This is a genomic window from Alistipes senegalensis JC50 (genome assembly GCF_025145645.1).
GTDB lineage: Bacteria > Bacteroidota > Bacteroidia > Bacteroidales > Rikenellaceae > Alistipes > Alistipes senegalensis.
In genome coordinates, this window is record NZ_CP102252.1 from 1,325,848 (window position 1) to 1,383,518 (window position 57,671).

The window sequence follows — 57,671 nt, forward strand, 5'->3', positions numbered from 1 at the left end:
TTGGTTCGTTGCCTGATAGATTTTACCATTTATTTTGATTCTCAGATTCTTCCATTGTGGCGGCAGGACAGACGGGCGCTGCACGAGACCGTCCGCCGTAATCTCCAGCCCGCCGAATCCGAACAGCACGGCCTGCAACATGCCGCCCGCACCCGTCATGAAATAGGGATTGCCGCTGGTGGCCGTTTCGGCAAACACCCCGAACGGCGGCCGCAGGTTGGGCAAGTAGGAGCGACGGAACATTTCGCAGGCTTTTTCGGCCATTCCGAGCCGGGCATACTGAATCGCAAAAACCGAGTAACTCATCGCCGGACCGTTACGCGGATCGATTCGGCGCTCGTAGTATTCCAGATCGCGCAACTGAGCTTCGCGTCCGGTCACGATGCCCAGCGGATAGCCCAGCAGGTTGGCATCGGCCTGTTTGATCATCTCGCCGTCGTAGCCGGCATGCTCGCGCGTCGTTCCGTCGGCGAAGTGCGGGATGCGAAGGCCCGCGGCTACCGCACTCCACTGCGGATCGGGACGCTCGCCGCAAAGCTCCGCCGCAGCCGAAGCGTACTCCAGTGCCCGGCAGGCCGCGCCGTTGGTAAAGGCATTGTCCGTGACGCCGACGGCGTATTCGTTGGCTCCGATCACATTGCGGATCGAGTAGCTGCCGTCGGCATTCGCCGTAACGCGATCGCACCAGAAACGTGCAGCCTCGCGCATCAGCGGGAAACCCTCGCGGCGCAGCCACTCCCGGTCCTGCGTCACACAGTAATAGTTCCAGCTGGCGATGGCGATATCGGCTGTAATATGATGTTCGAGCGGACCGGTGAGGGCAAAGGTCGGCGTAGCCTCCTCGCCCCGGTCATCCCCTTCCCAGGGGAACATCGCGCCCCGATAGCCGTGGGCGTAGGCCCGACGACGGGCCGCATCGAGTCCGTCGGTTCGGTAATCGAGCATCTGGCGCGCCAGGCAGGGCCGGAGCACCAGCAGCGCCGGATACATCCAGATCTCAGAATCCCAGAAGATATGACCGTTGTAAAAGCCCCGGGCCGAAAGGCCCATCGGCGGAATACTCCGGCGACTGCCTTCACGGATAGAGCCGTAAAGGTTGAACAAGGCGAAACGCACATCCAACTGTGCCGTGGGATCGCCTTCGATCTCGATATCGCCCTGCCACAACTCCGCCCATTTCCGTTCGTGTGCCGCAACGAGTTGCGCCGCTCCCTCCCGGGCTGCATAAATAGCCTGCCTTTCCGATTCATTCCACGGGTCGGCGAAAGCGGCTGTAGTACAGATTGTTCCCACAAGGGAGAACGACGCCCGGCCGCCCTTGCGCAGAACAATCCTCACGCTTTCCGGTGAGACCGCTTCGCACCCTTCACCGCAAAGAAAAGTCGACGAAGCCACAATATGGTCGCGGCCGCGGTTGTAACTGCCGGAAGTGCGCTGTACGGCAATACGGCTGCCGTCCTCACATCCGACCGTGCGCGACTCCCGCAGGGTGTCGGCGAACTCTCCGGGAACGGTATGACCGTTTGAAAAAAGAACCTCTGCATCGCGTTCCGCCGTCACTTCCACTTCTGTCATAAGAGCGTAAGGCATGTTCCGCAAGGCCCGTATACGATAGACGACCGTCACACCGTCCGTTGAAAAACGGGTCGTGTGCACTGCACGCCGCATATCGACCGACTGATGCTGTGGACGGACCTCCGACGGATCGAACCGATGACCATCGACAGCCATTGTCAACCCCAGCGGATTGATCCCTTCCAGAATACGACTCACATCATCTCCGAACCCCGGCTCATAACTCCCTCCCAGAATCACAGAACCGAGGGCAAAAGGCTCCCGACCCACGGCTACGCCAATTTCTCCGTTGGCCATGGCGACGGCAAAATAATCAGCCGTGGTATCTCGTGCGGTAATTACCCACCCTTCGCTGCGGGCATCGACCGACAGCGGAACGACCGACAGCAGCACGACCCAAAAAACAAGTCTCATCATGGTTCTATTCATTTACGGGAACAAACGTCACGGCCTGCCCGCCACGGGCAGTCATTGCAATTTCGAGCATATCGGCAGAAGTCACGGTCCGTTTTTCGATGCGATAGTTTTCGGGATTCTCCGCAGAATCCGGAGCGTCGGCATAGATCGTTGCAGTATAAGTCATACCGGACTTCAGGAAGCCGAGTTTCTGGGTCAATGTCCGGGGCTCATCGTTCGTGCCGGCGCCCAGGAAGAAACTGTCATCCGCACGGCGTACGACGACAATATATTCGCCGGGTTCACCCTGCAATGCTTCGGACCAGTCACAGTCGGCATCGAAATCCCGGAAGAATTGGAAAGCCGGATGTCCCTCGTAGTTTTCGATCAGATCGGACGCCATCTGAAGCGGAGAATAAATAATCACCCAGTTGGCAATCTGACGTGCCAGCGTAGTCTTGATACAACACGAATTGTTGTCGCCGTTCCACTCCTGCATTCCGGTTTCCCGGCCCCGGACGCGCGAGTAATCAAGATCGAATACCCCCGGCGTATAATCCATCGGACCGCTCAGGAGCCGTACGAAAGGCAGCGTACAGAGATACTCCGCGGAGTTCCCTTCCGACCATGCGTTCCACTCCATGCCGCGTGCCCCCTCCCGGGTCATCATATTGGGCCACGTGCGGCGAATGCCCGTATCCTTGATCGGCTCGTGGGCATCGATGACGATCCCATAACGGGCCGCCGTCTCGACGACACGCTGGTAGTGCCGCACGCCATACTGCGAGTGGTGGAGCTGGCCGTCCCTGAAGCCTCCGGCATATCCCGTTTTGACGGCATGCACACCCAATCCGGCATAGCGCTGCATAGCCGTTTCCAGAGCCGCTTCATATTCAGGAATATTACCACCCGTTTCATTGTGCATCCACAACTCGATGTTCTTCTCCCGGGCATACGCGGCAATGCGGTCGAGATCGAAATCTGCATAGGGCTTCACATAATCGAAGTGCTGCGTTTTACCCCAGTTCTCCCAGCCTTCGTTCCACCCTTCGAACAACACTCCCTGAATATTGTTCGCCGCTGCGAAGTCAATATGACGCAGAGCATTCTCCGTCGTCGCTCCATGCCGGGGTCCCATTGTCCATGTATGGGTGCCGAGATGCAGTCCCCACCATACGCCGATATATTTCTGCGGTTTGATCCACGAAGTGTCAGCAATCTTCGAAGGCTCGTTCAGGTTAAGGATCAGCGACGAGTTGATCAGGTCCACCGCTTTGTCTCCCACTTGGATCGTCCGCCACGCCGTCATGAATTTCGAGGGAATACGAGCCTTTATACCGTCAGGCAGCGGAGCCAACTCGGCTTTGAAGGCCAGCGAATCGGTCCGGTAGAGATTCATTTCGGGGAAATCGTACAGCGCCGCTTCGTGAATCGAACCGTATGTGCCGTCCACACGGAATGTGAAAGGCGTATTGGCGTTTTCAACGGCCGAAACCGGCAGTTCGCGATACAACAATTCATAGGTGTTGAAATTTCCGGGAATCGACCACGACACGCCGTCTTCGGCGAAGCGGAATTCGGTCAGTTCATCGGTGACGGTCAGCGAATCGAGGTCCGGTACCTCCCATTCATAGCGGAATGCCACACCGTCGTCAAAAGCCCGGAAACGAAGCGTCAGCAACACGCCGTCGTCGTTTTTCAATACCGCCGTCATTTCGTTGTGGCAATCGCGCAGGATTTTATTTTCGCCCCACGGCTGCGTCCATGTTTCGTTCACGGATCTTTTCACAATCTCCCGTACCGAAAAGCCGCCGGCGAGGTCTCGCTCTTGCGCCACGAGGCCCAAGGCGGAAGGAAGGATCAAAGGCCTGCCGTCGCGTTCGACGGTATAGGCCATGCAGCCGTCGGCGCCCGTCACGAACGAAAGGCGTGTGCGCCCGTCGGGAGAAATTATCTCCGGATTCCCGCCGCATGCAAACAGAAGCAAGCACACACAGGACAAAAACAAGTTCCGGAACGAGAACTTCAAAGTTTGGTTCATGCTAAATTTATTTAAATGAGGTTATTGTAATTTTCGGGCTATTTGCCGGTCATACCTTAAGGAAAGTGTTTTTTCGATACAAGAAATAGAGAAACAGCCAGCAGAGCACGATATAACCTATATCGTAGATCACCGCCCCTACTGTTTCACTGCATTTGGAAGCAAGTCCGCCGACGAAAAAATCGGACGCATAACGCAGTGGAATAATCCGCTGCGCCATATAAATCGTAATGGAATTCAATCCGATAACCCGGAAAACGAACGTCCATCGTTTGTACCCGCACACGTCAATCAGGTAATAAAACAAGGCGGTCATCCCCAGCGAATAACCGGAGACCACGCAAGTGAACGAACTGCTCCATAAATTCTTGTTGACCGGCATGATAAGATTCCAGCACAAGCCCGCCGTCGTGATCGCCAGTGCGGCGACGGCCATATAGAACGCTTTCCAAGAGCCAGAGAGCCCTCTCCGGCCATCGAGCAAAAATTCGCCGGTGAACATTCCGAATAGAGCCGATACGACTGCCGGCAGGGTGCTCAATATCCCTTCCGGATCGAATGCCCCGTAAAGGATGTGTCCGGGAAGGTACTGTCGGTCAATCCATCCGGCCAGACACCCCTCCACCGAAAGCGGATCGGCACCGACCGGAGCATCGGGGGCTACGACCAGGCCGAGCAGCAGTGAATAGCCTATTAGGATAATCCCGGCAACAGCTATCCGAGTTCTCACGCTGCAATACACGCAGAGCAGTGCGGCGAACATCCAAGCCAAGCCGATCCGTCCCAGCACGCTTGCTATGCGCAACGAGGAGAAATTGAGCTCGAACAACCCGTTATAAACCATTCCCAACAGGGCAAGAATCAGTCCGCGGCGGAAAATCCGGTCCAGAATCCGTTTTCTGCCGAATCCGCGTGCACGCTGTTTGGCCAGCGAGAAGGGGAACGCCACGCCTGCGATAAAAAGAAACAGAGGAAAGATCGTGTCTTGAATCGTTAGTCCATTCCACGCCGCATGCTGCATCTGCGACGCAAGCATATCGGTAAAAGATCCGGGCCACAGTGCGCACAACGAGGTCACGAGCCCTGAAAAGCCCATAATAAAGAACATATCGACCCCCCGCAGGGTGTCCAAAGATAAAAGTCGTCTGTTCGGGTTCATCATCGCAGTATATTTAGCACCGGTAGACCGATTTATTCGCCCGTTCCATCGAAGAAATAGGAGGCGTAGCGATAGCCGCATTTGTCGTAAAGTTTCCGGAATACCGTCATGCGCCGGGTGAAATCCCCGAAATCGCGGCGGTCGCAGGCCCATCCCACCTCCGCTAATGCGGCCAGCCGCGGCAAGGCCATATGCTGTGCATGGGCAAAAGAAGCGATATATTCCGTCCATATATTCCCTTGTACTCCCTGAATACAGGATTGTTCCGCTGAAGAAAGACGGTCATAGGGATCGAACGAATAAACCTTACGAACCGGCACGTAACCGCCGATACCGAGTGGTTCGAGGCGCTCCGGCTCCTGCGTCTGAAAATAATCGAGATAACAATGCGTGTTGGGGGTCATGATCACCTGATTCCCAGCCTTGGCAGCGGCAACGCCGCCATCGGCACCGCGCCACGACATAATCGTAGCCGTCTTTGAAATCCCTCCTTCGAGTATTTCGTCCCACCCGATCAGATTGCGCCCCCGGGCGTTGAGCCATTTTTCAATCCGATGGACAAAATAACTCTGCAATTCGTTTTCATGCTCTAACCGCTCATTACGGATACGCTGCTGACAGGCGGGACAGCTCGTCCAACTCTGTTTGGGACACTCATCCCCGCCGATATGGATATATTCCGAGGGAAACAGTTCACACACCTCTGCAAGCACGTTCTCCATGAATTCGAACGTCGAATCCTTGCCCGCGCAATAAACTTCCGGGAATACACCCCATCGCGTCCGTACTATATACCCCTCACCGGCACACCCTAGCCAGGGATAGGCCGCCAGTGCCGCCGAGGCATGTCCCGGCATCTCGATTTCAGGGATGACCGTAATGAACCGTTCGGCCGCATAGGCTACGACGTCACGAATTTGTCGCTGCGTATAGTATCCTCCCGAAGGTATGCCGTCGTAGATATTCGTATTGCGTCCAAGGACTGTTTCGGCTCGCCGTGACCCCACTTTCGTCAATTCGGGATAATGCCTGATCTCGATACGCCATCCCTGGTCGTCGGTCAGATGCCAGTGAAAACGGTTGAGTTTGTGGAGTGCCAATATGTCGATGAACGTTTTGATCTCGTCAACCGTGAAGAAATGACGGCAGCAGTCGAGCATGGCGCCACGATAAGCGAAACAAGGTTCATCCTCCACATGCACTGCCGGAAGTCGCATACCATACTGCGAGATAAGTTGACGCAAGCTCTGCAATCCGTAGAAGAGTCCCGAAGGGGAACCGCCCGTCACGGCGACACGCCCTTGGCCGATGTCGAGCGAATAGGCCTCCGCCCTGAGCGCCGGATCGATCCCGAGTACGATGCCGCTTTCGGAAATTCCGGAAACTTTCAGCCGAAGTCCATGTTCCCGGCAAATATCCCGCACAAAGAGTTCCGCGACACTCCGCAACGCTTTAGCCCCGCCGGGTACAGCGATCCGCGATCCGGCGGAGAGCACCGCTCCTTCGCCAGTTGCGTAAGCGATGTGCTGAGGCATGGGAACGATCGCGGGAGAATCCGCCGCTCGGGTTTCCGTAAATGAAACAGCAAGCGCCATGACGGCAAAAAAAACATTTTTCATATCGGTATGTTTTAGAACGGTTTCAGGGAATGTTAGGGGTGTCCCACACCCGGGTTTCCACGCATCGGACGAACAGGGTCTCCGTACCCATACGGATCCGGAAATCGCCCTTTTCGAGCCGCCAGCGACCGTCATAACCGACAAACGCCAGATCGGATGCCGGTATCGAAAGCGTCACCGTACGGGTTTCGCCCGGTTCAAGGGAGATCTTCTCGAAATTGCGCAGCCGGATCACGTCAGGCGTCAGGCTTGCCACCAAATCGCTCGACCAGAGCAATACGGCCTCCTTGCCCGCGCAGTCGCCTGTATTGGAGATATCGACCGTGAACGAAAGCGTATCTCCGGCCCGAAATTCCGTAAGGTTAGCCCGCAGATTTCCGTATTCGAATGTAGTGTAACTCAATCCGTGGCAGAAAGGCCATTGCACGTCCATCACGGCATCGTAGTTGTATTCGCCCTCCATCGTACCCCTTTTCTGACAGGGTTTGTAGTCATAGGTGGCCAACGCATCGGGCCAGCGCGGATAGGTAAAGGGAAGCCGGGCGCTGAAGTTCGCATCCCCGGCAAGCAGATTGGCCAGTGCGTCACCCCCGTAATTGCCGGGCAGCAGAATATCGACGACAGCCTGCGCCAACGGCTCTATATCGCCGATCAGACGCGGCCGGCCCTCGTTCAACACCAATACGAGGGGTTTCCCCGTAGACGCCAGTTCGCGGACCAGTTTTTTCTGGTTTTGCGACAGGTTCAGATCATTCATGTTGCCCGGAGTTTCACAATAGGAGTTCTCGCCGATGCAGACGACAATCACGTCTGCATCGGCCGCTGCCGAGACTGCTTCGCCGATTCCCCGCACACGCTCCACCTGCCAATTCTCCGAGGGGGTGCCGTATTCTACGCCTGGAATCCAGGTAACATGATCGAATTTACGCGCCAAGGCCTCGTAAATCGTATTGTAACGATCTGCAAACTCATCGCAACGCTCACCCTGCCAGGTGTAAGACCAGCCGCCGTTGAGACAGCGCATGGAATTGGCATTGGGGCCGGTGAGCAGGATGCGCGCCGACTTCGGGAGGGGTAGCAGACCTCCGTCGTTTTTGAGCAGCACCTCCGACTCTTCGGCAGCTTGCAAAGCCACGGCGGCGAATTCATCACTCGCGAAACGATCGAACTTCGAAGTGTCCGGGAACGGCTCTTCGAACAACCCGATGCGCATTTTCAACCGCAAAATCCGACGAACGGCATCATCGATGCGTCTTTCGGAAACCAGCCCTTCCTCGACCAGTTCACGGAGATAGACGCAGAAATCCCGGTCCAAAGGGACCATGGCCATATCGATCCCGGCATTTATAGCGATCCGAACCGCATCCTTGCGGCTCTCGGCGATATGATCCCGCTCATATAGATTGTAAATATCATTCCAATCCGTAACGATCACCCCGTCCCAGTTCAGTTCTTCCTTCAACCACCCCGTGAGCAACTCGCGGTTGGCATGAAAGGGTATACCGTCGTTGTTGGACGAGTTGACCATCAACGACAGCGCCCCGGCCCGGATACATTCGAGAAAGGGGGCAAAATATTTTTCGCGCAGGGCGTTGCGCGTAACGGACGAAGGCGTTCGGTCCTTGCCCGACACGGGGACGCCGTAGGCCATGAAATGCTTCAAACAAGCAGCCACCCGATACATCCCGATCCGATTGGGATCATCGCCCTGCAAACCGCGCACGGAAGCCGCCGCCAACCGGGAATTGACACAAACATCCTCTCCGTAACTCTCCCACATCCTCGACCATCGGGGATCGCGTCCCAAATCCATCACCGGCGCAAAATTCCACAGAATGGCACAGGCACGGGTTTCATAAGCCGAAATCTCCGACGAACGGCGCATCAGTTCACAGTTCAGCGCGGCACCCATGTTGATCCCCTGCGGAAAAAAGGTTGCACCGCGGGTGTAGGAAGCACCGTGCATTTGATCGACACCGTAAATGCAGGGAATCCCCAGGCAGTCGAGCGAACGACGCTGAATCCTACCGATAATCTGCGTCCATGCCTCCCGGGACTGCGCCTCATCGAACGGTACGTTGAGAATCGACCCGACTTTGTAATGTCCGATGACCGTATCGAGCAGCTCATCGCTGATGAACGGATGCCCGGAATCATTCATATCGGTCACCATGCTGACGGTCAACTGACACATTTGGCCGATTTTCTCTTCAAGCGTCAGGCGGCCGAGTATCTTTTCAATCCGGGTTTCGATCTTCGCATCGGGCCGGATAGCGGGCGGCACTGCTGCAAACAGCGCATTGCAGCCCATACAAATCAACAAACAAGCTATTATTTTCATTGCATCAGAATTTGAGTCGTCGCAGGGGCTCCTGCGGTTTCAGTACGTCATACACCTTGCGCTCGGAAGCTTTGGCGACAAAAGGCAGCCGCTGGACAATGTCGTCGGCAGAACGCCCCAGTTCGGCCATATAGCGCCCCGAATCGACGACAAACGCCGAAATATGCTCGTCGAACGAGGCTAGATCGGCAGCCGCGAAACGAAGGGTCAGCGCCTGCGACTCCCCGGGCTGCAATTCCCGGCTTTTGGCAAAAGCCCTCAATTCGCGCACGGGCTTCGGCAGTGCCCCCTGCGGGGCTGCAACATAAAGTTCAACGACCTCCCGTCCGGCGCGCGAACCTGTATTGGTTACACGGAGCGTTACCGCATAATCCGTCCCGGAACGCCTGACGGCCGCATCCGTCCACTCGAAGGTCGTATACCCCAAACCGTAGCCGAAAGGATAGGACACCGCCTCCGGAGCATGGGTCGAGAAATAGCGGTAACCCACCCAGATATCCTCCTCGTAACAGGTGAATCCCAGGTTTCGCAGGTGCCGTTCCGGGGCGTCGTCGGCCCAATCGCCGCGGCGTCCCCGATAGTCGAGCGGAAAATTCTTCGATGACGGATGATCCGAATAATCCGCCGGAAAAGTCATCGGCAGCCTTCCCGAAGGCGATACGTGGCCGCTCAAAACATCAGCCATGGCATTCCCGGCTTCCAAACCTCCCTGCCAGGCCAACAGGATAGCGTCGGGAAGTTCCTTCCACGACATGGTTTCGATCACGCCGCCGATATTGAGCACCACGACCACCTTCTTACCCGCGGCATGAAACGCCGAGCAGACCGATTCGAGCAGTTCCCGTTCGGCTTCCGTCAGGTAGAAATCCGATGTAGGACGATCGTTGTATTCACCCGAATTGCGGCCTAAGGCAACGATGGCCGCATCGCTGTCCGCCGCACGCGAAGCGATGAATTCCGGCGTCAGCGTCGTTTCGGGGACAAACCACTTTTCGCCCAAATAACGCAGGGCGTTCTGCTCCGCGAGCAGTGCCTCACCGAAAGACATGTATTTTGCATAGAGATCTGCCGTACGGGTGTTAAGCCGGAATCCGGCGTTGCGCAAACCTTCGTCCAAATCGACCGTATAGGCTTTGTTGACGTGTCCGGCGCCCGTACCTCCGGCAATGCAGTCATAGGCATTGACTCCGAACACCGAGAGATTACATCCTGCGGCAAGTGGTAAAGCAGCGCCTTCGTTGCGGAGCAAAACCATGCCTTCCGCTGCCACCTGACGCGATACGGCAGCATGTGCTTCCAAGTCGGGAGTCTCCGACACGGCTTGTTTCCGGAAACGGGGCGTCCGCAGAATATATTCGAGTACACGGGTCACACACCGGTCAACATCCGCCTCGGCGAGTCTCCCGCTGCGCACCGCTTCTACAATCTCTCTCGCCTGAGCCGGTTCTCCCGGCATCATCAGGTCGTTGCCGGCATGTACTTGTGCCACGGTGTTACGTTTTCCGATCCAGTCCGACACGACAAGACCTTCGTAGCCCCATTCGTCGCGCAGAACAGTGGTCAGCAACTCGCGGCTCTCCTGCGTATAAGGTCCGTTGATACGATTGTAGGACGACATGACCGTCCACGGACGCCCCTCCTTGACGGCGATCTCGAATCCTCGCAGATAAATCTCACGCAACGCACGTTGCGACACCCGGGCGTCATTCTGTAAGCGCATCGACTCTTGGTTGTTGGCCGCAAAGTGCTTGACCGAAGTCCCTACGCCTTGCGACTGAATGCCCCGCACCATCGCCGCGCCGCATTTGCCGCTCAGCAACGGGTCCTCGGAATAATATTCGAAATTGCGGCCGCAGAGCGGATGGCGGTGGATGTTCATACCCGGACCGAGAATCACGTCGCAGCCATATTCGAGCACCTCGTTACCCATCGCTGCGCCACAGCGTTCAATAGCCGCCTCGTCCCAGGTCGAGGCGAGCATCGTGCCGATCGGAAAAGCCGTACAGAAATAAGTCCGTGCATCTCCTGCACGTTCCGGATCGATACGAAGGCCCGCAGGACCGTCGGCCATCACCGTTGTCGGAATGCCGTAGGATTCCAAAGAGCGGGTAGTTCCGGCCGAACCGGGAACTGTTTTCAACGTGCGGCCCGTTACAGCGCCCTCGCCAGCGTAACCCTCCATTGAGGTTCCCACCAGCAGGCCGGCCTTCTCCTCAAGGCTCATAGCCGCAACGATCTTCCGGACCGGAGCCTCGCCCAACCGGGGCTTTGCAGACGGAACCGCCACGACCAGCGTCACGGGAAACAAAAACAGTGCGATCAGTAGTTTTTTCATAAAGTATCAATTAACGGTCTGTCGAGGCGTATACCTCGGGAGTATTCAGATAAGTATAGTAATTATCGACATTGCGGCGGGCATCGACATAGAGTTCCGTCATGGTCCCCTCCATCCTGCCTGCGACAAAGAGCGCCGCCCGGACGGTTGTCCCCGCTTTCACGACAAAAGGCCCGTCGTAAAGGTCTGATCCGGGAACCGGGGCCGTACCGTCCAAAGTATAGCGTACTTCGGCGGGATATTTCTCCGTGTCGAGCGTCACCCGGGCCTTTTTGCCTTCGGAAAGCATCTGAGCCGTAATCACAACGTCGTCGCTCAATGGAAAAGCATTGATTCCCCGCGCATGCAGCAACGATACATGAACATTGATACGACGACGGAAATCATTCCACTCACGTCGCTCCCGGGGAGTCCAGGCAAGTTCGGAAACTGCCAGCAAACGCGGGAAAATCATGTATTCCAAATGTTTTTCCGTTTCTATAAACTCGGTCCATGTGCAACCCTGTACCCCGATGACGTGCTCTTTGCCGCCGTCATAGATATATTCGACCGAATCCGGCGAAACGAATTCACCGCGAATTATCGATTCATTGTCGGCCGCCTTTGCAGGGGTATCGGGGACGGGATGAAAACCGTACATCTTCCGAATCGGCGAGAAACCGCCCATCGCGCGCGGCTGTGTATGAGGATCGGCTTGATACCAGTCGAAATAGAGGATCTCGCCCGGCGACATGACCACATCGTAACCGCGGTTGGCCGCCTCGATGCCTCCTCGCTGCCCCCTGTAGGAAATTACCGTAGAGGTGGATCGCAGGTTGTTCTTCAGGATTTCATCCCATCCGATCATCGTGCGTCCGTGTTCCGCCAGAAACTTTTCGGCGTGTTCGACCAGATAGCATTGCACCTGGTCCACTCCGCCCAACTCCCTGGCCAGATGCCGGCATCTGGGACAGCTCTTCCAAGCTGTCCGGTCGGCCTCGTCGCCGCCGATATGGATGTATTTCGAGGGGAACAACTCCAGAACCTCGGTCAGGACCTCGTCCATAAATTTCAACGACAGCGGATTGCCGACGCAAAACTCGCCGGAAGTATAGGCCCGGCCCGAGCAGCAGAGCTCCGGATAAGCTGCGAAAACCTCGTCGGAGTGCCCCGGGAACTCAATTTCCGGAATCACCTCGATGAAGCGTTCGGCAGCATAGGCAACGATTCTGCGAATTTCCTCTTTCGTATAGTAACCGCCATAGGCCCCCGGGGTGTCCTCGGGTACATAATGCCTGTCGCCGTAACTCCACCATTCGAGCCAGTCGGACTCCGTACGGAATGCTCCCAGCCGGGTCAGCAGCGGATAAGCGTCGATCCTGATGCGCCAGCCGCCGTTATCCGCCAGGTGGAAATGAAATTTGTTAAGCTTGTACCGTGCCATTTCATCGAGGAGCCGGAATATCGTTTCAACGGGGAAAAAGTGCCGCGAAACATCGAGATGAATACCCCGATAACCGAAACAGGGATTATCGATGATTTCCACGCAGGGAATCCCCTGTGCGGTCGCCAACAGGCACAGCGTCTGCCGGCCGTAGAACAGTCCCGCGGAATCCAGGGCCGTAAGGTCAATGCCCCGGCGAGTCACTTTCAGCCGGTAACCCTCCGGACGAATCTCCGGAGCCGAAGGATCGATTCGGCAGGCAACGTACCCATCGCCTGCACGCTCCACGAATCGGGCGCTGTCCGTTTCAAAGTAACCTCCCGTAAAGGTTGCCTCCTGCGGCATCGGCACCAGAATCATTTCGCCGACAGATCTCCGGCAGGCAGTGCCGAAGAACGAAAGAGCGACAATGGAGATTGCAAAAATGAGTTTCATAATCATATCCTATGGATTGAGCCGATTCCATCCACTCTGCCGGGACAAAATCTACCGGGTACGAAAATACTCCTGACATGGATCATGCAGGTCGAATTTTTACCGAAAAACGGTTGTAGGCCCGCTTCTGCGGACAATCAAGCGATTTTATCGCCTTTTTCGTTCAGTCTGTCGATAAATTCCTTGGGAGAGAATCCGAATTTCTTTCTGAAGCACGTACTGAAATATTTCGGGTCGTTGAATCCGGAAGCATAGGCCAGATCGGCAATACGCATCTTCTTCTGCTCTTCGAGCAAATGATAGGCAGCACGCAGTCGCACGTCAATGATGAATGCAGCCGGAGTCAACCCGGTGAGCGATTTGAGTTTTTCGGTAAGAATCGTACGCGACATATTCATTTCACGGGTAAAATCGGCCTGTGCAAATTCGCAATCGTCGATATGCGCATTGACGCACGCCATAGCCTGACGCATGAACTTTTCGTCCATCGAAGTATACTCCAGTTTCTCCACCTCAAAAACCGGCTGGTTGCGGAAATGCAGGCCCCGAATCTCCAATTTTCGGAGTTGATTGACAATCTGAGCGTAGAGCAACTGCAGGTTGAAGGGCTTGGTGACATAGCCGTCCGCCCCCGAATTGTACCCTTCAATCCGGCTTTCGTCGGCATTTTTGGCCGTAAGCAGGATAACCGGAATATGACAGTATTCGAAGGTCTGCTTGATCCGTCGGCACAATTCGATACCGTCCATGCCGGGCATCATGATATCCGAAACGACCAGATCGACCGGCTGTCGGGACAATATACGAAGCGCTTCTTCTCCGTCGGATGCCGTTTCAATTCGGAAATAGGGCGCCAAAAGATTGGAGATCAACAAGAGCAGTTCTTCGTTGTCATCGACGACCAACAGCGTATGGTCAGTGCGTGTGCGGGAGGGGGTATCGGTCATCGCCGCATCGGGCTGCACCGGAACGAATTCTCCGGCCCCTTCGTAAATTTTTTCCGCGGCATCGTCTCCGGTATCATCGTCGATCTCCTCTTCGGTATAAGCATCTCGACCTATGGGTAGCGTGATTCGGAAACAGTTGCCGTCCTGCTCGTCGCTCGACACCCGGATTGAACCTCGGTGGAGGTCGGTGAGATCCTTGACCAACGACAGACCGATACCGGTTCCAATCGTATGGTGTTTCCGGTAATTGCCGTCGTAAAACCGGCGAAAAAGTCCGTCGATAGTCTGCTGGGTCATCAGTTCGCCGCTGTTGGCGACCGAAATGCAGACCGAACAGTCGTCTCCGGTTTCGATCCGGATGATAATTTCACCCTTGTCGGGCGTGTATTTTGCCGCATTGGACAGCAGGTTGTAGACGATCTTATCGAGTTTGTCGGGATCGAACCAGCCGTCGACCTGTTCCGACGAAGCACGGAAATAGACCTTGAGCTGCTTTCGGGCCACAAGCGGGGCAAAAGCTTCCACACACCGGCGAACGAATCCGACGACATCGCCATGCGAAACACGGATTTTCAGATTCCCGCTCTCGACTTTCCGGAATTCGAGTATCTGCTGAATCAGTCGCATCAGCCGCGTCGCATTGGCCGACATGACACCGTAAAGAGTCTGATTGTCCCCTGTGCCGTTGTTCAGGTTCTGGAGCGAAGTAAGAATAATCGTCAGCGGAGTCATCAGTTCGTGAGTGACGTTGGTGAAAAACTGCAATTTGGCATGATTCAGTTCTTCGGTTTTTTGTCGCTCCAACTTCGAAATCTGCACCTCCTGACGCAGCCGGAGCCGGTAGCGCAGGAACCGCACGACCCCATAGGCGAGCACCAGCAGCAGCACGGAATAGATCGTCCAGGCCCACCACGAAAGCCACGGGGCGGGGAGTATCCGCACTGTGAGCGTCCGCTCGTTGCTGCTCCACACGCCGTTTTCCCCGGCAGCCTGCAGACGGAATGTGTAGGTTCCCGGTGAAAGATTGCTGTATGAGGCGAAACGGTGGTGCGAATCGGCCGTAACATACTCCTTATCAAATCCGTCGAGCCGGTATCTAAAAATATGATCGCGCGGATTGGCATAGGAGAGCATCGAGAATTCGATGAAGAAGTTGTTCCGGTCGTGCGTAAGCGTCACGGCATCCGTGTAATCGATATCCCGGAGAGAGATGCGCGATCGTTCCCGTGCGGGAATGGTCCGTAACGAACGATTGTGCACCTTGAAGTCTGTGAGCACGATCGGCAGTCTCGTCTGGTGGGGCTGCGTGCGATTGCCGGTGAATATCATCAGCCCATTCGATCCTCCGAAAGCAATGCGTCCGTAATCGACCTGCGCCGAAGCGTTTCGGTTGAAGAAGAACGACTGCATGTCGGCCGATATAATATAGGTATTGATATGCTCGGGATTGCCCAGGCTGTCCGGCGAAAAGGAAAAGACCGAATTATTCGTGGTAATCCACATCCGGCCGTTTTCATCCCGGGCAATATTGCCGATACCTTTGTTTTCCAGATTCGGGAAAGCCGACACGGCCTTAAAGCTCCCTTCCGAAGGAATACGGACCGCAAGTCCGTCCGCAAAAGTTCCGGCCCAGATACACCCCGTATCGTCGGCCTGCAGGCAATAGACATGATCGGAAATCATGCCGTTGTCGCGTGTATACTGCCTCCAGGTTCCGTCTGCCGTACGGATATGCAGAATGCCCTGACCGTTGGAAGCGATCCAAACATCGCCTGCTTTGTCGCAACAGATGTCGAACACATAAGTCTGATCGAATGGCGTAGCGTATCCGAGCCATTCAGCAGCGGTGTGGAAACGCCCGTCTGTCGATTCGACGTAAATACCTAACCGGGAGCCTATCCACAGATTGCCGTGCGTATCCTCACACAGAGCAATCACGCAGTCGTCCAGAAAGTTCGGCTGGTTGAAATGATTGATCTGCCGAACCTTGTGCTGCGTTTCGTTATACACCCAAATACCGGCGTTTTGCGTTCCGAAATACAGTTCCCCGGTAGTCGAGCGGCGGATGATCGTATTGACGGTCGAAGTGTAAGGAAGCGACTTCAAATCGGGATGCTCGTGGTAATCGACGATTTTACCGCTTCGAATGTTGTATTTTATAAGGCCGAAATCAAGCAGCCCGAACCAGAAGTCGCCGTTTCCGGCGTAATACATACTTCGAACAGAACTCGTGTTGTAACGGGTTCTGATCGGTTCCAGCCGATCGGACTCGAATTTGGTTCCGCTGGTCTGGACCTTGCAGACGCCGCCACCCAACAAACCGATCCACATCAGTCCGTCACGGGTTCGAAGGATCGAATTCACCTCGTTATAGGGCAGGTCTCCCACGTTGTCGCCGGGAAAGAAATTCTGGAACGAATCGGGATTGTCGATGTCGTGGAGGATGCTCAACCCGCTGCGACCACCGATCCAGATGGTATTCTGCTCGGGATTTTCCTCAATATCGTAAATAATATCGTCGAGCAGCGAGTGCGTTCTGCCCGGCACGTGTTTATAATGCACGTAACGGGTCGGTCCCGGGGCCAGAGGATTAACCAGCCGCACCACTCCGGCGCCCCACGTACCCACCCAGATATTACCCGCGACATCACGTGCCAAAACATGTGCTTTACGCAGCACGGCATCGTCGCAAGCATAGGCGCGATCCTCACGGATATCATAACGCAACAAACCCTGATCGAAAGCGGCGATCCACAGGTTCAGTTTGTCATCCTTGATGATGGAGGTGACCGCCTTGACGGGACGACCCGCCGAATTGGAGATCGGGACGGGATGAAAATTACGGTCGAGCGCATTTTTGCGGAAAAGGCCCTTGTCGCCGCCGATCCAGATGCCGTTGCCCGTATCGCACAGAATGACTGCGATGTTGCAATCCGCCAACTCTGGATATTCGTCGGCCACGATGTTTCCCGAAACCTTGTCGAGCCGAAAAAGGCCGTGCTCGGTTCCGATCCACAGGTTCTTGTCGTGGTCCTCGGCAACGACATTGACGAACGTGTTGAACAACCCGTTCGAAACATCACGCATACCGTAGGTGATGGCTCCGTATCCATCGTAGCGGGCCAATCCGTTATAAGTTGGAATCCAGATATATCCATCGGAATCCTGATAAAGTTTGCGCACTTCGTTCGACGGCAAAATGTCGGAAGGTAACGGGGTGAAACGCACCTGAGGAAAAGACTCGGCAGCAACGATCTGTATCTCGGAAAGGACAAATCCGATGCAGACTATGAAAAAACGGGATATAAGAAAGCGACGATGCATAACGGGTATTTTCGGAAACTAAAGTATACATTTTTTTCGGGAAACACAACTGCATCCCGCCGAATTGTACGATCATTTGGCCGAAAGAGAACGGCGCAATACGGCTCAAAACGTCCGGACAACTGCAATTTCGCCTTTATTTCAATAAGGTATCCGTATACGGGAAAGAATCTTTCCGGAAAATATTCAACCCCGCGGCCGATAAAAATTCATTCTTTTGTAACTGCTTTCCCAAGTCCCCTAAAGAACGAACCGACCCTGATAACGATATGACAACAAAAACAGATCTTGTACGTCGAATAGTATCTTTGGCGTTTATGTTGCCGATACTCTGTGCCTGCGGCCGAAAATGGACGGTCGAGCCGCATGACACCTACTGTCTGATTCGGCAAGACGGAGGACAGACTCTGGGCTATTTCCCCGGATCCGGCGTCCGTATCTTATATTCCGACGGATACGCTTTCAAAGACCTGAACCGAAACGGGATTCTCGACTGCTACGAAGATTGGCGGTACACCCCGGAAGAACGGGCGGAAGACCTTGCAAAGCGACTCTCCGTCGAAGAGATTGCCGGATTGATGTTATACAGTTCCCATCAGGCCGTCCCGACGGATTCGGTAGGTTACTGGTCCTCGACCTACAACGGGACCTCGCTCCGGGAAAGCGGACTTCCCCACTCGGCTGTTTCGGACAAACAGCGGAAGTTCCTCCGGGACGACAATCTCCGGGCCGTGCTCGTCGTCCGGGTTGAAAGTCCCCGCATTGCAGCCGAATGGAACAACAACATGCAGGCCTTCGTCGAAGGCCTCGGACAAGGCATTCCGGTCAATATCAGTTCCGATCCCCGGAATGAAACCCGAGCCTGGGCCGAATACAACGCAGGGTCAGGAGGAAAGATTTCGTTGTGGCCCAGTCCGCTCGGGCTGGCCGCTACGTTCGACCCCGAACTGGTCGAAAAGTTCGGACGGATCGCATCCGCCGAATACCGCGCCTTGGGTATCGCCACAGCGCTGTCGCCGCAGATCGATCTGGCGACCGAACCCCGGTGGAACCGGTTCTACGGTACCTTCGGCGAAGACCCCGATCTGGACACCGATATGGCGCGGGCCTATATCGACGGATTCCAGACCTCCGTCGGAGCTGCCGAGATTGCGGACGGCTGGGGGTATGAAAGCGTCAATGCCATGGTCAAACATTGGCCGGGCGGCGGCCCGGAAGAAGGCGGACGGGATGCCCATTTCAGCTTCGGGAAATACACTGTTTACCCCGGCGGAAATTTCGAGCAACACATCCGGCCCTTTGTGGAAGGAGCTTTCCGCCTCAACGGCAAGACACGAAAGGCCGCAGCCGTCATGCCCTATTATACGGTTTCCCACGGGGTGGACCCCTCGGGAAAAAAGGTCGGCAACGGTTTTAGCAAATATATCGTCACCGATCTGCTGCGGAACAGATACGGATACAACGGCGTCGTCTGCACGGATTGGGGCATCACGCACGACTATTCCAGCATCGAGGAGGCTGACGGCAAATGCTGGGGAGTGGAGGCATTGAGCATCCCGCAGCGGCATTACGAAGCGCTCAAAGCCGGAGTAGACCAGTTCGGCGGCAACAACGACAAAGGTCCCGTGCTGGAAGCCTACCGAATGTGGACCGCCGAATTCGGCGAAAAATCTGCCCGGGAGCGGTTCGAACGTTCCGCCATAAGGTTGCTGCTCAATATTTTTCGGACCGGTCTGTTCGAAAATCCCTATGTAGACCCGGACCGGACGGAAGCGACGGTCGGGAATCCGGAATTTATGCAAGCCGGTTACGAAGCGCAGCTCCGGTCGGTCGTCCTGCTGAAAAACCGGGCGGGAACCCTGCCCGCATCGACCCGCCGGAGCGTATATCTGCCCGAATGCGGACAATCCCGCCTACCTGTAGACACCTCTTTGGTCAAACAATATTACGAATTGGCAGAAAGCCCCGAAAATGCCGACTTCGCGATCGTTTTTATCGACGAACCCGACGGAGGCTGCGGATACGATGCGGCCGATCGGGAAAAGGGCGGCAACGGTTATGTCCCGATCAGCCTGCAATACGGCGACTACACGGCCCGCCACGCACGCCCCGAGAGTATTGCCGGCGGGGACCCGAAAGAACCGTCCATCGACCGGAGTTACCGCGGGAAAACCGTCCGGAGTTCCAACCGGGAAGAGTTGAAACGGGTACTCGGAACGAAACGGCAGATGGGAGACAAGCCCGTCGTGGCTGTCGTTTCCACGACCAGACCGTTCGTTCCGGCCGAATTCGAACCTTCGGCCGATGCCATACTGCTTGCTTTCGGGGTACAGCGTCAGGCCGTGCTGGATATTATCTCCGGCCGGCGGGAACCGTCGGCACTTCTGCCGATGCAATTGCCCGCAGACATGAAAACCGTGGAACAGCAGCATGAAGACGTTCCGAGAGATATGGTTTGTTATACGGACTCGGAAGGAAATACATATGATTTCGCTTTCGGGCTCGACTGGAAAGGTGTCATCCGGGATGCAAGAGTCGAAAAATACAAATAGTCAAGAAATCGCATGAAGAAGCTGTTTTCAATTATTGCACTTTGCCTCGTCGGTACCGCGACGAACGCCCAGGCCCCTTATGCCCAGTTTCAGGGCGGCATGATCGGCTGCATAGAGCCGCAGGGCTGGATCGAGGAATTCCTCCACCGCCAACAAACGGGACTTACGGGACATCCCGAGGCGATGTCCTATCCGTACGACTCCTGCCTTTGGGCGGGTGAGATCGGACGTAACACCGAAACCTACGGAAGCGACTGGTGGCGCTACGAGCAGACAGCCTATTACACCGACGGTCTGCTCCGCCTGGGTTACCTGCTCGGTGATCGGGAGATGATCGCCAAAGCCGAGGAGGGGATTCGCTACACGCTGGCCAACGCATCGTCCACAGGTGTTTTGGGCAACAAAGCGATTGAGTCGATGTGGCCCATGTGTGTCTACTTCCGGGTGCTGCAAGCCTATTACGAGCGCACGGGCGATCCGGCGATCCCCGCAGCCTTGGAAAGGCACTACATGAACTTTACGCAGGAGCAGGTCGAGAAATGGCGCAACATCGTCAGCATCGAGGGAATGTTGTGGACTTACGGCAAAACCGGCAATGCGAAGTTGCTGGATATTTGCGAGAGAGCCTACAATGGCGGAAAATTCGGGGACCTGACGCCCGCAGTCGCGGCCGGCGACGAACGGTTCGTCATGCATGGCGTCACCTGCATGGAAGAACTGAAACTCCCGATGCTGCTCTATGCCTATACGGGCAAACGATATTACCTGGACCTTGCACTCAACGCCGAACGCAAGCTCACCCGCGACCACATGCTCCCCGACGGCGTTCCGGCCAGTGCGGAAGCGCTCGTCGGAAACGGGAACGTCATCAACAGTCACGAAACCTGCGACATTTCCGACTACACCTGGACGCTGGAGCAATTTCTCCTGACCACGGGCGAAGTCCGGTGGGCTGACAAAATAGAAAAAGCGGTCTTCAATGCCGGACTAGGAGCCGTTACCAAGGATTTCCGATCGTTGCAGTATTTCTCGTCCGTCAATCAGGTAATCGCAACGGGGCGTTCAAATCACAACGAATTCTTCCACGGTTCGACCTGGATGGCTTTCCGGCCGACGCATGAAACGGAGTGCTGCGCCGGAAACGTTCACCGTTTCATGCCCAATTACGTCGCACATATGTGGCTACGCGGGAAAGACGGCTCTATTGCCGCTGCGCTCTACGGACCTTCGGCTGCAACGTTCGACCTGCCGAACGGCCGACAGTGCCACATCGCACAGCGGACCTCCTATCCGTTCGACGGGGAGATCGAGTTCTCCTTCGGCCTGAAAGAGAGGACGGATATCCCGTTTCTGCTGCGCATTCCCGCATGGTGCAGGGATGCCAAAATATATGTCAACGGCAAACTGTGGCGAGACGCATGTCCCGCCGGCACGTTCGTGACTCTCCGGCGCAAATTCAAGAACGGCGACCGGATTCGGTTGTGTCTCGGCATGCAACCCGTCATGAACACCGTTCCCGGACAGGGAATCTACGTGCAGCGCGGACCTCTGCTCTTCTCCTATCCTGTTCCCCAGCGGAAAACAGCCGACCGGACGGTCTATGCGAATATGAACGGCAAAGTTCCCGGCAACCCCGAATTCGAATGCTGGAGCATCGAGCCTGCCGGACCCTGGAACTATGCCCTTTGCTCCGATCCGGTCATACCCCTGAAGGTCATTCGGACAAAACCCGCAGCCGCAGGAAGCTATCCGTTCGATCCGGAACATACGCCCGTGAAAATCTCGGTTCCCGTCAAACCGATCGACTGGGAATTGGAAAAAGGACGCTACACGCCGCGCCTTCCGGCCGAAGGGATAGCCCGCGCCGTATCCGACCGTATCGAATACCTCGAACTGATTCCCTACGGATGCACGGAACTCCGGCTTACTGTTTTCCCGCAATGCAATTAAGAATTCAAACCGAACCCGAAATGAACATTTCCCCGCTCCGACTTCTCGTCAACCGGACGATCCGGACTCTTTGCCCTGCACTCCTGCTGCTACCGGTAGCCTGTAGTGAAAGCGGACTCACGATCCGCGTCATCGATCCTTTGACCAATGTTCTTCCCGGAATCGTTTGCCCTCCTGCCGGGGACGATACCGTCCGCGTGGCCCGCGGCGAGAACGCCGTTCTGCAATTCGTTATCTCCGCTGACGACTCCGTCGCGGCAATGACTCCTGTCCTTCGGAGTCTTAAAACAGAGCAGGGAGCTTCGCTCGACAAAGCCGTTCTGGGCTGGGTCCGGAACGTACAGGCTTCCCACGCTTACGTGCCGGCGGCCCCCGATGCCCTGCAATCACCGTCCGGAGAATATCCCGATCCCATTCTGACCGACACCACCGTATCTATCGCTGCAGGCGGGACAGCTTTGCTCTGGTTGGACATTCCGATTCCGGCCGATGCCGAAGCGGGGCTTTACGAAGGATCGGTACGCATTTCCGGGCTAAAGAACGGAAAACGGATCGTTGCCGACCGACAATTCACCATACAAGTTTATCCGGTCACGCTTCCCAAGCAGTCGTTATTGGTTACCAACTGGTATTTCCCCGATAAATTCTCTTTTATGAACGACAACGAATCCGTGGAGGACGATTCACCGGCCTATTGGGAATGTATGCGGCAGCTCGTCGAAACCGCCTCGGCCTATGGTCAGAACGTCTGGTTGCTCTACGAAACGGGAACGCCGGTTCCGACAGCCGACGGCAAAGGGCTGACGTTCGATTTCTCACGGATGGACAAAACGATCGAATTCCTGCTCCGACACGCCGACGTACGGCTGATCGAGGCCAACCATTTCGCCAAGCGGTCCCGCAACGGGTGGACCGATCCTTTCTGGGCCAACGTACCGGTCCCCGACGGCAAGGGCTCCTATGTTTATCAACGTCTGCCCCATGACGACCCGCGCGTGCAACGATACATCGCAGCGTATTTTCCGGCTCTGCAGGAGCATTTGCGTTCCAGAATGATCGATGACGGAAGCGGCCGCAGTTGGCTCGACATCTACACACAACACATTGCCGACGAACCGCTCAACGAAAATAAGACCTCCTGGGAAGGATTGGCCCGCCAGGTAAAACAGGCTGCCCCCGACATCCGAATCATCGAAGCTTACCGTTCTTCGTCCTACGACCCGGCGCTGATCGACATCCTCGTGCCACAACTCGACGAATTCGTATGGGAAATCTATCGAACAATGCCAGCCGGACATAGTTGCTGGTTCTACACCTGCATGTATCCCCGGGGGAATTTCGCAAACCGTTACGTAACACTGCCGCTCATCAAGACACGCCTGCTGCATTGGATAAACTACAAATACGACTCTCCGGGATACCTTCACTGGGGCTTCAACGCATGGGGAGCGAACGGCGATCCTTTCGGAGACGTTTCCGCCCCCGCCAATGACTGGCCCGGCGGCGACTCGCATATCGTCTACCCCGGTTACCGTAAGCTCTACCCGTCGATTCGGCTGGCAGCCATGCGTGACGGCATCCGTGACTACGACCTGCTGAAAATGGTTGAGGCCCGGGATTCGATCCGTGCACAGGCTTTCGTCAATGCGATCATATTCGATTTCGACCGGTACGACACGTCAGTGTCCAGATTCCGGCAGATTCGCCGGGAAATATTGGATTTTTTGGAAGACATGCATTAATCGGAATATTCAAGCAGTCAATCTCTGATTCAGTTCAGCAGATAAAATAATCCCGTTTGTCAGTTTTCGGTCGGTATTCATGACATCGGTTAAAAAGGCGTTCGACTGGGGAGAACGCCCGGCCTCGCAGAGCGAGCGCCTTTCGTATGCCGAAAAACTTTTCGGCATACAAAGGTACAGCTTGCTGTTATCTGGCGATAACAAAACTCCGCGGCGGAGAATCTCTGACCGAAGTTTCGAAAATCCTCCGCTACGGCTTCCGTGGCCGGGTCATTTCCCGATGCAATATTACAATCGTTCGGGCGCCAAAACAAGCTCTAGGTGCGGACTGGAGCGGTCGTGGCCGGACATCAAAACCGAGGTATTTCAGTCGGTGGTATCCTGCATCATGAAAGGTAGGTTTTCTTGTTCCGTTCATTATTCCGATATAAACTGCGTGAAGCAGAAAATGGTATTTTGAATGGTTTAAACCATAAAACCAGACACACACGCTTTACAAGCATAAAGCGAACGTTCAATCTTAAAAACATTGTACCATGGATTCATTAAAAGAAACCGACAACCTCGCAACAAAACCATCGAAGCGTCCCCGTATCGAAGTCGACGAAGAATTGATGCGTCAGATGATCGCCGGACAGGCCCCTTGGGATTCGAAAGTCGTCCGCCGGATTCCCGAACCGGAAGCGGAAAATACGGACGCTCCCGAGGGAAAGACATCGGAAACGGTATCCGGAGCATCGGCTCCGACTGCTGAAAGGACAGACGCCAATACCCAAACGAGTGACGTAAAGGAGCTGGCCGGATTCCGTCGCAAAAAGATTCCGCTGCCGGATTTCGAACGCACGTTCTTTGCCCCGGCGGACTGCCGTAACCGTTCGGCGATCTATATCAGTGCGGCAACCAAGCACAAAGTATCGGCAATCCTCCACTTATTGGGGAATGAGAATACAAGGCTTACAGCTTTGGTCGACAATATGCTGCGCTTTGTAATCGGAATTTACAGCGACGAGTTGAATTATCTCCACGAGAAGAAGAACAACAGACGACTATTTTAAACAGACAATGCGATAAGCGATTACTTTGGGTTTCTGATATGGACGTAGCGAAGCGACTGGCATCCGAACTGCAGAATGTCGCCTTTTCCGACGATAGCGACCAGCAAAATGCCGGGGATGGAAATACGCAAGACTCGCCCTCGGGCGATTCGCAATGGCCTTGCGTATTTCCATCTCCGGCGTTTAATTGACTATCGGCGGGAAACTTGTAATCGCCGATGTCTTTCGGATTAGCCGTCGCTCTCTTCTTTCAGAGTCGGACATTGGAACCGTTCGCCAATTTGGTCCTCTATTCGGCTTATCGCATTATCTATCATTTGGTTTGTCACCTTGGCATAAATCTGAGTCGTGGTCGTATATTTGTGTCCCAACATTTTTGACACTGTTTCCAGCGGAATGCCGTTCATCAAGGAGACCGTCGTTGCAAAGGTATGTCTCCCGCAATGGAATTTCAGATTCTTGGTAATTCCGCATTGTCTGGCGATATGTTTCAGGCAGGCATCCGAGGATTTCAATGAAGCTACCGGAAAGACCTTTCCCGGATTCTCGGGAAACAGCGGATTATACCTATTCTCCTCTATTCGGTACTTTTCAAGAATAGCTTTCGCAACCGGAAGTAGTTTTACCGTAAACGGTACTTTCGTCTTCTGACGGATACTGCTAATCCACCATGCTCCGTCCGAAGTCTGTTTCAACTCCTCATAACTCAGTTTGGCCAGATCGGCATAGGATAGGCCCGTAAAACAGCAGAACAGAAACAGATCCCGTGTCCGATCCTGACGCTGCTGCTTGACTTTGCCGATAATTAGTTTATTGATTTCTTCTTCGGTGAGATATTCAATTTCCGGCTGGTCGGCAAAGTAGTAGTAATAGGCAAACGGATTCTTCTCCATTTGCCCGTCGTTAAACGCTTTCTTGACGATATGCTTCAGTGATTTGATCTCAACGCTGATCGTCGTGTTGGCAAGGCCCTTGACATGTTTCAGATAGGCGGCAAACTTCTCCGCAAAAGACTGATCCAGTTCCACAAGGGGTATATCCTTGACTTTATAGTCCTGACAGATGAAAAGACTCAAATCGCGTCGTAGCGTTTGATAACGAAATAAGGAGTGGATGGTACGGTCCACATCTATACGGTTCTTGTACTCTTTGCAGAATTCATCGCATAACTCCAGTAACAGTTTATACCTTTTACTGAAACCCAGATAGGCGTTCTTCACCTTATCGGCGGAAACATATCCGTCACGGTCGCAGATAGACTGGTAATGCTTTCCGATCTGGATACGAATATTATCCAGATAGCGGTTGATACGGTCGGCTTCGAGGCTTTTGCCTTTGGCGCGACCGCCCTTCACCTCCCACAGATGGGGAGGAACGCTAAGTTTGGCGCTGAACTGGGCGATCGTACCGTTGACGGTAATACGGCCCATGACGGGAACAACCGGCTGAACTTTGTGTTTGTCCTTTTTAAGGTAGAACAGAACCTTGAATGTACTGCGCATACTCCGATGAAATTTGGGGGTTAAAACTAATTTCCTCAGAGTTGTCTGTCAAGATGAAGCGCGATGCAAGAAATTGCAAACGAATATTTTATGCAAAATACAGCAAAACAGACGAGGTAACGATCTGGAAACCGTAACCTCGTCTGGAATTACCTTATTATGCTTGGAATCCCTCGAAGAAGAAACCCTGTGCAAAGATTAAATCGCTGAATATTTAATATTTACACCCATTTTCTCCTCTCGGGAAACGAATGGGTAGTACTTCGGTACATTCCATTCGTCCCGTTCGAGGGATGTGCGGAAATATCCGCCTGAAATCGGAAACTAATAACTGCGGGCGAACAATACGCGGCGGTGCGACGGCTTGCCCGAGAAGACGCAGACGCCCTCCTCGTCCGGAGCATCCACCGGGATGCAGCGGATCGTGGCCTTCGTGGCATCCTTGATCGCCACCTCAGTCTCCACCGTGCCGTCCCAATGGGCGAGGATAAAGCCGCCCTTCTCGTCGAGCACCCGCTTGAACTCCTCCCACGTATCGACCTTCGTGATCATCGACTCGCGGAAAGCCAGAGCCTTCTTGTAGATATTCTCCTGAATCTCGGTCATCAGCCCCTCGATGCGCTCCACGAGCCCCTCCTGCGGAACGGTCTCCTTTTCGAGCGTATCGCGGCGCACCAGTTCGATCGTGCCGTTCTCCAGATCGCGGGGGCCCATCGCCAGACGCACGGGCACGCCCTTCAATTCGTATTCGGCGAACTTGAAGCCCGAACGCACGTTGTCGCGGTCGTCGATCTTCACCGAAATACCCTTCTCCCGGAGCTGCGCGGCGATAGCCTCGAAGCGGGCCCGGATCTCCGTCAGCTGCTCTTCGCCCTTGTAGATCGGGACCATCACCACCTGGATCGGCGCGAGTTTCGGAGGCAGCACCAGACCGTTGTTGTCCGAGTGGGCCATGATGAGCGCGCCCATCAGACGGGTCGAAACGCCCCACGAGGTCGCCCACACGTATTCGAGCTTGCCCTCCTTGTTGACGTACTGCACGTCGAACGCCTTGGCGAAATTCTGCCCCAGGAAGTGCGACGTACCGCTTTGCAGCGCTTTGCCGTCCTGCATCAGCGCTTCGATGGTCATCGTATCCTCCGCACCGGCAAAGCGTTCGTTAGGCGACTTATGACCCACCACCACCGGCAAAGCCATCCACTCCTGGGCGAACCGTTCGTAGACATGAATCATTTTTACCACTTCGGCTATCGCTTCCTCGCGCGTGGCATGCGCCGTGTGGCCCTCCTGCCACAGGAATTCGGCCGTGCGCAGGAACAGGCGCGTGCGCATCTCCCAGCGCACCACGTTGGCCCACTGGTTGCAGAGGATCGGCAGGTCGCGGTAGGACTGAATCCAGTTCTTATAAGTGTTCCAGATGATCGTCTCCGAAGTCGGACGCACGATCAGCTCCTCTTCGAGCTTGGCATCGGGATCGACCACGACGCCCTTGCCGTGGGGATCGTTTTTCAGGCGGTAGTGCGTCACCACGGCGCACTCCTTGGCGAATCCCTCGACATGATCGGCCTCCTTCGAGAAGAACGACTTGGGGATGAAGAGCGGGAAATAGGCGTTCTGATGCCCCGTCTCCTTGAACATCCGGTCCAGCGCGGCCTGCATCTTCTCCCAGATGGCGTAGCCGTAGGGTTTGATGACCATACATCCGCGGACGGCCGAGTTTTCGGCCAGCCCGGCCTTCACGACCAGATCGTTGTACCATTGCGAATAATTCTCGTCGGACTTCGTAAGGTCTTTCAGTTCCTTTGCCATATCTTTCTAATTTTTACTTTTATTCCGGACTGCAAATATACAAAAAAATAAAGGTCCGCAGCAAAGACGGACCTTTATATTGAATATATATGCTTTCAGAAACGGAATCCCAGCGTCAGCGCCACGTTGTGACGCTTCACCTCGGTCGAATAGACCGCGCTGTCGGCCGATCCCTCCTCGTCCCAGACGTAGAACAGGTAATAGTCCGGCGTCTTGGACGAAACATACTGATAAGCGATGTCGAGCAGCACGCCCCGGCCCAGCACGAGCCCTACGCCGGCCCCGTAATAGGTGGTCTTCGTGAACAGCGGCGAAGAGGGCGACACGTCGTCCTTGTACATCGAACCGCTGTACCCGAAGCCGGCCCGCAGCGCCAGCACCGGCAGGGGCTTGAACTCGGCGCCCACACGCACGATGTTGGACCCCTTGCAGTTGTCGCGGAACGAATCGTTGTACCACGACTGCGAGTCGAGTCCCGACGGGTTGTCCTTGATGCGAATGCCGTTGTACCAGTCGCGCTCGTAATCCACCGAGATCACGCCCCGCTGCCCGAAAGTGTACGAAGCGCCGAACATCAGCCGCGTCGGAGAGACGAACGACCAGTTGTTGGGACCGTCGTCGAGCAGTACCGGCGAAGTCATGTTCGGATCGCCGGCCGTCGAGATGTATCCGTCTTCGTCGGGCTTCACGTTCGGATCGGTATCGTTGTTGGCATAGGCCAGTCCGGCCGCGGCGCTCTGGAATTTCCGGTCGAGCGAATAATAGGTCGGGGTGTGGATCGCCGCGCCCAGACGCAGATTGGTCGTCGGACGGTAGACGATACCCGCCTTGAAATTGACGCCCGTACCCTCCACGATCACGCTCTGGTTGAGCTTCCACCAGAGGAGCTGATAATCCAGTCCGGAATTGCCGTATCCGTCGGGCCCCGTGCCGGGATAGTAGTACTCCTCGCCGTAATCTATGTATTTGCGCTGGTAGACGCTCTGGATGCCCAGCGACGCGCCGATATAGATCTTGTTGTTGATGTTGGCGCCGAGCGACAGCGTGTACTCCCCGATCGAACCGCGGCTCCGGAACTCGGTGAAATGGCCCATCTCGGCATCGTTCCCGACCCAGGTCGGTTTCCAGCTTTTGGGATCACCCGGGTCCACCTGATCGACCAAAAATCCGCGGTAAGCCAGCGCGGCATTCCAGAACTCGGGGGCGATATTGTCCCAGTTCCAGTTGCCCGAACCGCCCGCGTTGTAAAAATCGTTCTTCGAAACATTGCTCCAATAGAGCTGGCGCGAATAGACATCGCCGACGGTCGCCCGCTGTCCGCCCCTCTGGAACGAATAGTCGTAATTCAGATCGGCAAGACGGTTGTATCCGAAGCCGATATTGAGGCTTACCAGCGAACCGGAGCCCTCATAGGCGTTGATCGCCACGCCGATGTTGGCCATCGAGAAACGGTCGCGCGAATTGCGTCCGTACTCCGGGGCATTGGTCTTGCTCCGGGCGAAAGACATCATCGGCGTGATCGAAATGTCGCTGTGCCGGTACATGCCCAGGCCCGCCGGATTGATCGACATCGACGAAAGGTCGGCTCCCAGCGACGTGAAAGCCCCGGCCATAGCCATAGCCCGCGCAGTCCCGAAATTGAACTGGGTCTGCGACAATTCGACCATATCCCCCGGCATCAGCACATCCTTATCCATCAGCAGGCCGCCCCAGCCTCTGCCGGAGCTCTGGGCCGAAGCCGCGGCCGCCGCTGCGACGGCCGCAAGCAATAGAATCACTCTCTTCATCGTGTTTTCACATTTATCGGCGTCCGAACGTTACCGTCCGCCGGAGTTACGATAGCTGCCGCCCGAAGAGGTCGTTCCCGAACCGCCGCGCGAGCCGCCTCCGGAACTTCCCGACGACGAACCGCCCCGGCTGTAAGGCGACGAACTGCCGCTGTTATAGCTGCCGCCGCGGTTGTAGGTGCTGCCGCCGGAATTGCGGTAGGTATCGTCGTAACGGCTTCCGCGCGACGGGCTGCCCGAATCGTAGCGGCTCCTCGACGAACCGCCGCTGTTGTTGGAGCGCACGCCGAAATTGTTCCGGCGGTTGCTGCCGCTGCCCCGCAGCGATCCCGACGACGGGCTTCCGAAACGCGATCCCACGCCGTAGCGGGTTCCCGAAGGCGAAGTGTAGGGATTGGGCCGCCGTACGATATTCGAATGATAGGGGCGTCCGTGTCCTCCCCATCCCGGACCGGGATGATAGTGGTGTCCGCCGTGCCATCCGGGCCCCCAGCCCCATCCGGGATGGTACCAGGGATCGTACCACGAGCTGTACCACGGTCCCCACGGGCCGTACCAGGGATTGTACCACGAATTCCATCCGAAGCTCCAGCCCCAGCTGCCGATCGAGAAGCTGGGCCCCCACGGACGGTTCCAGCCCCAGTACCACGGATCGCCATAGATCACCGTTCCCCACGATCCGAACATCGACGTAATGTACTTGGGTTCGACCCACACCTGATCGCCCGAGATCACGATGTTGTAGAACGCCGGATCATAGGCCGAAGCATAGCTGAACGCGCTGCTGTAACGCGCGTCGAGGTAGCTCGACGGCATCTTGTAGCTCGGCGACTCGAAGCCGCGCAGACGGCGCGCATAGGCGCTTTCGTAGTCGTCGGCCAGCACGCTTTGATAGGGATTCGCATCCGCAGCCTGATATTCGTAATAGTTGTTCTCGGCAGCCGCGGCCTCCGCCTCGGCGATCTTCGCCTCCCATTCGGCCCTGCGGGCTTCGGCGGCAGCACGCTGCGCCTCGGCCTCGGCCTGCTTCCTGCGGGCGATCTGCGTCTTGTCATGCACGGCGTAGAGGTCGTCGGAGGCATACCCCGCCGAAGCGTAATATGCCGACGTGCAGCCGGCCAGACCGGCGGAGAGCAAGACGGTTCCGATCAAAATTCTCAACTTTTTCATAGCGCACAAGGGTATTGTTTGCGTTAGTCTCTGATCTAAAAACGAAAACCATACCGTTTTTAGTATCATTTCATTCTTATAAACGGCCCCGCGCGGGAAATACTGCGCACGCGAGGGGGATTCCCGCCATCAAAGATAGGAATTATATCCGGAAAAGCGCGCCTCGGCGGGGCCTCCGGAGCTTTTTTTCAACGGATCGCAATTTTTTCCGCATGAAAATAGGCGGAAATAAAAAATATGTCTATATTTGCAATCCCAAAACCGCTGTTTTGGGATCAAGGAGAGATGCCGGAGTGGTCGATCGGGCCGCACTCGAAATGCGGTGTACGGGCAACTGTACCGGGGGTTCGAATCCCTCTCTCTCCGCAATAAATGCTGAAAATCAGCAGGTTGCAAAACGAACACCCAATTTTACACCCAAGAATGTAAAGTTGGGTGTGTTGTTTTTATCTATCTACATCCAGCGCACAACATAGGGTCAGTCCGACAACCCTGTGGGTATGTTATGTTAAGCGAAAATGAACTATCCTTGGGACATGATGAATCTGTGGAGAGGGTCGGGTATAAGTTCAGAATAGCGGAACTCGAATTATACATCCGACAAACAAAACCCCGTCGCTTTCGGAAGCGACGGGGTTTTGTTTAAGAATCGGCTATTGCTCGTGGTAGAGTTTCAATACAGAGATCGGGGCAATGGGCATGCATTTCCGTTTTCATCATAACTGAACGTTGAAATCTCTGTCCTCAAACACCGCCCTGTTATGCTTTCTGATGACGGAGATATTATTCACTTTTCCCTGTTAGTCGTTATTACTCCTTTTATTACAACTTAAGATAGATCCAATGCTAATTCGTATGTACAACCATGTGCATCCAGTCTTGCTCCATCATAATTGGCACATATATCATTTAATTCATCGAAAAGAATATTCCCAAAATCAGCTTCATCTTCATCATCAATTTCTATATCGACACAAAAATAACGAACACCGTAATTAGTTTCATGATAATAATCACAAGATAGAATATCAACATTATTTTCTAAAAAAACGTTTCTAATATCATCTAAAAAAGCTTCTTCCTCGTAAGTCATAATTTTTTAGTTTTGTGAAATTTCTATAAGCGTTTAGCATGACATATGTTTCTACCTCTAATAGCCGTTGATGTTTTTTCATGCGCTGAAATATATTGGCCTGATTCACGTCAATTGGAGTTCCAACAAGCTACCCGGCCCGAGACCATTTGATGGTTGAGCATTTGAATTTGTACCCAATATTTATGATATTTAAAGGTCGTTAAAAATCAATTTCGATGATTGCTTTGAATGTCAGTTCGCTCCATCCTGGTGCTGTACGATAAACTTCCGTGCAATTTTTAGGGATATATAACGTAGTAGTAGCTGTTAAAAAAAATGAGTCTTCTTGTATTTGTGGGGGAGTCATAGCTTTACAATACAAATCCATGATTTTACTAAATGCGTTTTTCCCGATTGTTGTCACACTTTTTGGAATCGTCAGATTTTCAGTCATCTGTTCGGAACATCTGCCAAATGCCTCGTCTTCGATAGTTGTCACTCCTTCTGAAAGCGTCAGACCTGTAAATCCTTTGCACTCCCGAAATGCACTACTACCGATTGTGGTCACACCTTCCGGAATAGTCAGATTGCCTGTCAGACCGGAACAATTCCTAAATGTATTGGGTTCAATAGTTGTCACTCCTTTGGGAATCGTCAGATTGCCTGTAAATCCTGTACACCCATAAAATGCACCGTCTCCGATTGTAGTCACACTTTCCGGAATTGTCAGATTGCCTGTCAGGTTGGAGCAACCGTCAAATGCACCCTCTCCTATCGTCTTTAATGTTTTAGGTAATTTTATTGAAGTGAGTCGCTTTTGAAGATAAAACGTGTATGCTCCAATCCCCTCCGAAATCACATTTTCCATATCCAATACCCTAAGGTTGTTAAACCTACTCAACATCGACATATCGGAGTAATTTAACGAGCCTATTATTGTTAATTCTGTAATCGCGCTTGGGTTTATAGGGTTGTCTCTCAGTAGTTCTTCCAATGTCCCTGGTTCTGCCAGCACTATAGTTTTGTCGTCGATCAATGGCGCTATCGACACATCAATGGCTTCCATAATTGTATTTTACCATCTGAAACATAGACAATTACTCTATTTTTCGTAGGAATTTTAGCGCTAATCTCTATTTTCCCGCTGTTGTGTGATAATGGAATCATGCGCACCGTATATTGTCCGTCATCGTTCATCATTTCTGCCTTTATGACATTTTTCCCATCTCTGCTTTGAATGGAATATTCGAATGTTTTTGTCTCATCCAACTGAAATGTCAATGATGTCCCTTCGGAAAAACGGATTGACAAATATGTTTTCTTGGGTAATATAATCTGTTCACTGCTTGTTAAAGTAAAATAGACGTTATATTCGTCCTGACTTACGCTTTTGAATATCGAGTCGCCCTCACCGGTAGCTTTGCCGAGTTGTTTCCACGTCTGCTCGTTATCGTAAGAAACGTACCAATATCCGTTTTCGATTTTTAATTTAGGAGTGGAGCCATTTTGTCCATCACGGCCCCAGCTTTTACCTTGTTGTTCGAATTGTCAAGCAGCCATTCGCCGTCCAACGTCCAGTAGTAGATGCCATCGGTGTGTTGCTTGACTCCGATAACAGGTGTATGTCCGTCCTTGCCGTCTTCACCGTCAGTTCCGTCCTTACCATGATAAATGGTGATCGGATTGCTTTTGCTGAACGTGATCGTATAGCCGATTTCTTTTCCGTCCTGCATGACGGGAATAACTTCCGTAATGTAATCGTTGTTTTGCAATGCCGTCACGATGGTATGCAACGATGAAATATTCGTATTCATCTGTTTGCAAAATTCTTCGAGTTTCTTGATTCGGTTTTCGAGATCATCCACACGTCCGGTCAGAGCCGAATCGTCGTAATCATCACTGCAACCTGCAAGCAGAGCGATTACTGCAAATAAGGTAAATAATTTTTTCATAGCAACTGTTATTTGAATAGATCAGATTTTCAAATTTTAGTTGCCATCCAACTCCTCAATGGCGGAATATGTCAAAAAGAAAGTGTGGAGTCGATTTCGTTTATCTGATAGAAGGCTCTGACAAAGCCCAAGCAAAAATAAACGACGCAATACCCCACACTTGAATAGATATGGGGTATGGGAACACTAAACGTATCCCTTGCCATAATCTAAACAAGAAATGAGTGCTGTTCGTCCATCCTTTTGCTTGTGAAAACTGTCAGATTTTCTATCAAGGACAGTGCGAAAACACTTTCAGTATGTTTGCCGAACACATTGCCACGCCCGACGTTACAAAAATAGAAAATAATTCGCAGACGAACAACCACTCATTCGGGGTATTGCCCATATAAGTATACGCAGAAATAGATTTTACTCTATCTCATCCGCATTCCCCTGTCCTGTTCACGGTCTTTGATCTCTATTCCTAATCGTTTCAGAAACTCTTCCGCCTTTTGCCGGAACCATTGTAAATGGGTATTAGGTCGATAAACAGTTGAAACCCTCCGGGGCCTTTTTCATCCCGCAGGAGCCGGGCTTCCGAGTGTTCGGTTTCAAAGTGTTGGGAGTGCTCGCGCGAATAGAGTTTGCCGGAGAAACGGACGGGCCGCATATTCACGAGGTCGCGGGCCATCTTGTCCGTGAATCCGAGCGAACGGCAATACTCTCCCCATTTGATAAGCTGGGGCGTATCGGGGAACCAACCGTAAATGCGGTCTATCTCGCCTTGCAGTCTTTGGGCGGTCTGTTCATGCTCCCGCCTTTCCCGGCCTATCGTCTTGTTCAGCCTTTTTAGGTAATGTATCAGATTAGGGCACAGGACTGCAACTAACTAAAATCACTACAGGAACTTAAAGGAAAACATAAAAAGAAGACGGCTTTCGGGTCGTCTTTTGTATTTTTGCGCCCGCAAATCGGCTGAAAATCGGCCGAGGGTTTCGGATAGGAACCTTTATGTATCAGATTAGGGCACGAAAAAATGACTTGCAAATTTTGCGGAGGAACTTGTATCAAAAATGGCTATCAAGAAAACGGAAAACAACGCTATAAATGCAAATACTGTCACAGGAAACAACAAGCGGATTATTCTTACCAAGCCTATATACCGGAATTGAACCGGACGATCTCGGAATATATCAAAGAGGGCGTCGGGATCAGAGGTATCGCAAGGTTACTGGAAATATCGACGACTACTCTCATTAAAAGAATTATCTCCATCTCCAAAAATATAACAGCTCCGCATGTAACAGCCAATGCAGAAGTCGATGAAATCAAAACTTTTGTCGGCCGTAAAAAAGATCATATCTGGGTGGCATACGCCCTAAATCGTACAGACAACTCGGTGGTTGTTTCTCTGTCGGTCCTCGTACCAATGAGACGCTAAGTAGAGTTACCGACAAACTGGCCAATGCCAGATTGATCTATACGGATAAACTCCGGCAATATAAGACTCTCATTTCACCGGAAATCCATAGGACTGCTCACCGCGGCACCAACCACATCGAACGTCATAACCTGATCATCCGTACACATATCAAGCGTCTGACCCGCCGCACGATCCGCTTCAGCCGGAAAGCGATAATGTTATATGCAGTGTTAAAGATCTATTTCTGGGGATAAGATTCCCTACGGCATGCAGAAACAATCAAGTTTTATTGAGTTAGGCGCAAATTGCAATATAAACAAACAACGGACATTCCATTTGTATTAATGCAGAATAGTGATAAACCCAGCCAATAAATTAATTGTAAATATTTAATATATAAATAATTGCGCCCAGAAATGACGTGACAATTTTGACAATTGAAATATTCTTACCTGCCAAAATCTTAATTGAAAAACGTCAGTACAATGACTGTTTTTGTGTCAAATTTGTCAATACAATTAGAAATAATCCCAATAATTAGAGCAGAAATATTACGGAGCCTAAAGACTATACAGGTCTAATATTCATACCTTATTAACCTGTTTATTAGATTAATAATACCTAATTTTAAAACAACTCTTTGGGACTTATCTTCAAAAACTCGTCGTAAGGAATTCCTCCGGTTCCAACAAGCAACACTTTGTCCGGCTGAAATTTCTCAGCAAATACACTCATCCCCTCATTGTCTGCATGAGCTCCGCTTTTCACCTCCAAACCGATAACTTTACCACCTTTTTCAAGAACAAAATCTACTTCGAAATTACCTTCACGCCAGTAATACAAATTATATCTGTCAGATATGGAGTGATTCATTAAATGCGCTCCCACTGAAGACTCCACCAGTCGTCCCCATAATTTCGGATTGACTACTGTGTCCTCAAAAGTTTCATCGCTTTGTGAAGTCAGCTGTGCATTATTGTAGACCTGAAACTTAGGACTCGACGATCGCTGCCAAATCACATTTCCGGCATACTTTTCCAAACCACCCAAGAGGCCGCAGTCAGACAGCAGTTTAAGATAATTTGTCAACGTTGTCGTGTTACCGGCATCTTGTAGCTGGCCAATAATTTTAGTGAAAGAGAGAATCTGACCAGAAAATAAACAACCGAGTTCAAACAATCTCTTTAACAATGCCGGTTTATCTACGCGAGTCAACATCAGAATATCTTTTGAGATGCTTGTTTCGATCAAAGCATCCTTTATATAGTTTTTCCAACGTTCTTCGTCATTAATAAGCGAGGCAGAACCCGGATATCCTCCGAAATAAACATATTGCTCAATCGACCACTGGAACGCGGCCTGCATTTCAGCAAAAGACCAATGACCGAGATAAAACGTTTCGAAACGTCCTGCCAATGACTCTGTGAGTCCTTTCTGAATCAATAATCGGGAAGATCCCAGTAAAATTACTTTGATATTGATATTTTCTCGCGTATCCTTATCCCATTGCTGCTTGACGATCTCACTCCAATTTTCAATCTTCTGAATCTCATCGACCACTAGCAGATATTCCGGCACATTTGCAGCCTTCATTCTAAACCTAGCTGTCTCCCAAACCTGAGTCAACCATGCCGAGTTAGTTGCCGACACGGCATCCGCAGATTCATACACATAAGGTAATGAAAGTTTCTGCAGCAATTGATTTACCATCGTGGTTTTACCCACCTGACGAGGCTCAAGGATTACCTGTATGAACTTTCGTGGTTCTTCGATCCTTGCTTGAATCTCCTTATATAAGGACGTTCGTACATAACAAAACAAATTACTCAGTAACTTATGCAAGTTACTCAATACTTTTGTGATTACAAAATATAGACCAATGTTTGAATTTAGGTGATCGCAAAAATGAAAGGCAAATATTGTGGAGTCACTGCGTAAAAGACAAAACTCAGAGCAACGGCAGACAACGCTACAAATGCAAACATTGCCATAGGAAAAAACAGGCACTATAATTACAACGCTACCGAAAAGGAATCAACAGTAAGATCGTAACATTGACCAAAGAGGGAGTCAGTACCGAAGTACGACTAAGATTCTGGATATCTCCCTGACAAACACTACTTAGCAGGATTGTACAGATTACCCATACACACTTTTGTCTTCCGGTCATTAATCAAAAGATCTATAAAGTGGATGGAATAAAGAGCCTTGTACGAAGATAGTCCGAACACATCTGGATAGTATAACAGAAAATCCAAACAGGTAGTCAGTAACAATCTCGGTCCACGAACAAATGCTACCCTTAACATTGTCCTCAAAACACTCCATCTATCCGATACAAAACGGGGTTATACCGATAGATTAAAAAACTATCGTTCTCTAATTGAGACAAAAATCCATCGGACGTCATTATACGAAATCAATCATATCGAACGACATAACTTGACGATCCGGACACATCTGAAACGGTTAGCTCGTAAAACCATCTGCGTCAGCAAGAGCGCTGTCATTCTGTCGGCAATCTTGAAAATTTATTTCTGGGGGGGGCAGCTAAAATCTATTTTATCATACAATTATAGAATTGAATTTTATTCATGTCTATCTAGTTGTTTAATAGAATCCGATTTTAAGGCAGCAACTCACAAACTATTTGCTACCAATAACCTCAGGAGTCATCATGTCGTTATAAACAAAATTCAATGTTTTTGGTTCCACGCAAATGAATAAATATCGTATCGATCTTATTTTTTCTTTTTCTAGAATATCAAGAATCATCACTCAAACTTCGGTCCAAAACTTGCTAGGCAATTCCGAATCAGAACTATTTTCAAAACGCTTTAGTCATGGTACAATATAGAACAAATAAGTCCATTTTTTGTAATAGAACCTGTTTTATAGATTTTTAACTAGTTACAGCAATCAATAATTCTTTCTATATATCCAATACAAACAATCCCTTTCCAAAAATTACCAGCTCGAATAATGATTAAGTATTTTCAACTCAAATCTATTGTTCGACCAGGAACCCGACGAGAATTATCTACACGAATTTCATTGATTGATGAGATACCTATATGCCTACATGTAGTGCAATCAAACACCTCAATATGCGCTTTTACTCCGATATGCATGTTGTCGACACACCATAATTCATTCGTTCCAATTCGTTTATATACCATTCTTCTGTGATTGTGATAATTTGTTTTTTCAAAAATGGAACGATCTCTCAAAACTGTTTGATAATCACGAGGAGGCCATCGGGAACTTTCACTATATCCTTCTTCCGGATTTAAAAATCCGTGAGATATCAGCCAGTCATCTATTGCCTCAGGAGTAGTTGCGCAATCAACATAAATAGGATTGCTATTATTTTTAGAGACAAGGATCGTTGCAGAATCTCCGAATGGAGAATCCATAAAATTCATTAAAAAACCATTTAAATCAGCTGTTCTGATTTTTCTTTCCGTTAATTCTGCAACAGATGTCCCAACATAATCTTCCCCGGAAAATTCATATTTACTACTTTCGTCGTGGCATTTATCCTTCTCCCAACATTTAGGGTTTACACGGTCAATATTGGCATAAAAAGTCTGACAAAGGACCCGATCCGCCTTTAGAACGGAGGTAAAAAGAGTATTCGATAATGCAGGCGAATAATAAAAATTCTGGCTCTTCAGTATACACTTATCATCTTTTATTTCATCAATCCTTTTCAAAGTGGACAAAAAAAGTTTTACCGCCTCATAAAAATGATAAGGGCTATTATATTGCGCACAAAGCGAAGCTTCATTTATAAATACCTGCATTATATTCCCAGTAAATAATTTAGATCATTAACTGATTGATCAAAAAAACTTATAGGCCATTTGTCGATTCCGCCATCTTCATCAACATCTATTTTTTCAAAAAAATTATCTAATCTATGGTCGAAATACAAAACATTCAAATGAGTAGAATCTATTATCTTATTTTTAACAGCGATCCTAAATCCATTCAATATATGATCACTATGAGACTCAACAAACACCTGAACACCTGTCGAAGCGACTAAAGACAGAAATTTAGCCATAATTGACTGAGCATAAGGATGCAAATGAGCTTCTGGATTTTCCACAATCAATATTTCACCTGGTTTGGCTATTAAACCGGCAACGATTATGGAAAGAGAATAACTGAAACCATATCCGACATTAGTTGGTTTATAATAGGCTCCCTTTTTATCTGATTTAATTCTCAATTTTAAAAGATCTTCTCCTTTTATTGACTCGACTTTCACTTGTGCCCCTTGAAAAATCTTATCAACCCAATAATTGGTATTATCCTCAATCGTCGAACTCATCTCCTTATAGTCTTCTCCAAATATTTTACAATATCCACGTAAAATTGTATCATTTACATGATCATTCCCCTTGTGGTAAAGAACATTTACTGTATTCTCTCCTAAAGCACCAACTCGGATAAAATGGCCAAGCGATTTGTTTTCATAATAGATTCTCGGTCCAATTCGATCCGCAGAAACATAATGGATACCTACAAGATTAATAACATTTCTTATTTCTCTCAATGAGGCTTGTGGCAGATAATGTTCTATTGTGGAATTGCTTAAAAACAAATCGAACAATGGTAATAAGACCTTCTTATTTAGGGGATGAGTTGATGAATAAAATTGATACAAATCATCGCCCATTTCGCTCTTACGCAACCCCAACTCAAATCCAGGAGATTCGACGACGATCTTATCTATATTCAATTCTGAAGCATCTGTCTGATTACTGTATAAAAAATACCGACACACAATTTCATCATAATGAAATGTAAAACAGATCGGTTCGGAAAAAGAAACTTCTTTACTTTTTACATCATCGAAAGTGCCTAGTTTCACGTCATCCCCATTCAGGTATATTTGAGCCGTCGCCCTATTTATTTGAGCAGATTGACTCATTAATAAAAACGCCTGAAGGACTGTCGATTTTCCCCGACCATTAATTCCGGTCAGTAGATTTAAACGATTTAAAGGAAGGTTAACCTCTTTATATAGTTTAAAGTTTTTAATTGCTAAATGTTTGATCATCACCTCGGGGATTTAAAATACTAAAAGTTTTATGAAATCTCATTCTGACGTTGCGGATGTTATTTGTTGCATTCCGTATAGAATTTTTAAACTCCTCGTCAGGCAACAAAACATTATAATAGTTATAAATAATCTTTTCTTTATTCTCAAGAAGTTCTTCGTCCGATAGTTTATCGAAGAAAACAGAGATCACTTCAAAAAGGGCTATATTGATAACGCCCCTACTTTTCTCTGTCGGAAGCCGGAAATTATGTTCACCGAAAAAATCGAAAGAGAACTTCATTGTTCGGAAAAAGCTATTGGATAATTTTTCCAATTGACTTTGATTCATTCTATTGATGTTTCTCATAGTCTTGCCCAGAAAATCATCCAAATCACCGTTGTATTCATCTAAAGCTCCATTTGCTGAAAATGCAAAAAACCTCAATACTGCTTCTTGATCCTTCATTCTCAAAGGCGAAATTCCCCCATCAATTGCTTCTTTGAAAATACGATGATCAGCAAGTTTAGCCAACAGTCGAGTGGCTGGGCCGCTATAAATACAATTTCTGATTTCCTGCCGAGTGAGAGTAGTGCCGTTCGAATTGATTCGGTTGAAGATATCGTATACGATCGACATAGGCACAGAAGGTTTCAAAATGTAAAACAACATCTCCCGTTCTTCTATGCGACTTTTGAGATCATCGTCTAGTTGGTTGTATAATTTCTCGTTCAAATTGGGAAGTGCCTCCAGGCCAACCAGTGGGTATTTGTTGTTCAGAAATTCGAATATTGCAGTCGAACGTTGTAACCCATCAACCATAATCCATTTCCCTTCCAAATCCTGACTGACATAAAAGGGAGGGATGGGGATATTTAGGATTAATGATTCGATAAACCTGCTTTTCTGCTGCGGTTTCCACACATGATTTCTCTGGAATTCGGGAACAATGATCTTTCCCTGTTCCTTTCTCCTTAAAATACTGACCACCATAGTGTGGAGTTCCTTTATATCTAACTCTTCGTTGCTGTAGTTTGAGGGATAGATACTATCCCTGAAATCTTCAGGCGTAATGAAGTCCGTTTCATCGAGCAAGTCGTTTATCTTGTATACCGTATCTCTATCTTTTTCTTCTGTTGTTTCCCGGAAGTCGGTCACAATAAGCGAGGAGTAGGTCAGCCAGTTTATAATCGTACTTAGACGTCTCTGTATGGTGGATTCAGAACCATCGATGGTCTGGTAGAGAAATGCGAGCAGTTCATCCCTAGATAAGCCCTGACGAGAACCCTCTATTTCTCCCAATACAGTTTTAAAAAGGATGTTTTCCTTTAATATTGTTCTTATCTTCTTCAGCCTATTGGATTCATCTAGCACAATAAGTTCGCGACCGGCATCAGTCAAAGAAGCATGATTATAATGCCGATCATTGGTTAATAAACCCAGAATCTCTGCCGCCAAGCGGTAGTAACGCCCCTGTCTATCTGTAAATCCCACATAGTCAGCTATTCTTTTATCGGTCGTATTTTCTTGAGAAACAGCCTCTACTGCGAGTATAACTTTGCTTAATTCATCAGCTTGAGGAACTTGTGTGATCGAGATTTTCATGTTATTTCGCAATAAATAAATATTCCTTTACCTTATTCGCATTATCTTTCATTTTGCAATGCTGATTACCAAAAGAATACGTATAGTCTATTTCTTTAAGTTCAACGTCTTCTTTATATTTTTTTAGTAACTCCATCATCTCTTCTTTTGAAGGTATCGAATTAGATGAATATGATACGACTAATATACTGTTTTTATGTCGAGAGAACAATTGATCAAGTGCATTATTTACCGTACGTTTCGAATCAAAAGGAGAAATATACTTTTTGAATTTTTTAGTTTTTGTACTATAATCAATCTCCAAATCTTGCCAGTTTTTGACCAATCCTTCGACAAAATGATATCGTCTCGTATAATCGTTATCGGATTTGGAGGTTAAATAGGGTGGATCAAAATAAACCAAGTCTGCTTTTTCATTCAGATCAAAAATGTTTTGATTGAATGATTTATTTTGTTGTCCATTTGAAAAAACAGCTGCATTAAAACAATCTATATTTTCCAAAAAATGCTCCTTGAGAGATAATGATAAATCACGACGGCCATCATCATATTTTGTTCCAACATAAGTAAATATGCCCCTGGGCCGTTTTTTTAGACATGCCCTAGCTATGGCAGCATAAGCTATTGCAATTTTATATTCATTGTTCAACAATGGAATGTTTGCGACCAAATTATCCAGAAAATCATTATCAACATCATCAAAATATAGACCTTTAAATGTATTTTGTATAAAGTTGCCTGCATTTTTATTTGGTTGAACCAATAACTCTTTATCCTTATCATCTACTCGTACAGTAGAATTTTCCACTAATGCTTTACAGAAAATAGCAGAGAAAGACATGAAATCATTTGAAATAACTTTTATTCCTTTCTGTTTCAACATATAGGATACACATCCGCTTCCGGAGAAAGCATCTAAAACCGATGAAAATTCAAGGTCTTTAATTGAATCCCACAGAAATGGCAATAATTTATACTTACTTCCCATATATCTTGTTCCCGGAAAGTTTTCTAACAATTCTTCTGTTCGTGTTAAACGTTTCTTTCCATTTACAGCATGAATAATTAGATCCTGCCCTGTACGGGTAGATATATCGCTACTTATAAGCCTTTTGGTATTAACAACCTTAGACTCATAATTGTTATATAATTCATGAACAAAACCGGTATTAGAATTCGTCAGGATTACTTTTGCTCCGATATTCACAAGTCGTTTGAATTCATCTCTCAACTCAATATGATCCGCATCATAAAATGAATCTTTAGTATATCGCTTAAAATCAGAGTAATTGCCTATAGGAACATAGGGTGGATCTAGAAAAATAAAATCATTATATTGGGCATAACGTCTCAATACTGTAGAATAATTTGCACAAATCAATTTTGCATTTTGCAAAGCATAATGTGCTTGATACAGTCGTTCCTCATCACAAATAGTTGGATTTTTGTATTTTCCGAATGGAACATTAAATTCTCCTTTTTTATTCTCTCGATATAGCCCATTATAACATGTACGATTCAAATATATAAACCTAACCGCTCTTTCCACATCGGACAATTTAGACAAGTCCCAACCTCTAATTTCATAATAAAGATCTTTATCATTTGAAAGATTCTTTAAATTTACTATCAAGTCATCTATTTTTTCACGGACTACTTTATAGCAATTAATCAATTCCGGGTTCAGATCTGCTAAAATTGCTTTTGGCGGCCGCAAATGAAAAAATAGAGCTCCTCCTCCAAGAAACGGTTCAATATACGTATTGAACTCTTGAGGAATAAATTTTGCAATTTCATCAATTAATTGTGTCTTCCCTCCTGCCCATTTAAGAAAGGGTTTTACGGGTTGATCAGCTCCGACTATATATACATCTTTTTTACGTGTCATTGATTAAAAGTAAGCTAATTATTTGCAGTAACAAGATAAATTATATAAAATTAGGAAATTTTCAACTCTTTCCTAAACGTTCCATATTAAACTATCAATACCTAAACGCCCTCGTCATGGTATCCTGCTCGGACTTGGAAATACCATATTTAGTAGCGAGTTTTCTCCAACCCGAAACGGCATGTTTGACCTCTGCGAATATTGATTCCGCACGGACGGGCTCCAACCCGAAATACGGCGTGATACTCATAGCCAGATCGAAATCCAGTGAATTGTCATTCTCCGAGATATTGAGCTTCAGTCCAATGCCGTACTCGTCAGGGTTCAGATCATAGGCCGGTGATAATCGCCAGCCCTGTGGCGTAAGTATAAACCCGTGGTTCCGCAGGTGGTCGTCGCAGTTCGAAACCGCGATATTGAACACAATCCTGCGCCAAAGCTGTTCCAGGTTCCGGTCCGTATCGTCACAATTGGCGATGATCCATTCGGCCAGTTCGAGGTAGCTGGCTCCTTCCGTATGGCTTGCACCGTCCGTATAACCGAGCAATGTCATGGCCGAGGCGAAATGTATCCGCCGGCCCGTATCGGTCCGGTCAAAACGCTCGGTCATAAAACTATGGTGCCGGCTTCCGAAGCGCTGCGCCCGGCATTCGGACATCTCGATACCACACGAGCGGGCCAACTCGGCCGTAACCATCTCCCATGCCCCGGAATCTTTCGTATCTCCGGCGCTCGGGAACTTGACGATCCATAAGCGTCCGTTCTCATCCACTACGTTGGCTTTCGGCCTTGCCCCGCCCAATGACGAACCGGGTGCGACGAGCATATCGATCCATCGCGTATGCTCCGGCGTATCGACATGATCTTCCCGCTCTATTTGCAGGCTGGCATGTTCCAATTCCCGGATCGATGCCCAGGGCGGTGTTGCCAACGACCGCTCGTTATCCATGAATTCCCCCTCTTTCGAGAACTTGAAGCGCAGGGCCCCCATGCGATTGCCGTCATACACGCCCATCAGGTAATCCGACTCGGTAAGCGTTCGCGGTTTTCGGTCCTGCAACCGGGCGTTGATAGCTTCCCGCCTGCGCATAAGCGTACGCCCCCAGCGGTCCGGTGCGGAATCGAGGAACAATCCGAAATTGCTCTTATCCGAAGGTTGGTATTGCTTCCCCGCAAATGCCGACAGGTCGGGATCCAACGCACGAAAACGGGGATGGGCCAGCCATGCGGGATCGTTCTCATAGGAAAAGACCTCTTTGCCCCAGATCATTTCACTATGGAGTACACCCATATAGACCGGCTCCGCATCCTCGGGCCAGTCCATATATACGTATATATCGCGCTGCGTTACCATAATTTATCGTTTTTTGGAAACCCTTTCACCGACCACGAGTTTGGCATCCTGAAGGGCACGCCCCAGTTCGTCGTCTTTAGCGACAAGTAGCAAATCTTTTTCCAGCCCGAGGATAGCCAGTACCCGGAAATAGTATCCCATCGCAACTCCCTCCTCACCCCGCTCGATCTTGGTTAGGGTGTTACGGGAGATTCCGGCGCGCTCGGCCACCTGCTCCGAGGATAGTTCCCGGCGCAGGCGTGCCAGCTTTATATTTTCGCCCAGAACCGTAAGCGTCTTCCGTTGGCTCGGCAATAATGCCCGTTTCATACAATAACATTAACGATTATGTGCAAATATAAGTATTATTGCGCAGAATAATTCGCATTATACAGATTTATTTTTCAGACTACTCCCGAGTACCTTTCTCGTACAGGTTCCAGCAACAACGAAGGCCGACATAGCGATGTTCCGATGTTATCGTAAAGTAAGCTATGAGATTGCGATTCTGACAGATACTCGTGGGGAGGAATCATCCGAACGGCCTTCCCGTTCTTCTCAAACCGATTATTCTGATCCATGGTACTATCACCCCTTCCGTTAGCCCTAATACGTTTATGACTTCTACTGGACCATTATACTTCCAGTCGAAATTCTCATCTGTTACTTAGGTTTTTCATCGGTATAGATTTTGTCTGAAACCTGTGTTTTGCCCCTGCATTTCGGTGCAGGCGGCATGCACGGGCGCAAGGGCAGTTACCGGTGAAGGCTCGCAAGGCCAACCTCATGGGACTGTACCTGCGTTCCGTGCTTTTTTATGCCCGGACCGGAACGCAGAACCGGACATCGGGCGAATTGGGTGCGGGATATTCGAATTCTTCATGTTTGCAGGTTAAAAGCGTCACAATGCATTTTTACCTTTGTCCCGCACCCGTTTTTTTTCGATCTCGTAATTTCAACGGGCTCTCCACCGCACGATCCGGTGCGGCGTCCGGACGAAACCCGGTAGAACCGTCTGCGATCCCGGCCGCGATTCGAAAGTCCCAAGACACGCAATATGACGGCGGCCGGGGATCGCTTTCCGACGGCCGCTGCGGCAAGGGCCGCAGTCCCGCGCGTCACTCGGACGCATACTTCTTCGGAAGCACGCCGAACTGCTTCTGGAAGCATTTGGCGAAATAGGACGTGGAACTGAATCCCACCATATAGCAGACCTCGTTGATGTGGTAACGCTTGTCCCGGAGCAGCCGGGCCGCGGTTTTCAGCCGTTCGAGCCGCAGATAGTCGTTCGGGGTCATGTTCAGCACGCCTTTGATCTTGCGGTAGAAGCTCGCACGGCTCATGTGCACCATCTCGGCGATGTCGTTGATCTTGAACTCGGGATCGCTGAGGTTGGCCTGGATGATCTCTTGCAGCCGGACGATGAAATCGGTGTCCACCGAGGAGGTCGCCACGGTATTGGCCAGCACCAGCGGATTTTTCGAGAAAGCCTCGCTCAGCATCTGCCGGCTCTTGATGAGGTTGGCGATCACCGACAGCAGGTAATCCGACGAAAAAGGCTTCTCGACATAGGCGTCGGCCCCGGCGTCCATGCCCGAAATCTTCGAACGGAGGTTCGTCTTCGCCGACAGCAGGATCAGGGGGATATGGCTGTAACGCAGGTCGGTTTTCACCTGCCGGCAAAACTCGATGCCGTCCATCTTGGGCATCATGATATCGCTGATGATCACATTGACGTAGTTCTTCTCCAGCAGCTCCAGCGCTTCGACGCCGTTCCCGGCCGTAAGCACCGAGTAGCTTTCCGACACCTGCCGCCGGATGAAGGCGCACATCTCGGGGTTGTCCTCGACGACCAGCACGCTGTAAGCCTCCCAGCCGGGGTCGCCGCGCTCGTCGGAGATGCTCTCGGCATCCTCCGCCGATACGGTCTCCACGACCGCCTCCGCCTCCTGCCGGCAGAGCGGAACGGTCAGCACGAACACGTTCAGTTCCGTGTCGGCCTCCATCGCCAGCGTGCCGTGGTGCAGTTCGGCCAGCGAGCGCGACAGCGCCAGCCCGATTCCCGTTCCGGTCGATTCCTCCTTGCGGGTATGGCGGAAGAACGGGGCGAAAATGGCCTCGCGCATCTCCGGAGGCACGACCTCGCCGTCGTTGGTCACCGTGACCCGGAACGCATCGCCCGCCACCGACAGCCCGACGCGGATCATCGTCTCGGAATATTTCAGGGCGTTGTTCATCAGGTTGCTCAGAATCTTGGTGAAAGCCTCCCGATCGACCTGCGCATGAATCGCCCCCTCGCCCGGGTCCAGTTCGAAGGTCTTGTGCTGCTGCTTGGCCGAGGAGCTGAAACGGTAGAACGTCTCTTCGACGATATCCGTCACGTTCTGCCGCGTCAGGTTGAGCGACAGACGCTCTTTCTCGATCTTCTGGAAATCCAGCAGCTGATTCGTGAGGTCCAGCAGACGGTTGGTGTTGCGGTCCATGACGATCAGGTCCTCGGCCATGCTCCAGTCCGTCATCTGGCGGCCGAGGATGTTCTCCAACGGCCCTTTGATGAGCGTCAGCGGCGTGCGGATCTCGTGGGCGATGTTGGTGAAGAAGCTGATCTTGGCGTTGTACAGCTCGCGTTCCTTTTCGCGCTCGAAAGCCTGGATGTGCTGCTGCTGGCGGCGGACGTTGCGGCGCGTATAGTAAATCCGGATCAGCACGAGCGCCCCCAGGGCAAGCAGCCCGTAGACGACATAGGCCGCCGCAGAGAGGTAGAACGGCGGCGAAACCTCGATGAAAAGACGCTTCTCCGCCTCCGGGCCGGCATGGTCCGACCCCGCCGGAAGACGCACCCGGAAGCTGTATTTGCCGTAGGGGATTTTCGAATAGGTGATCGTGGCGCTCCCGGGCGTGCACTGCCGCCACTGGTCGTCGAAGCCTTCGAGCTTATAGAGCAGGCGGCTGGTCTGCGGCTCGCGGTAGCTCAGAGCGGCGATCTGCAACGACAGGGAGTTCTGGTCGTGTTTCAGGCGGATCGAATCCGAACAGATGATGCTCTTGCGCAGCGGAGAGTTGCGGCCCCCGACAGCGACTTTCTCGTCGAGCAGCGAGAAATCGGTGATGTAGATGGGCGGCACGTAGTCGGTCTTGCGGCCGAGGAGCGTCTCGGGGTTGAAGGAGATCAGCCCCTCGATACACCCGAAATAGATGGTCCCGTCCGGGGATTTGTACCCCGACTTGTAGTTGAACTGATTGCTCAGCAGACGGTCGGTCACGGTGTAGACCTGCCGGACACGGCCCGCCCGGGGATCGAACAGCGCCAGCCCCCGGTCGGTCGTGATCCAGAAATAACCGCGGTCGTCCTCGATGATCTGGAAAACGACATCGCTGGGCATTCCGTCGGAGGAGGTGTAGCGGACGAAGGTGTTCCCGGCGGGGTCGAAGCGGCAGAAGCCCGAACCCTCGGTGGTGAGCCATATCCGGCGGCCGCTGTCCTCGAAAATGCCCGTGATGTTGTCGTAGGGAAGCGAGTCGGGATCGTCGTCATCGTGCAGGAACTGCGTCCAAACGTCGTTGCGCGCGTCGTAACGGTAGACGCCGTTGGAGGAGGTCCCCACCCACAGATTCCCGTTCGAATCCTCCCGGATGTCGCGGACCATCTTGCCGCCGTTGATCTCCGGAACGTAAAGGAAACGGTCCGTCTCGCGGTTGTAATACTGGAGTCCGTGCATGGTTCCCACGTAGATGCGCCCGCCGTTGGTCTTGTAGAGGGCGAAAACATAGTTGCTGAACAGCCGTCCCGGCTTGTTGTCGTTGTCGTATTTGCGGATGCGGCCCGTCCGGGTGTCGATCACCCGGATGCCTTTCGAGAAGGTGCTCACCCAGAGGTCGTCCCCGTCCATCAGCAGTCCGTGGACGTTGGAGAACTCCCGGCTCGGGGCGAAGAAGCCGAACGAACCCGTCGCCGGATCGAACGTGTAGAGTCCGGCATCCTCCGTGCCGATCCAGAGCCGCCCGTCGCTGCCGGGGCAGATTTCCCGCACGCGGCGGCCCCGAAGGCTGTGCGGATCGTCGGTGTGGTAATATTTTTCGAAATCGGAGTTCCGTTGGGGCAGGTAATTGATGCCCCCGAAGAACGAACCGATCCACAACCCGCCCTCGCGGTCCTTGCAAAGCGAATACACGGCGTTGTCGGAGAGCGAATAGGGATCGTACGGGGAGCTTTTCAGATGCTGGTAACGCCGGGTGCGGACGTTGTAGACAACGATGCCCGACTCGGTTCCGATCCACAGTTCTTCGGGCGAATACGGCAGGATATGGCGCACGAACAGCGGCGCATCGGGGTTGTCCGACAGCCGCAGGCGGGTAACCGTTCCGGAGACGAGGTCCACCTTCGCCACGCCGCGCTCCTCCAGCCCGAGGTACATCTCGTTGTAGTCGCTCAGACAGATGAAGGAGATGATGTCCTGGGGATAAATCTCCCGCCCGTCGGCGTCGAGGAACGGTTTCACGGTCCGGAACAGGTCCTCGGTGCAGTAAAGCCCGCCGCCGTAGCCGGCGAACCAGATGACCCCGTTCTTATCGGAAGCGAGGCTGCGCAGCGGCTTCCGCGGCTTGTAGCGGCGTTCGACCTCACGGGTCTGCGGATCGTAGCAGAAAACGTCGCCGTTCTCCACGACGATCCAGACGCGGCCCTCCCGGTCGCAGTCGAGAATCGAAATGGGCTTGGTGACCGGCTTCCCGTCGGCAGCGTAGAGCGGCACGCCGGAGAAATGCTCCGTCTCGGGATCGTAGATATAAAGCCCCGAGTCGGTGCCGACCCAGATTCTGTGGTCGTGATCCTGGACGAGACGTTTGATCAGGCTGTTCCCCAGTCCGGCCGTGAGACGGGGATCGTGCATGAAGGTCTTGAACGATTTCCCGTCGTAACGGCACAGGCCGTCCTTCGTGCCGAACCACATGAAGCCTTTGTCATCCTGAATGATCGAGGTGACCGTATTCTGCGACAATCCGTCGTTGATGTCCAGCCGGTCGAAATGGATCGACTGCGCACAGAGCGGAAAAACGCCGCAACAAAACGCCAGGACAAGCGGATAAAATTTTCCCATACGAAGTTCAGGTTAGCAGAACAAATATAATTAAATTTATATCACCGAAAAACACCCCGCAGACCCTGCGACAAAAGAGTCCGTTTACACAACACGTTGACGAACAACGATTTGCAAAAACAAAACAATCCGTTCACACCGGACAAGAGACAAAATTGAGATAATTCTTGCGTTAATAGCGACTATATTTTCTTGCGCCCCGTTTTCCCTTTCATATCTTTGTTTTAGCTAAAAAACCCGACTTAAAACGGCACGCCCCGGATGGCTGCCGGACCGAAAGCAACCGATGAAAAAGTGCATTTCCATTCTGTTCGCCTGCTGTGCGATCGCTGGTGAGACCGCTGCCATGAAGGGCAGCCTTTCGCAGCGGATCACGCTGAAAACCCCGGGCAACCGCGCCGTGACCTACAACCTCCGCGAAACCGCTGAGGGGGGGGGAATTTTAGAAGCTGACCGACGGCTGCCGCTGACCGTCCGACGGCAAAAAACCGAAACCGACGACGAAATCAGAATCGTCCTCACGCTGACAGCGGACGATCTCCTATATTATAATGTAGAGCAGTCTTTCCATACGGGCCTCGTTCACGAGAACTGTCTCTTCTACATGCCCGGATTCTGGTACCGCAAGAACCTGCGGTCGCCCGAATCGGCCCCTTCGTTCCACACCGGCGACAGCTGGCAGGTGCGCGAAGACCGTCTGAGCACGCCCCTCACGGGTATTTACGACGAACGATCGGGCACCTACTACACGGTGCTCCGCACCGACACGCCCGACTGCGAGGCGCTCGCCTGCCACAACTACGGCGAGGTGATCCTCTCGGGCAAAACGTCGCTGGGCTTCACGGGATTCCGCAATGCGGACGCACACGCCGCGCTGGTCTTCGGCTTCCCCTACTGCGAAGCCCCGAAATCCTACGTCCGCAAACTGACCCTCGCCCCGGCCGTCCGGGCATTCGAAAAGTTGGAGAAGGGCGAGACGCGCCGCCTGACATGGACCATCCGCAAGGGCGCCAGCCCCTCCTACTCGTCGTTCGTGGCCGAGGTGTGGAACGACTCCTTCGACACGCTCGATCCCCGGCCCGTCAGCCCGCGCCACACTCCCGACGAAGCCAAGGCCATTCTGTCCGAATACTTCTCCCGCAGCTACGTCGGGAAATACCCGCTGAAATTCACCTCCGGCGTGGAGCTCCGCACGGCCGACTGCGAAAGCACGGACATCGCCGAAGTGGGATTCGTGGGCCGCGTGCTGCTCAACGCCTTCAACGCGCTGGAATACGCCGAGGCGAACGGCCGCGAACAGCTCGCGGCAGAGGCCCGGTCGATCTTCGACAGCTACCTGCGATACGGATTCACGCCGGGCGGCCTGATCCGCGAGGTGGTCGATTTCAAACGCGAGCGCGAAGCCGACGTGTACAGCATCCGCCGCCAGTCGGAGGGCCTCTACGCCCTGCTGAACTACCTCGACTACGAAAAACGGCACGGCCGCAGCCATCCCCGGTGGGAGGCCCGCATCCGGACCCTGCTGGAGAAATTCCGCACGCTCCAGAATCCCGACGGCAGTTTCCCCCGCAAATTCCGCGACAACCTGACCGTCGTGGACGCCTCCGGCGGCAGCACGCCTTCGGCCACGCTGCCCCTGACGATGGCCTGCGCCTATTTCGGGAACGAGGCGTACCGCCGGAGCGCCGTACGCACGGCCGACTATCTCGAAAAGAACCTCATCTCCAAGGCCGACTACTTCTCCTCGACGCTCGACGCCAACTGCGAGGACAAAGAGGCTTCGCTCTACGCCGCAACGGCGATGTACTACCTGACATTCATCTCCGAGGGCGCCGAACGGCAGCGCTACGTCGATCTGTGCCGCGAGGCGGCCTATTTCGCCCTCTCGTGGTACTACCTCTGGGACGTGCCTTTCGCGCAGGGGCAGATGCTCGGCGACGTAGGCTTCCGCTCGCGCGGCTGGGGCAACGTGTCGGTGGAGAACAACCATGTCGATGTCTTCATCTTCGAATTCGCCACGGTGCTCGATTTCCTGGCTGACACGTGCGGCGAACCCCGTTTCGCCCGCATGAGCGCCGTGATCCGGAGTTCGATGCTCCAGCTGATGCCCGCCGAGGGGTCGATGTTCGGGATCGCCCGCACGGGCTACTACCCCGAGGTCGTGCAGCACACCGCCTGGGACTACGGCAAGAACGGCAAAGGCTTCTACAACGACATCTTCGCGCCGGGATGGACCGTAGCGTCGCTCTGGCAGATGCTCACCCCCGACCGCGTCACGAAATTTTTCGCCAACCGATAAACCACGGGCAAATGACACGAATTCTACTGCTTCTCATTCTTCTCGCACCGCTCGCCGCACCGGCGCAGAGCGCCCTGAAAGAACGCGAGACGATCTGCACCCTGACCTCGAAGGAGGGCCACGGCGGGCAGTTCGACTGGAAAATGAAACGTGCCGACGAAGTGAGCGTACGCTCCGAGGAGGTCTCCTCCGCCGAGCTCCCGACCGAAGGGTGGCTGCCGGCGGTAGTCCCGGGAACGGTGCTCAACTCGCTGGTGCACGACGGCGTATACCCCGAACCGTACTACGGACTCAACAACAAACTGGAATCGAACCTCATTCCCGATCTCTACCGCGCCGGACGGGATTTCTACACCTACTGGTTCCGGACGGAGTTCCGGCTCGACCGGAAGGAGTGCGGCGGCAGGAAGGTCTGGCTGCAAGCCGACGGCATCAACTACCGCGCGGAAATCTGGCTCAACGGCAGCATGGTGGGCAGCACGGCCGGCATGTTCCTGCAACGTGTGATCGACATCACCGACAAGGTCACGTTCGACCGGGAGAACGTCCTGGCCGTGAAGGTCTACCCCGTGGACATGCCCGGCACGATACGCCCCAAGGGCGGCAAGTCGTTCGGCGCCAACGGGGAGTTCCAGAACGGCGGCAACGGCGAGATCGGCCGCAACGTCACCCAGCTGATGACCGTCGGGTGGGACTTCTTCTACCTCGACGGCATCCGCGACCGCAACACCGGCATCTGGCGCGACATCTCGCTCTTCACCACCGGACGCGTGCGGCTGGCCCACCCGTTCGTGAAATCCGAGTTGTCGAAACCCGGCTACGACGTGGCGCGCCAGACCGTTTCGGTCGAGGTGACCTATCCCGACTACATTCCGCAGAACACCTGGCGGAAAGCCAAAGTCAGCGGCGAGATCCGCGGCGAAGGCATCCGCTTCGAAAAGGAGGTGTCGCTCTACCGCGGCGAGGTGAAGGAGGTGGTCTTCACCCCCGAAGAGTTTCCGCAGTTAGTGATCCGCAACCCGCGCCTGTGGTGGCCGCTGAACAAGGGGAAACAGGAGCTCTACGACCTGACGCTGAAAGTCGAGTTCGACGGCCGGGTCAGCGATTCGATCTCGACGCGCTTCGGCATCCGTGAGATCGCCTCGACGACCGACACGCCGGACAAGTCGCGCACGTTCAGCGTCAACGGCCGGCCGCTCTTCGTCCGGGGCACCAACTGGCTGCCGGAAGCCATGCTCCGCACGTCGGACGAACGCACCCGGGCCGAACTGCGCTACACGGCCCAGTCAGGCGTGAACCTCATCCGCTTCTGGGGCGGCGGCATCACCGAATCGGACTACTTCTTCCAGCTCTGCGACTCGCTGGGCATCCTCGTCTGGCAGGAGTTCTGGATGACGGGCGACACCAACCACCCCAACGATCCGGGCGTCTACTATTCGAACGTGGTCTCCACGGTGAAGCGCATCCGCAACCACCCCTCGCTGGCCTACTACGTCTCCTCGAACGAGAGCACCGAGATGCCGCAGATGGAACGTCTGCTCGAAAGGCTCGACGGCACGCGCGGTTATCAGATGCAGTCGGAGTGCGGCGGCATCCACGACGGCAGCCCCTACAAGCAGGTCAACATCATGAGCCACTACGAGGACAAGGCTTCGCCGCGCGGCAGCCGCGTCTACGGGTTCAACCCCGAATACGGCGCCCCGTGCCTGCCGACGGTCGAGTGCCTGCGCGAAATGATGGACGAAAAGGACCTGTGGCCCGTCAACAAGGCGGTCTGGGACTACTCCGACGGCAACGGCTTCCACCTCATGTCAACGCTCTACACCGACATGACCAACGAATACGGACCTTCGCAAAGCATCGAGGAGTTCGCCGAAAAAGCGCAGTTCCTCGGCGCCATGAACTACAAAAGCATCTGGGAGGTCTGGAACTACAACAAGTTCGACTACGGCGACCGCTACACGTCGGGATTCCTCTACTGGTACCACAATTCGGCCGTGCGCCAGGTCGCCGGACGCATGTGGGACTGGTCGCTCGAACCCACCGCGGCGCTCTACGCCGCGCAGAACGCCTGCGAACCCCTCCATCCGCAGTTCGACTACCTGAAAAACACGGTGTCGGTGGTCAACGACCACTACCGCGCATACCGCGGCTACCGGGTCACGGCCGAGGTCTACGACCTCGACATGCGGCGCATCGACTCGCAGTCGGCGGCGGTCGATCTACCCGAAGACGGCGTTGCGAACGACGTGCTGACGCTGGACTTCTCGGCGTCGAGAACCCCCGTGCAGTTCATCAAGCTGAGACTCTTCGACGAACGCGGCAAGCAGGCGGGCAGCAACTTCTACTGGCGCTCGGACAACGAATACAAGGGCGCCAACACGCTCACCGGTCCGGCGACGGCGGGATTCCAGTCGCTCGGCGAACTGGCCCGGACCCGCGTCGCCGCGTCGTACGAAACCTCGGTGGACGACGGATGCCACTACATCGACCTTCGGCTGAAAAACACCGGCCGCACGGTGGCGTTCTTCACGCAGGTGCAGTGGCTCGACGGGCGGCGCAAGCCCGTGCGGCCCTCGTTCTACACCGACAATTTCCTCTGCCTGATGCCGGGCGAGAGCCGGACGGTGCGCATCGAAACGGCGCTCGACAAACTCCCCGAAGAGACATACACGCTCGTCGTGCGGGGCTTCAACCTCGACACGCGCGAATTCAAGGTCAAAATCCGGCGTCCGTGAAACCCCTGCTGCACATCCTGTTCCTGCTGCTGGCCTTCACGGCCGGAGCGCGGCCGCACACCTACGACGTGGTGATCGTGGGCGGAACCCCTGCGGGGATCACCGCCGCCGTCGCCGCCGCGCGCGAAGGGAAAAACAGCGTCATCCTCGAACGCTCGGACCACGTCGGCGGACTCCCGGTCAACGGACTGGGCGCCACGGACATCGCCACGCGGGGCGCCACGGCGGGGCTGTTCGCCCGCTTCGTCGCGCTGAACAAGGCCCACTACACGGAAAAATACGGAGCCGATTCGCAGCAGGCGCGCGATTGCAGCGACGGATACCATTTCGAACCGTCGGTGGCGGCGGAGACCTTCGCACGGATGCTCGCCGAAGCCGGCCCCGGACGCATTACGGTCCTGACGGGCCGCCAGTTCGACGCCGAAGCGCGCTACGTCGAGAAGCGAGGCGACCGGATCATTTCGATCCGCATCCTCGACCGCACGACGGGCCGAGAGGAACAATACCGCGGCGCCGTATTCATCGACGCGACCTACGAAGGCGACCTGGGCGCAGCCGCAGGGGTTCCGTTCCGGACCGGACGCGAAGGAGCCGCCGAATACGGCGAACCGTGCGCCGGAAAGATCTACCGCTGGTGGAAGCACGGCCCCGACGCCGAAGGCACGACCTACGAGGGCGACGACGCCATCCAAGCCTACAACTACCGCCTCTGCCTGACGGACGCCCCGCAGAACCGGCTGGCGATTCCCCGGCCCGAAAACTACGACCGCGAAGAGTACGTTTCGCTGGTCGGCGACGTGCTGGACGGCCGCAACACCGACGCACGTTACCGCACGGCGGATTCGGCGGCCATCGCCCGGAACCGCCGGCGCATCGAGGCCGGAGAGCGGACCTCGGCCCCCGGCGACGTCTGGGGCATGGCCAAGGTGACGAGCATGACCCGCCTGCCGAATGCCAAGACCGACGCCAACAACCAACACCTCGCACTCATCTCCACGGACCTGCCCGAAGAAAACTGGCCGTGGCCGACAGCCGGCTGGGCGTGGCGCGACCGTTTCGCAGAGCGTCTGCGCGACTATACGCTGGGCCTGCTGTGGTTCGCCCAGCACGACGAGGCGCTGCCCGCGCATTTTCGCGAAGCCTGTCTGCGGTGGGGCCTCGCCGCAGACGAATACCGCGACAACGACGGATTTCCGCGTCAGGTCTACGTCCGCGAAGGCCGGCGGCTGGAAGGCTGCCATTTCTTCACCGCCAAAGACGCCCTGCCCGAAGCCGAGGGGAAGCGTCCGCCGCTCCACCGCAGTTCGGTCACCGCAAGCCACTACGCCCTCGACTCGCACGCCGTGCGCAAACGCGAGCCGGGGCGCATACACCTCGACGGATTCTTCAGCCACCCGACGGCCGTTTACACGGTTCCCTACGGCGTGATGGTTCCCCGGCGGGTCGAAAACCTGCTCTTCCCGACAGCCGTCTCGGGCAGCCACGTCGGATTCTCGACCCTGCGCATGGAGCCTTGCTGGATGGCCTTGGGCGAAGCCGCCGGAACGGCAGCCGCACTGGCGATCGACAGCCGCCGGAACGTCCGCGAAATCACCGTGGACTCGTTGCAGGAACGCCTGCTCCGCCACGGGGCTGTGCTGGTCTACCTGCGGGACCTGAAACCCGGCGATCCCGATTACGCCGCCGTACAACGGTTGGCGCTGCGGGGCTTCTTCCCCGAATGGGAAGCCGGCCTCGACCGCCCGCTCGACGAACCCACGGCGCGTCTCTGGAGCTCGCTCGCCAGACGGAAAATAACGGCCGACGGCACGGCCACCCGGCGGGAGTGGATTCGCCGGATCGCAATGACTAACTTCTAAAACACAAATGAATATGAAACGAATTCTCTCCTTTCTGACCGCTTCCCTGGCCATTGTCACGATGATGCTGTGTTGCAGCCATTGCAGCAAGGACGACTCAGGCAGCGGCAATTCCGGAAAGCCGTACATCCGGCTCAATTTCAGCGAAAAGATGGTTTCCAACTCCGCCGGATCGCTCGAAGTGTTCGTGTCGTCGAACACCGAATGG

Annotated in this window: 33 protein-coding genes, 1 tRNA gene and 1 pseudogene (2 of these 35 only partly in view); 11 read left to right on the top strand and 24 right to left on the bottom strand. The window is 52.9% G+C overall.

Annotation, left to right across the window (positions count from 1 at the left end; genetic code table 11):
* The 8 genes from NQ519_RS05215 to NQ519_RS05250 all read right to left on the bottom strand — a co-directional run.
* Nucleotides 1–1,992 carry the 5' portion of a glycoside hydrolase family 65 protein gene (locus tag NQ519_RS05215; RefSeq protein WP_026076816.1) on the bottom strand. Its footprint begins 3 nt before the window's first position, so only the first 1,992 of its 1,995 coding nucleotides appear in the window; it begins with the start codon at nt 1,990–1,992; its stop codon lies beyond the left edge, outside the window.
* Nucleotides 1,993–1,996: 4 nt separating this feature from the next.
* Nucleotides 1,997–4,012, bottom strand: coding sequence for a glycoside hydrolase family 97 protein (locus NQ519_RS05220; RefSeq protein ID WP_026076815.1), 2,016 nt, complete (start codon nt 4,010–4,012; stop codon nt 1,997–1,999).
* 49 nt (nt 4,013–4,061) lie between these two features.
* On the bottom strand, nt 4,062–5,171 hold the full coding sequence (locus NQ519_RS05225; RefSeq protein ID WP_014775057.1) for an acyltransferase family protein: 1,110 nt from the start codon (nt 5,169–5,171) through the stop codon (nt 4,062–4,064).
* A gap of 32 nt (nt 5,172–5,203) precedes the next feature.
* Nucleotides 5,204–6,790, bottom strand: coding sequence for a beta-N-acetylhexosaminidase (locus tag NQ519_RS05230; protein WP_026076814.1), 1,587 nt, complete (start codon nt 6,788–6,790; stop codon nt 5,204–5,206).
* A gap of 22 nt (nt 6,791–6,812) precedes the next feature.
* On the bottom strand, nt 6,813–9,101 hold the full coding sequence (locus tag NQ519_RS05235; RefSeq protein WP_019152216.1) for a glycoside hydrolase family 3 protein: 2,289 nt from the start codon (nt 9,099–9,101) through the stop codon (nt 6,813–6,815).
* A 34-nt stretch (nt 9,102–9,135) separates the two neighbouring features.
* Nucleotides 9,136–11,466, bottom strand: coding sequence for a beta-glucosidase family protein (locus NQ519_RS05240; RefSeq protein WP_019152215.1), 2,331 nt, complete (start codon nt 11,464–11,466; stop codon nt 9,136–9,138).
* Between the two features lie 10 nt (nt 11,467–11,476).
* Nucleotides 11,477–13,330, bottom strand: coding sequence for a beta-N-acetylhexosaminidase (locus NQ519_RS05245; RefSeq protein WP_026076812.1), 1,854 nt, complete (start codon nt 13,328–13,330; stop codon nt 11,477–11,479).
* Between the two features lie 131 nt (nt 13,331–13,461).
* On the bottom strand, nt 13,462–17,469 hold the full coding sequence (locus NQ519_RS05250) for a hybrid sensor histidine kinase/response regulator transcription factor (RefSeq protein WP_227901011.1): 4,008 nt from the start codon (nt 17,467–17,469) through the stop codon (nt 13,462–13,464).
* A 443-nt stretch (nt 17,470–17,912) separates the two neighbouring features.
* Here NQ519_RS05250 and NQ519_RS05255 point away from each other — a divergent pair, with 443 nt between their 5' ends.
* The 4 genes from NQ519_RS05255 (at nt 17,913) to NQ519_RS05270 (ending at nt 24,894) form a co-directional block, all read left to right on the top strand.
* On the top strand, nt 17,913–20,147 hold the full coding sequence (locus NQ519_RS05255) for a glycoside hydrolase family 3 protein (RefSeq protein ID WP_014775051.1): 2,235 nt from the start codon (nt 17,913–17,915) through the stop codon (nt 20,145–20,147).
* 12 nt (nt 20,148–20,159) lie between these two features.
* Nucleotides 20,160–22,097: a beta-L-arabinofuranosidase domain-containing protein gene (locus NQ519_RS05260; RefSeq protein WP_019152212.1), complete on the top strand. Its 1,938-nt coding sequence runs from the start codon at nt 20,160–20,162 to the stop codon at nt 22,095–22,097.
* Between the two features lie 20 nt (nt 22,098–22,117).
* The gene (locus NQ519_RS05265; RefSeq protein ID WP_026076809.1) at nt 22,118–23,839 is read left to right on the top strand and encodes a DUF4091 domain-containing protein; all 1,722 of its coding nucleotides are present in this window, start codon (nt 22,118–22,120) and stop codon (nt 23,837–23,839) included.
* 536 nt (nt 23,840–24,375) lie between these two features.
* On the top strand, nt 24,376–24,894 hold the full coding sequence (locus NQ519_RS05270) for a DUF3408 domain-containing protein (RefSeq protein ID WP_019152209.1): 519 nt from the start codon (nt 24,376–24,378) through the stop codon (nt 24,892–24,894).
* Between the two features lie 230 nt (nt 24,895–25,124).
* Here the strand turns inward: NQ519_RS05270 and NQ519_RS05275 are convergent, their stop codons facing one another.
* From NQ519_RS05275 to NQ519_RS05290, 4 genes are all read right to left on the bottom strand, one after another.
* Nucleotides 25,125–26,396 (bottom strand): site-specific integrase, encoded by a 1,272-nt coding sequence (locus NQ519_RS05275; protein WP_019152208.1) that lies wholly within the window; start codon nt 26,394–26,396, stop codon nt 25,125–25,127.
* Between the two features lie 324 nt (nt 26,397–26,720).
* Entirely contained in the window at nt 26,721–28,205 is a 1,485-nt protein-coding gene (proS, locus tag NQ519_RS05280) for a proline--tRNA ligase (protein ID WP_019152207.1), read from the bottom strand.
* A gap of 95 nt (nt 28,206–28,300) precedes the next feature.
* The gene (locus tag NQ519_RS05285) at nt 28,301–29,992 is read right to left on the bottom strand and encodes an OmpP1/FadL family transporter (RefSeq protein ID WP_026076808.1); all 1,692 of its coding nucleotides are present in this window, start codon (nt 29,990–29,992) and stop codon (nt 28,301–28,303) included.
* 30 nt (nt 29,993–30,022) lie between these two features.
* Nucleotides 30,023–31,162 (bottom strand): hypothetical protein, encoded by a 1,140-nt coding sequence (locus NQ519_RS05290; protein WP_019152205.1) that lies wholly within the window; start codon nt 31,160–31,162, stop codon nt 30,023–30,025.
* A 279-nt stretch (nt 31,163–31,441) separates the two neighbouring features.
* Here NQ519_RS05290 and NQ519_RS05295 point away from each other — a divergent pair.
* Nucleotides 31,442–31,528 (top strand) — tRNA-Ser (locus tag NQ519_RS05295).
* 463 nt (nt 31,529–31,991) lie between these two features.
* Here the strand turns inward: NQ519_RS05295 and NQ519_RS05300 are convergent.
* From NQ519_RS05300 to NQ519_RS05315, 4 genes are all read right to left on the bottom strand, one after another.
* Entirely contained in the window at nt 31,992–32,255 is a 264-nt protein-coding gene (locus NQ519_RS05300) for a hypothetical protein (RefSeq protein WP_147513246.1), read from the bottom strand.
* Nucleotides 32,256–32,457: 202 nt separating this feature from the next.
* Nucleotides 32,458–33,303 (bottom strand): leucine-rich repeat domain-containing protein, encoded by an 846-nt coding sequence (locus NQ519_RS05305; protein ID WP_019152204.1) that lies wholly within the window; start codon nt 33,301–33,303, stop codon nt 32,458–32,460.
* Nucleotides 33,279–33,719 (bottom strand): hypothetical protein, encoded by a 441-nt coding sequence (locus tag NQ519_RS05310; RefSeq protein ID WP_083871217.1) that lies wholly within the window; start codon nt 33,717–33,719, stop codon nt 33,279–33,281. Before NQ519_RS05310 ends, NQ519_RS05305 begins: the two co-directional genes overlap by 25 nt.
* Nucleotides 33,720–33,721: 2 nt before the next feature.
* Nucleotides 33,722–34,189 (bottom strand): PL29 family lyase N-terminal domain-containing protein, encoded by a 468-nt coding sequence (locus NQ519_RS05315; RefSeq protein ID WP_026076807.1) that lies wholly within the window; start codon nt 34,187–34,189, stop codon nt 33,722–33,724.
* A gap of 1,018 nt (nt 34,190–35,207) precedes the next feature.
* On the opposite strand from NQ519_RS05315, the gene NQ519_RS16295 reads away from it, so the two are divergent.
* A protein-coding gene (locus tag NQ519_RS16295; protein WP_458692739.1) for an IS1 family transposase occupies nt 35,208–35,848 on the top strand; the annotation gives its coding sequence in 2 pieces (ribosomal slippage) (nt 35,208–35,574 and nt 35,574–35,848; 642 coding nt in all).
* Between the two features lie 373 nt (nt 35,849–36,221).
* Here the strand turns inward: NQ519_RS16295 and NQ519_RS05325 are convergent.
* The gene (locus NQ519_RS05325; protein WP_019152201.1) at nt 36,222–37,436 is read right to left on the bottom strand and encodes an ATP-binding protein; all 1,215 of its coding nucleotides are present in this window, start codon (nt 37,434–37,436) and stop codon (nt 36,222–36,224) included.
* 459 nt (nt 37,437–37,895) lie between these two features.
* Here NQ519_RS05325 and NQ519_RS16245 point away from each other — a divergent pair.
* Nucleotides 37,896–38,321, top strand: a pseudogene (locus tag NQ519_RS16245) (IS1 family transposase); the annotation flags it as partial.
* Between the two features lie 269 nt (nt 38,322–38,590).
* Here NQ519_RS16245 and NQ519_RS05330 read toward each other — a convergent pair.
* The 7 genes from NQ519_RS05330 to NQ519_RS05360 all read right to left on the bottom strand — a co-directional run bounded on the left by NQ519_RS05330 (nt 38,591) and on the right by NQ519_RS05360 (nt 50,567).
* Complete coding sequence (locus NQ519_RS05330; RefSeq protein WP_147513245.1) at nt 38,591–39,400, bottom strand: hypothetical protein; 810 nt, start codon at nt 39,398–39,400, stop codon at nt 38,591–38,593.
* The gene (locus tag NQ519_RS05335; RefSeq protein ID WP_083871177.1) at nt 39,400–40,665 is read right to left on the bottom strand and encodes an AAA family ATPase; all 1,266 of its coding nucleotides are present in this window, start codon (nt 40,663–40,665) and stop codon (nt 39,400–39,402) included. Before NQ519_RS05335 ends, NQ519_RS05330 begins: the two co-directional genes overlap by 1 nt.
* A complete protein-coding gene (locus NQ519_RS05340; protein ID WP_019152199.1) occupies nt 40,643–42,250 on the bottom strand; it encodes a DUF262 domain-containing protein in 1,608 nt (535 codons plus the stop codon). Before NQ519_RS05340 ends, NQ519_RS05335 begins: the two co-directional genes overlap by 23 nt.
* Nucleotide 42,251: 1 nt before the next feature.
* Entirely contained in the window at nt 42,252–44,138 is a 1,887-nt protein-coding gene (locus tag NQ519_RS05345) for a Dam family site-specific DNA-(adenine-N6)-methyltransferase (protein ID WP_044118791.1), read from the bottom strand.
* 94 nt (nt 44,139–44,232) lie between these two features.
* Nucleotides 44,233–45,492 carry a type II toxin-antitoxin system HipA family toxin gene (locus NQ519_RS05350; RefSeq protein ID WP_044118790.1) on the bottom strand — a complete coding sequence of 420 codons (1,260 nt, stop codon included), beginning with the start codon at nt 45,490–45,492 and terminating at the stop codon, nt 44,233–44,235.
* 3 nt (nt 45,493–45,495) lie between these two features.
* Nucleotides 45,496–45,801 (bottom strand): helix-turn-helix domain-containing protein, encoded by a 306-nt coding sequence (locus NQ519_RS05355; RefSeq protein ID WP_019152194.1) that lies wholly within the window; start codon nt 45,799–45,801, stop codon nt 45,496–45,498.
* Between the two features lie 788 nt (nt 45,802–46,589).
* Nucleotides 46,590–50,567, bottom strand: a complete 3,978-nt coding sequence (locus NQ519_RS05360) for a hybrid sensor histidine kinase/response regulator transcription factor (RefSeq protein WP_019152193.1) — start codon at nt 50,565–50,567, stop codon at nt 46,590–46,592.
* Between the two features lie 286 nt (nt 50,568–50,853).
* Between NQ519_RS05360 and NQ519_RS05365 the strand changes: the two genes are divergently transcribed.
* The 4 genes in view from NQ519_RS05365 to NQ519_RS05380 are tightly spaced (at most 13 nt apart) and all read left to right on the top strand, a layout consistent with a single transcriptional unit that may run on beyond the window.
* Nucleotides 50,854–52,866: a hypothetical protein gene (locus NQ519_RS05365; RefSeq protein ID WP_227901010.1), complete on the top strand. Its 2,013-nt coding sequence runs from the start codon at nt 50,854–50,856 to the stop codon at nt 52,864–52,866.
* 11 nt (nt 52,867–52,877) lie between these two features.
* Complete coding sequence (locus NQ519_RS05370; RefSeq protein ID WP_019152190.1) at nt 52,878–55,604, top strand: glycoside hydrolase family 2 protein; 2,727 nt, start codon at nt 52,878–52,880, stop codon at nt 55,602–55,604.
* Nucleotides 55,601–57,463 carry an FAD-dependent oxidoreductase gene (locus tag NQ519_RS05375; protein ID WP_019152189.1) on the top strand — a complete coding sequence of 621 codons (1,863 nt, stop codon included), beginning with the start codon at nt 55,601–55,603 and terminating at the stop codon, nt 57,461–57,463. The genes NQ519_RS05370 and NQ519_RS05375 overlap by 4 nt, the downstream gene beginning before the upstream one ends.
* A 13-nt stretch (nt 57,464–57,476) precedes the next feature.
* Nucleotides 57,477–57,671: the start of a family 43 glycosylhydrolase gene (locus tag NQ519_RS05380; protein ID WP_227901009.1), read on the top strand. It continues 1,206 nt past the right edge of the window; 195 of the gene's 1,401 nt are visible here — the first part of the coding sequence; it begins with the start codon at nt 57,477–57,479; its stop codon lies beyond the right edge, outside the window.

Excerpts from the sequence above, each read along its gene's own strand:
- NQ519_RS05220 (WP_026076815.1), bottom strand. The coding sequence starts at position 4,012 with ATGAACCAAACTTTGAAGTTCTCGTTCCGGAACTTGTTTTTGTCCTGT.
- NQ519_RS05225 (WP_014775057.1), bottom strand. The coding sequence starts at position 5,171 with ATGAACCCGAACAGACGACTTTTATCTTTGGACACCCTGCGGGGGGTC.
- NQ519_RS05230 (WP_026076814.1), bottom strand. The coding sequence starts at position 6,790 with ATGAAAAATGTTTTTTTTGCCGTCATGGCGCTTGCTGTTTCATTTACG.
- NQ519_RS05235 (WP_019152216.1), bottom strand. The coding sequence starts at position 9,101 with ATGGGCTGCAATGCGCTGTTTGCAGCAGTGCCGCCCGCTATCCGGCCC.
- NQ519_RS05240 (WP_019152215.1), bottom strand. The coding sequence starts at position 11,466 with ATGAAAAAACTACTGATCGCACTGTTTTTGTTTCCCGTGACGCTGGTC.
- NQ519_RS05245 (WP_026076812.1), bottom strand. The coding sequence starts at position 13,330 with ATGATTATGAAACTCATTTTTGCAATCTCCATTGTCGCTCTTTCGTTC.
- NQ519_RS05255 (WP_014775051.1), top strand. The coding sequence starts at position 17,913 with ATGTTGCCGATACTCTGTGCCTGCGGCCGAAAATGGACGGTCGAGCCG.
- NQ519_RS05260 (WP_019152212.1), top strand. The coding sequence starts at position 20,160 with ATGAAGAAGCTGTTTTCAATTATTGCACTTTGCCTCGTCGGTACCGCG.
- NQ519_RS05265 (WP_026076809.1), top strand. The coding sequence starts at position 22,118 with ATGAACATTTCCCCGCTCCGACTTCTCGTCAACCGGACGATCCGGACT.
- NQ519_RS05270 (WP_019152209.1), top strand. The coding sequence starts at position 24,376 with ATGGATTCATTAAAAGAAACCGACAACCTCGCAACAAAACCATCGAAG.
- NQ519_RS05275 (WP_019152208.1), bottom strand. The coding sequence starts at position 26,396 with ATGCGCAGTACATTCAAGGTTCTGTTCTACCTTAAAAAGGACAAACAC.
- proS (WP_019152207.1), bottom strand. The coding sequence starts at position 28,205 with ATGGCAAAGGAACTGAAAGACCTTACGAAGTCCGACGAGAATTATTCG.
- NQ519_RS05285 (WP_026076808.1), bottom strand. The coding sequence starts at position 29,992 with ATGAAGAGAGTGATTCTATTGCTTGCGGCCGTCGCAGCGGCGGCCGCG.
- NQ519_RS05290 (WP_019152205.1), bottom strand. The coding sequence starts at position 31,162 with ATGAAAAAGTTGAGAATTTTGATCGGAACCGTCTTGCTCTCCGCCGGT.
- NQ519_RS05300 (WP_147513246.1), bottom strand. The coding sequence starts at position 32,255 with ATGACTTACGAGGAAGAAGCTTTTTTAGATGATATTAGAAACGTTTTT.
- NQ519_RS05305 (WP_019152204.1), bottom strand. The coding sequence starts at position 33,303 with ATGGAAGCCATTGATGTGTCGATAGCGCCATTGATCGACGACAAAACT.
- NQ519_RS05315 (WP_026076807.1), bottom strand. The coding sequence starts at position 34,189 with ATGAAAAAATTATTTACCTTATTTGCAGTAATCGCTCTGCTTGCAGGT.
- NQ519_RS05330 (WP_147513245.1), bottom strand. The coding sequence starts at position 39,400 with ATGCAGGTATTTATAAATGAAGCTTCGCTTTGTGCGCAATATAATAGC.
- NQ519_RS05335 (WP_083871177.1), bottom strand. The coding sequence starts at position 40,665 with ATGATCAAACATTTAGCAATTAAAAACTTTAAACTATATAAAGAGGTT.
- NQ519_RS05340 (WP_019152199.1), bottom strand. The coding sequence starts at position 42,250 with ATGAAAATCTCGATCACACAAGTTCCTCAAGCTGATGAATTAAGCAAA.
- NQ519_RS05345 (WP_044118791.1), bottom strand. The coding sequence starts at position 44,138 with ATGACACGTAAAAAAGATGTATATATAGTCGGAGCTGATCAACCCGTA.
- NQ519_RS05350 (WP_044118790.1), bottom strand. The coding sequence starts at position 45,492 with ATGGTAACGCAGCGCGATATATACGTATATATGGACTGGCCCGAGGAT.
- NQ519_RS05355 (WP_019152194.1), bottom strand. The coding sequence starts at position 45,801 with ATGAAACGGGCATTATTGCCGAGCCAACGGAAGACGCTTACGGTTCTG.
- NQ519_RS05360 (WP_019152193.1), bottom strand. The coding sequence starts at position 50,567 with ATGGGAAAATTTTATCCGCTTGTCCTGGCGTTTTGTTGCGGCGTTTTT.
- NQ519_RS05365 (WP_227901010.1), top strand. The coding sequence starts at position 50,854 with ATGAAAAAGTGCATTTCCATTCTGTTCGCCTGCTGTGCGATCGCTGGT.
- NQ519_RS05370 (WP_019152190.1), top strand. The coding sequence starts at position 52,878 with ATGACACGAATTCTACTGCTTCTCATTCTTCTCGCACCGCTCGCCGCA.